58 protein-coding genes and 1 pseudogene (1 of these 59 only partly in view) are annotated in these 55,647 nt (G+C 67.5%); 39 read left to right on the forward strand and 20 right to left on the reverse strand.

Translation table 11 applies throughout. The annotated features are described in order from the left end of the window. The 3 genes from A5724_RS13220 to A5724_RS13230 form a co-directional block, all read left to right on the forward strand. A partial coding sequence (locus A5724_RS13220) for a cbb3-type cytochrome c oxidase subunit I (protein WP_197518642.1) occupies positions 1–504 on the forward strand: 504 nt, incomplete at its 5' end. A 45-nt stretch (positions 505–549) separates the two neighbouring features. Continuing rightward, on the forward strand, positions 550–1,818 hold the full coding sequence (serB, locus tag A5724_RS13225; RefSeq protein WP_067802445.1) for a phosphoserine phosphatase SerB: 1,269 nt from the start codon (positions 550–552) through the stop codon (positions 1,816–1,818). Between the two features lie 66 nt (positions 1,819–1,884). Further along, positions 1,885–2,814 carry a histone deacetylase family protein gene (locus A5724_RS13230; protein ID WP_067802028.1) on the forward strand — a complete coding sequence of 310 codons (930 nt, stop codon included), beginning with the start codon at positions 1,885–1,887 and terminating at the stop codon, positions 2,812–2,814. On the opposite strand, the gene A5724_RS13235 is transcribed toward A5724_RS13230, so the two are convergent. Further along, complete coding sequence (locus A5724_RS13235; RefSeq protein ID WP_067802036.1) at positions 2,811–4,256, reverse strand: PLP-dependent aminotransferase family protein; 1,446 nt, start codon at positions 4,254–4,256, stop codon at positions 2,811–2,813. The two genes, A5724_RS13230 and A5724_RS13235, sit on opposite strands and share 4 nt — an antisense overlap. A gap of 63 nt (positions 4,257–4,319) precedes the next feature. Here A5724_RS13235 and A5724_RS34180 point away from each other — a divergent pair, with 63 nt between their 5' ends. The 9 genes from A5724_RS34180 (at position 4,320) to A5724_RS13275 (ending at position 11,192) form a co-directional block, all read left to right on the forward strand. Beyond that, on the forward strand, positions 4,320–4,472 hold the full coding sequence (locus tag A5724_RS34180) for a hypothetical protein (protein ID WP_197518643.1): 153 nt from the start codon (positions 4,320–4,322) through the stop codon (positions 4,470–4,472). Beyond that, positions 4,465–5,208, forward strand: coding sequence for a YitT family protein (locus A5724_RS13240; protein WP_232004815.1), 744 nt, complete (start codon positions 4,465–4,467; stop codon positions 5,206–5,208). The genes A5724_RS34180 and A5724_RS13240 overlap by 8 nt, the downstream gene beginning before the upstream one ends. 14 nt (positions 5,209–5,222) lie before the next feature. Further along, the gene (locus A5724_RS13245; RefSeq protein ID WP_067802038.1) at positions 5,223–5,852 is read left to right on the forward strand and encodes a nucleoside/nucleotide kinase family protein; all 630 of its coding nucleotides are present in this window, start codon (positions 5,223–5,225) and stop codon (positions 5,850–5,852) included. 102 nt (positions 5,853–5,954) lie between these two features. Then, complete coding sequence (locus A5724_RS13250) at positions 5,955–6,794, forward strand: ABC transporter ATP-binding protein (protein ID WP_369830634.1); 840 nt, start codon at positions 5,955–5,957, stop codon at positions 6,792–6,794. Next, positions 6,791–7,615 (forward strand): NUDIX hydrolase, encoded by an 825-nt coding sequence (locus A5724_RS13255; protein ID WP_067802044.1) that lies wholly within the window; start codon positions 6,791–6,793, stop codon positions 7,613–7,615. Before A5724_RS13250 ends, A5724_RS13255 begins: the two co-directional genes overlap by 4 nt. After that, a complete protein-coding gene (locus A5724_RS13260; RefSeq protein ID WP_067802047.1) occupies positions 7,615–8,262 on the forward strand; it encodes an enoyl-CoA hydratase in 648 nt (215 codons plus the stop codon). The genes A5724_RS13255 and A5724_RS13260 overlap by 1 nt, the downstream gene beginning before the upstream one ends. Before the next feature lie 11 nt (positions 8,263–8,273). After that, entirely contained in the window at positions 8,274–9,278 is a 1,005-nt protein-coding gene (locus A5724_RS13265; protein WP_067802050.1) for a class I SAM-dependent methyltransferase, read from the forward strand. Then, a complete protein-coding gene (locus tag A5724_RS13270) occupies positions 9,212–10,432 on the forward strand; it encodes a class I SAM-dependent methyltransferase (protein WP_197518644.1) in 1,221 nt (406 codons plus the stop codon). The genes A5724_RS13265 and A5724_RS13270 overlap by 67 nt, the downstream gene beginning before the upstream one ends. Before the next feature lie 67 nt (positions 10,433–10,499). Then, positions 10,500–11,192: an esterase gene (locus tag A5724_RS13275; protein ID WP_067802052.1), complete on the forward strand. Its 693-nt coding sequence runs from the start codon at positions 10,500–10,502 to the stop codon at positions 11,190–11,192. Positions 11,193–11,199: 7 nt separating this feature from the next. Here A5724_RS13275 and A5724_RS13280 read toward each other — a convergent pair whose 3' ends face one another. Continuing rightward, positions 11,200–12,483 carry a PQQ-binding-like beta-propeller repeat protein gene (locus A5724_RS13280; RefSeq protein WP_067802058.1) on the reverse strand — a complete coding sequence of 428 codons (1,284 nt, stop codon included), beginning with the start codon at positions 12,481–12,483 and terminating at the stop codon, positions 11,200–11,202. Positions 12,484–12,563: 80 nt separating this feature from the next. On the opposite strand from A5724_RS13280, the gene A5724_RS13285 reads away from it, so the two are divergent. Continuing rightward, on the forward strand, positions 12,564–13,301 hold the full coding sequence (locus A5724_RS13285) for an acyltransferase (protein WP_067802061.1): 738 nt from the start codon (positions 12,564–12,566) through the stop codon (positions 13,299–13,301). A 76-nt stretch (positions 13,302–13,377) separates the two neighbouring features. Here the strand turns inward: A5724_RS13285 and A5724_RS13290 are convergent, their stop codons facing one another. The 5 genes from A5724_RS13290 to A5724_RS13310 form a co-directional block, all read right to left on the reverse strand. Further along, entirely contained in the window at positions 13,378–14,142 is a 765-nt protein-coding gene (locus A5724_RS13290; RefSeq protein WP_067802063.1) for a helix-turn-helix transcriptional regulator, read from the reverse strand. Beyond that, on the reverse strand, positions 14,135–15,502 hold the full coding sequence (locus A5724_RS13295) for an MFS transporter (protein ID WP_067802065.1): 1,368 nt from the start codon (positions 15,500–15,502) through the stop codon (positions 14,135–14,137). The genes A5724_RS13290 and A5724_RS13295 overlap by 8 nt, the downstream gene beginning before the upstream one ends. 43 nt (positions 15,503–15,545) lie before the next feature. After that, positions 15,546–16,787, reverse strand: a complete 1,242-nt coding sequence (locus tag A5724_RS13300) for a glycosyltransferase family 4 protein (protein ID WP_197518645.1) — start codon at positions 16,785–16,787, stop codon at positions 15,546–15,548. A gap of 16 nt (positions 16,788–16,803) precedes the next feature. Next, positions 16,804–18,300: a glycoside hydrolase family 57 protein gene (locus A5724_RS13305; protein ID WP_067802071.1), complete on the reverse strand. Its 1,497-nt coding sequence runs from the start codon at positions 18,298–18,300 to the stop codon at positions 16,804–16,806. 113 nt (positions 18,301–18,413) lie between these two features. Beyond that, positions 18,414–19,229: a bifunctional 2-polyprenyl-6-hydroxyphenol methylase/3-demethylubiquinol 3-O-methyltransferase UbiG gene (locus A5724_RS13310; protein WP_067802074.1), complete on the reverse strand. Its 816-nt coding sequence runs from the start codon at positions 19,227–19,229 to the stop codon at positions 18,414–18,416. A 197-nt stretch (positions 19,230–19,426) separates the two neighbouring features. On the opposite strand from A5724_RS13310, the gene A5724_RS13315 reads away from it, so the two are divergent. From A5724_RS13315 to mnmA, 9 genes are all read left to right on the forward strand, one after another. Beyond that, on the forward strand, positions 19,427–20,227 hold the full coding sequence (locus A5724_RS13315) for an electron transfer flavoprotein subunit beta/FixA family protein (RefSeq protein ID WP_067802076.1): 801 nt from the start codon (positions 19,427–19,429) through the stop codon (positions 20,225–20,227). 34 nt (positions 20,228–20,261) lie between these two features. Continuing rightward, entirely contained in the window at positions 20,262–21,218 is a 957-nt protein-coding gene (locus A5724_RS13320) for an electron transfer flavoprotein subunit alpha/FixB family protein (protein WP_067802078.1), read from the forward strand. A 115-nt stretch (positions 21,219–21,333) separates the two neighbouring features. Continuing rightward, the gene (locus A5724_RS13325; protein ID WP_067802082.1) at positions 21,334–21,654 is read left to right on the forward strand and encodes a hypothetical protein; all 321 of its coding nucleotides are present in this window, start codon (positions 21,334–21,336) and stop codon (positions 21,652–21,654) included. 28 nt (positions 21,655–21,682) lie between these two features. After that, positions 21,683–22,087: a cupin domain-containing protein gene (locus A5724_RS13330; RefSeq protein WP_067802085.1), complete on the forward strand. Its 405-nt coding sequence runs from the start codon at positions 21,683–21,685 to the stop codon at positions 22,085–22,087. Then, positions 22,084–22,737: a nitroreductase gene (locus A5724_RS13335; RefSeq protein WP_067802088.1), complete on the forward strand. Its 654-nt coding sequence runs from the start codon at positions 22,084–22,086 to the stop codon at positions 22,735–22,737. The genes A5724_RS13330 and A5724_RS13335 overlap by 4 nt, the downstream gene beginning before the upstream one ends. An 86-nt stretch (positions 22,738–22,823) precedes the next feature. After that, a complete protein-coding gene (locus A5724_RS13340; protein WP_067802091.1) occupies positions 22,824–23,669 on the forward strand; it encodes a GNAT family N-acetyltransferase in 846 nt (281 codons plus the stop codon). Further along, a complete protein-coding gene (locus A5724_RS13345) occupies positions 23,666–24,493 on the forward strand; it encodes a 1-acyl-sn-glycerol-3-phosphate acyltransferase (RefSeq protein ID WP_067802093.1) in 828 nt (275 codons plus the stop codon). The genes A5724_RS13340 and A5724_RS13345 overlap by 4 nt, the downstream gene beginning before the upstream one ends. A gap of 46 nt (positions 24,494–24,539) precedes the next feature. Next, positions 24,540–25,739: a cysteine desulfurase family protein gene (locus tag A5724_RS13350; protein WP_067802096.1), complete on the forward strand. Its 1,200-nt coding sequence runs from the start codon at positions 24,540–24,542 to the stop codon at positions 25,737–25,739. After that, positions 25,736–26,803 (forward strand): tRNA 2-thiouridine(34) synthase MnmA, encoded by a 1,068-nt coding sequence (gene mnmA / locus A5724_RS13355; RefSeq protein WP_067802099.1) that lies wholly within the window; start codon positions 25,736–25,738, stop codon positions 26,801–26,803. Before A5724_RS13350 ends, mnmA begins: the two co-directional genes overlap by 4 nt. Positions 26,804–26,873: 70 nt before the next feature. Here the strand turns inward: mnmA and A5724_RS13360 are convergent, their stop codons facing one another. Further along, positions 26,874–27,506 (reverse strand): sensor domain-containing protein, encoded by a 633-nt coding sequence (locus tag A5724_RS13360; RefSeq protein WP_067802101.1) that lies wholly within the window; start codon positions 27,504–27,506, stop codon positions 26,874–26,876. A gap of 52 nt (positions 27,507–27,558) precedes the next feature. Between A5724_RS13360 and A5724_RS13365 the strand changes: the two genes are divergently transcribed. The 4 genes from A5724_RS13365 to A5724_RS13380 all read left to right on the forward strand — a co-directional run bounded on the left by A5724_RS13365 (position 27,559) and on the right by A5724_RS13380 (position 30,243). Next, entirely contained in the window at positions 27,559–28,569 is a 1,011-nt protein-coding gene (locus A5724_RS13365; protein WP_067802104.1) for a methionine synthase, read from the forward strand. Between the two features lie 65 nt (positions 28,570–28,634). After that, a complete protein-coding gene (locus A5724_RS13370; protein WP_067802107.1) occupies positions 28,635–29,114 on the forward strand; it encodes an SRPBCC family protein in 480 nt (159 codons plus the stop codon). Then, the gene (locus tag A5724_RS13375; protein ID WP_067802110.1) at positions 29,111–29,443 is read left to right on the forward strand and encodes a helix-turn-helix transcriptional regulator; all 333 of its coding nucleotides are present in this window, start codon (positions 29,111–29,113) and stop codon (positions 29,441–29,443) included. Before A5724_RS13370 ends, A5724_RS13375 begins: the two co-directional genes overlap by 4 nt. Before the next feature lie 158 nt (positions 29,444–29,601). Beyond that, positions 29,602–30,243 carry a hypothetical protein gene (locus A5724_RS13380; RefSeq protein ID WP_156752264.1) on the forward strand — a complete coding sequence of 214 codons (642 nt, stop codon included), beginning with the start codon at positions 29,602–29,604 and terminating at the stop codon, positions 30,241–30,243. Here A5724_RS13380 and A5724_RS13385 read toward each other — a convergent pair. Next, a complete protein-coding gene (locus A5724_RS13385; RefSeq protein ID WP_067802119.1) occupies positions 30,226–31,836 on the reverse strand; it encodes a 4-coumarate--CoA ligase family protein in 1,611 nt (536 codons plus the stop codon). The two genes, A5724_RS13380 and A5724_RS13385, sit on opposite strands and share 18 nt — an antisense overlap. Before the next feature lie 10 nt (positions 31,837–31,846). Then, positions 31,847–32,251, reverse strand: a complete 405-nt coding sequence (locus A5724_RS13390) for an MmcQ/YjbR family DNA-binding protein (RefSeq protein ID WP_067802121.1) — start codon at positions 32,249–32,251, stop codon at positions 31,847–31,849. Positions 32,252–32,335: 84 nt separating this feature from the next. Here A5724_RS13390 and ligA point away from each other — a divergent pair, with 84 nt between their 5' ends. Beyond that, positions 32,336–34,408 carry an NAD-dependent DNA ligase LigA gene (gene ligA / locus A5724_RS13395; protein ID WP_156752270.1) on the forward strand — a complete coding sequence of 691 codons (2,073 nt, stop codon included), beginning with the start codon at positions 32,336–32,338 and terminating at the stop codon, positions 34,406–34,408. Here ligA and A5724_RS13400 read toward each other — a convergent pair. Then, complete coding sequence (locus tag A5724_RS13400; RefSeq protein WP_067802131.1) at positions 34,405–34,968, reverse strand: hemerythrin domain-containing protein; 564 nt, start codon at positions 34,966–34,968, stop codon at positions 34,405–34,407. The genes ligA and A5724_RS13400 overlap by 4 nt on opposite strands. Positions 34,969–35,116: 148 nt before the next feature. On the opposite strand from A5724_RS13400, the gene A5724_RS13405 reads away from it, so the two are divergent. After that, positions 35,117–35,371, forward strand: a complete 255-nt coding sequence (locus A5724_RS13405) for a hypothetical protein (protein WP_067802134.1) — start codon at positions 35,117–35,119, stop codon at positions 35,369–35,371. Here A5724_RS13405 and A5724_RS13410 read toward each other — a convergent pair whose 3' ends face one another. Beyond that, positions 35,372–36,025 (reverse strand): amino acid-binding protein, encoded by a 654-nt coding sequence (locus A5724_RS13410; RefSeq protein ID WP_067802451.1) that lies wholly within the window; start codon positions 36,023–36,025, stop codon positions 35,372–35,374. It lies immediately after the preceding gene. A gap of 94 nt (positions 36,026–36,119) precedes the next feature. Here A5724_RS13410 and gatC point away from each other — a divergent pair, with 94 nt between their 5' ends. The 4 genes from gatC to gatB all read left to right on the forward strand — a co-directional run bounded on the left by gatC (position 36,120) and on the right by gatB (position 40,531). Next, entirely contained in the window at positions 36,120–36,419 is a 300-nt protein-coding gene (gene gatC / locus A5724_RS13415) for an Asp-tRNA(Asn)/Glu-tRNA(Gln) amidotransferase subunit GatC (RefSeq protein WP_067802138.1), read from the forward strand. After that, positions 36,416–37,903: an Asp-tRNA(Asn)/Glu-tRNA(Gln) amidotransferase subunit GatA gene (gene gatA / locus A5724_RS13420; protein ID WP_067802140.1), complete on the forward strand. Its 1,488-nt coding sequence runs from the start codon at positions 36,416–36,418 to the stop codon at positions 37,901–37,903. The genes gatC and gatA overlap by 4 nt, the downstream gene beginning before the upstream one ends. A gap of 17 nt (positions 37,904–37,920) precedes the next feature. Further along, the gene (locus tag A5724_RS13425) at positions 37,921–38,952 is read left to right on the forward strand and encodes an ATP-dependent 6-phosphofructokinase (protein ID WP_067802143.1); all 1,032 of its coding nucleotides are present in this window, start codon (positions 37,921–37,923) and stop codon (positions 38,950–38,952) included. Positions 38,953–39,028: 76 nt separating this feature from the next. After that, on the forward strand, positions 39,029–40,531 hold the full coding sequence (gene gatB / locus A5724_RS13430; protein WP_067802146.1) for an Asp-tRNA(Asn)/Glu-tRNA(Gln) amidotransferase subunit GatB: 1,503 nt from the start codon (positions 39,029–39,031) through the stop codon (positions 40,529–40,531). Here gatB and A5724_RS13435 read toward each other — a convergent pair. Next, positions 40,528–41,760 (reverse strand): nucleotide disphospho-sugar-binding domain-containing protein, encoded by a 1,233-nt coding sequence (locus A5724_RS13435; protein WP_067802150.1) that lies wholly within the window; start codon positions 41,758–41,760, stop codon positions 40,528–40,530. The genes gatB and A5724_RS13435 overlap by 4 nt on opposite strands. A 108-nt stretch (positions 41,761–41,868) precedes the next feature. Here A5724_RS13435 and A5724_RS13440 point away from each other — a divergent pair, with 108 nt between their 5' ends. Beyond that, a complete protein-coding gene (locus A5724_RS13440) occupies positions 41,869–45,048 on the forward strand; it encodes an adenylate/guanylate cyclase domain-containing protein (RefSeq protein WP_067802153.1) in 3,180 nt (1,059 codons plus the stop codon). Between the two features lie 102 nt (positions 45,049–45,150). On the opposite strand, the gene A5724_RS13445 is transcribed toward A5724_RS13440, so the two are convergent. Next, a complete protein-coding gene (locus A5724_RS13445; RefSeq protein WP_067802156.1) occupies positions 45,151–46,272 on the reverse strand; it encodes a sorbosone dehydrogenase family protein in 1,122 nt (373 codons plus the stop codon). A 126-nt stretch (positions 46,273–46,398) separates the two neighbouring features. Here A5724_RS13445 and A5724_RS13450 point away from each other — a divergent pair, with 126 nt between their 5' ends. Continuing rightward, positions 46,399–47,202 carry a DoxX family protein gene (locus tag A5724_RS13450; protein ID WP_067802159.1) on the forward strand — a complete coding sequence of 268 codons (804 nt, stop codon included), beginning with the start codon at positions 46,399–46,401 and terminating at the stop codon, positions 47,200–47,202. On the opposite strand, the gene A5724_RS13455 is transcribed toward A5724_RS13450, so the two are convergent. Next, positions 47,199–47,540, reverse strand: coding sequence for a PH domain-containing protein (locus A5724_RS13455; protein WP_067802454.1), 342 nt, complete (start codon positions 47,538–47,540; stop codon positions 47,199–47,201). The two genes, A5724_RS13450 and A5724_RS13455, sit on opposite strands and share 4 nt — an antisense overlap. A gap of 294 nt (positions 47,541–47,834) precedes the next feature. Between A5724_RS13455 and A5724_RS13460 the strand changes: the two genes are divergently transcribed. The 3 genes and pseudogenes from A5724_RS13460 to ilvC form a co-directional block, all read left to right on the forward strand. Next, positions 47,835–49,700: an acetolactate synthase large subunit gene (locus A5724_RS13460; protein WP_067802163.1), complete on the forward strand. Its 1,866-nt coding sequence runs from the start codon at positions 47,835–47,837 to the stop codon at positions 49,698–49,700. Next, positions 49,700–50,206: an acetolactate synthase small subunit gene (ilvN, locus tag A5724_RS13465; protein WP_067802166.1), complete on the forward strand. Its 507-nt coding sequence runs from the start codon at positions 49,700–49,702 to the stop codon at positions 50,204–50,206. Before A5724_RS13460 ends, ilvN begins: the two co-directional genes overlap by 1 nt. A gap of 27 nt (positions 50,207–50,233) precedes the next feature. After that, a pseudogene (ilvC, locus tag A5724_RS13470) lies at positions 50,234–51,262 on the forward strand (ketol-acid reductoisomerase); the annotation flags it as partial. Positions 51,263–51,320: 58 nt separating this feature from the next. On the opposite strand, the gene A5724_RS13475 reads toward ilvC, so the two are convergent. Next, positions 51,321–51,749 (reverse strand): hypothetical protein, encoded by a 429-nt coding sequence (locus tag A5724_RS13475; RefSeq protein WP_067802172.1) that lies wholly within the window; start codon positions 51,747–51,749, stop codon positions 51,321–51,323. A gap of 101 nt (positions 51,750–51,850) precedes the next feature. On the opposite strand from A5724_RS13475, the gene A5724_RS13480 reads away from it, so the two are divergent. Together A5724_RS13480 and idi are read left to right on the forward strand one after the other, a co-directional pair. After that, positions 51,851–52,723, forward strand: a complete 873-nt coding sequence (locus A5724_RS13480) for a MerR family transcriptional regulator (RefSeq protein WP_067802176.1) — start codon at positions 51,851–51,853, stop codon at positions 52,721–52,723. Positions 52,724–52,764: 41 nt separating this feature from the next. Next, positions 52,765–53,355 (forward strand): isopentenyl-diphosphate Delta-isomerase, encoded by a 591-nt coding sequence (gene idi, locus A5724_RS13485; RefSeq protein ID WP_232004816.1) that lies wholly within the window; start codon positions 52,765–52,767, stop codon positions 53,353–53,355. Here idi and A5724_RS13490 read toward each other — a convergent pair. The 4 genes in view from A5724_RS13490 to A5724_RS13505 are tightly spaced (at most 32 nt apart) and all read right to left on the reverse strand, a layout consistent with a single transcriptional unit that may run on beyond the window. Next, a complete protein-coding gene (locus A5724_RS13490; RefSeq protein WP_067802178.1) occupies positions 53,297–53,626 on the reverse strand; it encodes a DUF3140 domain-containing protein in 330 nt (109 codons plus the stop codon). The two genes, idi and A5724_RS13490, sit on opposite strands and share 59 nt — an antisense overlap. 4 nt (positions 53,627–53,630) lie before the next feature. Beyond that, positions 53,631–53,843, reverse strand: coding sequence for a DUF2945 domain-containing protein (locus tag A5724_RS13495; RefSeq protein WP_067802180.1), 213 nt, complete (start codon positions 53,841–53,843; stop codon positions 53,631–53,633). Between the two features lie 32 nt (positions 53,844–53,875). Beyond that, positions 53,876–54,883 carry a DUF5914 domain-containing protein gene (locus A5724_RS13500; protein WP_067802183.1) on the reverse strand — a complete coding sequence of 336 codons (1,008 nt, stop codon included), beginning with the start codon at positions 54,881–54,883 and terminating at the stop codon, positions 53,876–53,878. Then, positions 54,880–55,647 carry the 3' portion of an FAD-dependent oxidoreductase gene (locus tag A5724_RS13505; RefSeq protein WP_067802186.1) on the reverse strand. Its footprint extends 756 nt past the window's final position, so the window shows 768 of its 1,524 coding nt (coding positions 757–1,524); its start codon lies off the right edge, out of view; the stop codon is at positions 54,880–54,882. Before A5724_RS13505 ends, A5724_RS13500 begins: the two co-directional genes overlap by 4 nt.

The following is a 55,647-nucleotide window of genomic DNA, read 5'->3' on the forward strand; positions in this document are numbered from 1 at the left end:
TACTTCTGGTTCCCGAAGATGACCGGTCGCCTGCTCGACGAGCGGCTGGGCAAGCTGCACTTCTGGCTGACGTTCATTGGCTTTCACACCACGTTCCTGGTGCAGCACTGGCTCGGTGATGAGGGCATGCCGCGCCGCTACGCCGACTATCTGCCCACTGACGGCTTCACCACGCTGAACATCGTGTCGACGATCGGCGCCTTCATTCTCGGCGTTTCGACCATTCCGTTCGTGTGGAACGTGTTCAAGAGCTGGCGCTACGGCGAGCCGGTTCTGGTCGACGACCCGTGGGGTTACGGCAACTCACTGGAGTGGGCCACCAGCTGCCCGCCGCCGCGGCACAACTTCACCGAGCTGCCCCGCATCCGCTCCGAGCGTCCGGCGTTCGAACTGCACTACCCGCACATGGTGGACCGGATGCGCGCCGAAGCCCACGTCGGCCGGGCACACGGGCCGGACGACGGCGACGTGACGCGGCTCGACGACGAGCACGTCCGCACCTGACCTTCTCGGGTCGTCGGGGGTAAAGGTCGAAAGGTGGCACCACCCATCGGTCCCCCTGCCCTTCGGGCGGGTGGTAACCCCACTCCGCGCGAGCGCTCATCGCTGCTCATCACCGTCACCGGGCACGATCAACCGGGTGTCACGTCGGCGTTGTTCGAGGTGCTGTCCCGCCACAAGGTCGAGCTGCTCAACGTCGAACAGGTCGTCATCCGGGGCCGGCTGACGCTCGGCGTGCTCGTGGTGGGTGCCTCCGACGTGGCCGGGGGAGCGGACCTCCGCCGCGACGTGGAGGACGCCATCCACGGTGTCGGTCTGGACGTCACGATCGAGCGCAGCGATTCCATGCCGGTGATGCGCGAGCCGTCCACGCACACCATCGTCGTGCTGGGCAGGCCGATCACCGCCGAGTCGTTCGGCGTGGTGGCGCGCGAACTGGCCGCGCTCGGCGTCAACATCGACTTCATCCGTGGTGTATCCGACTATCCCGTAACGGGTTTGGAACTACGGGTGTCGGTGCCGCCGAACGACGTCTACGAACAGCTGCAGGCCGCGATGGCGCGGGTGGCCGTCGAAGAGGGCGTCGACATCGCGCTGGAGGACTACAGCCTGTCGCGACGGGCCAAGCGGCTGATCGTGTTCGACGTCGATTCGACTCTGATCCAGGGTGAGGTCATCGAGATGCTGGCCGCCCGCGCCGGTGCGGAGGCCGCCGTCGCCGCGGTCACCGAGGCCGCCATGCGCGGGGAACTCGACTTCGCGGAGTCGTTGCACCGCAGGGTCGCGACGCTGGAAGGGCTGCCGGCCGAAGTGCTCGACGACGTCGCCGACCAGATCGAGCTGACGCCGGGCGCACGGACCACGCTGCGCACGCTGCGCAGGCTCGGATACCACTGCGGCATCGTCTCCGGCGGCTTCCGCCAGGTCATCGATCCGCTGGCACATGAGCTGAAGATGGATTACGTCGCTGCCAACGAGCTGGAGATCGTCGGCGGGAAACTGACCGGGCGGGTGATCGGTCCCGTCATTGACCGTGCCGGAAAAGCGAAGGCGCTGAGGGACTTTGCCGCTCAAGCCGGAGTTCCGATGGAACAGACGGTCGCGGTGGGGGACGGCGCCAACGACATCGACATGTTGTCTGCGGCGGGGCTGGGGGTGGCGTTCAACGCCAAACCCGCGTTGCGGGAGGTGGCCGACGCGTCGCTGAGCCACCCGTATCTCGACACCGTGTTGTTCATCCTCGGCGTCACCCGCGGCGAGATCGAGGCCGCCGACTCGCGCGACGGTGTGGTGCGGCGCGTCGAAATTCCCGAGTAGTCCTACCGGCGCGGTCTCGGGGTGCGCTAGGCTCTGCATACAGTATTCGACGAGGAACTGAGCGCCATGACAACGCTGCTTCTGCACCATTCGTGCTTCGCCAATCACCAGACCGCACACGGGCACCCGGAGCGGCCCGACCGGTACCGGGTGGTCGAGTCGGTGCTCGGTCGGCCCGAATTCGATCCGCTGGTTCGCGAAGAGGCCGAACTGGCCGACCTGGACACCACACGCTACGTGCACAGCAACCGGTACGTCGACGGCCTGGAGGCGGCGCGCCCCGACGCAGGCTACGTGTACCTCGACGGCGGCGACACCATGATGGAGCCGTCGACGTGGGAGGTCGTGCTGCGCGGCGTCGGCGCGACGGTGCAAGCCGTCGACAAGGTGCTGCGCGGGGAAGCGCAGAATGCGTTCGTCGCGTGCCGGCCGCCGGGTCATCACGCGGAAACCGAACGGGCGATGGGGTTTTGCCTGTTCAACAACATCAGCATCGGTGCGCGGCACGCCCAGCGACAGCATGGCCTGCAGCGGGTGGCGATCGTCGATTTCGACGTTCACCACGGCAACGGCACCCAGGAGATCTTCTACGACGACCCGAGCGTCCTGTACGCCTCCACGCATCAGATGCCGCTGTTCCCCGGCACCGGCGCGACCTCGGAGACCGGTGCGGGCAACATTTTCAACTCGCCGTTGGCCGCGGGCGACGGTGGCGTCGAACTGCGCGAAGCCTTCGAAGACCGAATCCTGCCCGCGCTCGACGCGTTTCACCCGGAACTGATCATCGTGTCCGCAGGCTTTGACGCCCACGAGCGCGACCCGCTTGGCTCACTGCAGATGACGGCCGACGATTTCGCCTGGGTGACGCGCGCGATCATGGAGTCGGCGGAGAAGAACTGCGACGGGCGCGTCGTCGCGGTCCTCGAAGGCGGGTACGACCTTGTCGGCCTTGCGGATTCGGTGAGCGCGCACGTCGGCGAACTCATGAAGGGCTAGACCACCACCGCGCGAGAACCAGGGGCCGACGTGCCTGTCACGCTGTGCCACGCGCGGGCAAGCAACTCCACGGCCTCGGCGAGCTGATCCTCCGGCAGCGTGTAGGGCACCCGGATGAACCGCTCCAACGTGCCGTCGACACCGAAGCGCGGGCCAGGTGGTATCACCAGTCCGAGACGCGACGCGGCCGCCGACAAGGCCGAGCTCGTGGGTGCGGGCAGCCGCACCCACAACGACATGCCGCCGTGACTCTCGTTGGCTGTCCAATCCGGAAGATGTTCGCGCAGAAGCCTTCTCAACAACTCTCGGCGATGGCGCAGAATCTCACGTCGCTCGGCGAGCAACTCGTCTTCCTTGGCGAACATCCGCGCCGCGGCCAACTGCTCGACGATCGGCGTGCCCATGTCGACGGACGGTCGGACGGTGGCGATGGTCGCCAACGTGCTGCGTTCGGCCCGGAGCCAGCCGACGCGTAAGCCGCCCCAGAACGACTTCGACACCGACCCGACGGTGATCAGCAGGTCACGTCGCGAGGGCATGTAGGCCGCCATCGGCGGCGGCGCAGGCCGGTCCAACCACATGTCGGCGATGGTCTCGTCGATGATTGTGCGCGTGCGGGTTTCGGCGATGATGCTGCCCAGCCGCCTTCGATCGATCTCCGACATCGTCATGCCGGTCGGATTGTGGTTGTCGACGACGAGATAGGCCAGATTGGGCGCGAGTTGACGGACCGCGGCTTGAATCGCGTCCAGGTCCCATCCGTCGTCGCTGATCGCGACCGGCACCGGTCGCGCACCGGACGTCGTGATCGCCGACAGCGCGCCGTGATAGGTCGGCTGCTCGACCAGCACGCGGTCGCCGGATTGGGTGTAGGTCGCCAGGACCAGTCCGATGGCGTGCAGCGCTCCGGTGGTCACCATGATCTCGTCTGGCTCGGTGGGTAACCCTCTGGCGCAATATCTTTCGGCGATTGCCTCGCGCAGCGGTGCAACCCCGGTGAGTTCGACGCCGATGTCGTGCAGATACGGCATCACCTCGCGGGCGGCGTCGGCGAAGGCGTCCATCATTGCGCTTGCCGGAGCGGCCAGACACGCCTCGGCGAGGCTGGCCGCGGGCAGGGCCACGCGGGAGATCGGCGTGCCCGCAGAGACGGGCAATGCGGTGGTGCTGCGCGCACCGCGCCGGGCGTTGAGGTAGCCGTCGTCGCGCAACTGTGTGTAGGCGGCGGTAACGGTGGTGCGCGAGACCCGCAGCGAGTCGGCGAGCGCGCGTTCGCTTGGCAGTTGCGCACCGACGGGAAGCCGGCCGTCGATGATCAGCATTCGGATGCCGTCGGCGAGGCCCTGGTATGCCGGCCCGCTCTGACTGGACGTGCGCCAGTTGCCCAGTTCCCGGGCTAAAAGGTCCACATCGAGCGCTCTTGCGTGCATTTCTATCGACATTGCAGACCAGTCTGCCCTAACTGGCTATTGAAAAGCAAGCCAGTTCGTCGTGATCATCGGGTCATGAGCACTGATTGGATATCTCGACTGGGCTGGTTGCTGGCCCGGCTTTTTGATCCGGCGGAGTCCCTGCCTGCGGAATTCGTCGACCGCGACGCCGAACGCGTCCGGCAGGAATTGGATCTGATCCGGATTCGTTTTCCCCACCATGCGTAAGGCCACTCTGCGCGGCGCGGCGCTGCTGGTCGGGCTGTGCGGTTACGGCTTCTCGATGGCGGTGATGGTCCGGTCGGGGCTGGGCCTGGATCCGTGGGACGTGTTCCACCAGGGCCTGGCGCGGCACACCGGCATGACCATCGGTGTGGCATGTGCGGTGGTCGGAGTGGTCGTGCTGTTGGCATGGATTCCGCTGCGGACCCGGCCGGGCATCGGCACGATCGCCAACGTCATCGTCATCTCGGTGACTGTTGACGCCGGACTGTGGCTGCTGCCGACGCCTACGTCGCTTCCGGTGCGCATCGCGATGATGGTGGGCGCGGTCGTGCTCAATGCGTTCAGCACGGTGTTGTACATCGGCGCGGCGCTCGGCCCCGGTCCACGCGACGGCCTGATGACGGGTTTGGTTGTGCGCACTGGTCTTTCGGTGCGGCTGGTCCGCACCTCGATCGAGGCGACGGTGCTGGCGGTCGGCTGGCTGCTCGGCGGGACCGTCGGCGTCGGCACGGTGTTGTACGCGTTCGGGATCGGCCCGCTGGTGCAACTGTTCCTGCGCATCACGCCGGGGAGGGTGTTGGCGGTGAGCGGGTGGGGTTCCATCGCCGAGGCGTCGGGCGAACTGCGGGTCGACGATCTGCAGCTTGCGGGTTGCCAACGGGAGCGGTCGGGCATCCACGCCCGCGCTGCGCAGGTTGACGACGGTCCGCGCGCCGCGCGGCGACTACACGACTCGTGACGCAGACTCAGCGAGTGGAGACGGCCGATCTGCTGGCTCGCGACGCGATCGCGCTGGCGTCTGCACCGGCGCGCGCGATCCTCGGCATCGCGGGCAGCCCCGGCGCGGGAAAGTCAACGTTGGTGGACGAGCTGCTCGTCCGCGTCCGCGCCGAGATGGGCGACGGCTGGGTCGCCCACGTGCCGATGGACGGCTTCCACCTCGCCGACGGCCAACTGGACCGGATCGGTGCGCGCGACCGCAAGGGCGCGCCGGACACCTTCGACGCGGCCGGCTATGCGCACGCGCTGGAGCGGGTGAAGACCGAGACCGACGATCCGGTGTACGTGCCTGGCTTCGACCGCACCTTAGAACAGCCGTTGGCGGCCGCGCTGGTCGTGCTGCCGACCGTGCGGCTGGTCATCACCGAGGGCAACTATCTGCTGCTGGACGAGCCGCGTTGGGAGCGGGCCCGCCGCGCGATGGATGCCGTGTGGTTCGTCGCGTGCGAAGAGACCAGCAGGGTGCAGCGTCTAATCGCCCGCCACATCGAATTCGGCAAGAGCCCGGAGGCTGCGCGTGATTGGGTGGCGCGCACCGACCAGCGCAACGCCGAACTGGTCGAGGCCACCGCGGGCAGGGCGGACCGCGTCATCGGCATGTAGCGGTTTGTGCGCTTTCAGAGCGCTGAGCGCGCAATCTCGCAGACAAATCCTGGGAGCGACCCGCGGTTAGCGACACCCGTTGAATACGGCACGATGGTGCACGTGGCCGACGAAGCAGATGCAGCCGACCCCGACCTGCTGATCGACTTCGCCAAAGTCTCGCTACGTCGTGGCGGCCAGACACTGGTCGGACCCATCACCTGGGCAGTCGAACTCGACGAGCGCTGGGTGGTCATCGGGCCGAACGGCGCAGGCAAGACGTCGTTGCTCCGCATCGCGGCCGCCCAGGATCACCCGTCCTCGGGCACCGCCTTCGTGCTCGGCGAGCGACTCGGCCGCACCGACATGTCCGAATTGCGCTCGCGGGTCGGGCTGTCGAGCTCGGCGTTGTCGCAGCGCATCCCCGACGGTGAGGTGGTGCGCGACCTCGTCGTCTCCGCCGGTTACGCGGTGCTGGGCCGCTGGCGCGAGCAGTACGACGACGTCGACTACAACCAGGCCATCGACATGCTGGAAAGCCTCGGGGCCGAGCATCTCGCCGAACGCAGCTACGGCACCCTGTCCGAGGGGGAGCGCAAGCGGGTGCTGATCGCCCGGTCGATGATGACCGATCCCGAACTGCTGCTGCTGGACGAGCCCGCGGCGGGCCTCGACCTCGGCGGGCGCGAGGAACTGCTTGCCCGACTCGAAGATCTCGCCGAGGATCCCGACTCGCCCGCGCTGGTGCTGGTCACCCACCACGTCGAGGAGATCCCGCGCGGGTTCTCACACTGCCTGATCTTGTCGGAGGGCAAGATCGTCGATTCCGGTCTGCTGCCGGACACGTTGACGTCGGAGAACCTGTCGAAGGCGTTCGGGCAGTCGATCGCCCTCGACGTCGTCGACGGGCGCTACTTCGCGCGTCGCACCCGCGGCAGGGCGGCGCACAGGAGAAGAGAATGACAGACCCGCTGGTGCCGCGGCCCGCGGCCACCGTGATGCTGGTGCGCGACCAGGGCCCGGGCATCGCCCGGGGAGTTGAAGTCTTTCTGATGCGGCGCCACTCCGCGATGGACTTCGTTGCGGGCGTGATGGTGTTCCCCGGCGGTGGCGTCGACGAGCGCGACCGCAACGCCGACATCGCGTGGTTCGGACCGGAACCCGGTTGGTGGGCCGAGCGGTTCGGCGTCGAACCCGATCTGGCCGAGGCGCTGGTTTGCGCCGCCGCCCGCGAGACGTTCGAAGAATCGGGTGTGCTGTTCGCCGGGCCCGCCGACGATCCGGACCAGATCGTGAGCGACGCGTCTGTGTACCGCGCGCAGCGCGTCGCGCTGGAGGACAGGTCGCTGTCGTTCGGCGACTTCCTGCGCAAGGAGAATTTGGTGCTGCGCGCGGATCTGCTACGGCCGTGGGCGAATTGGGTGACGCCGAAAGAGGAGCGCACCCGCCGCTACGACACGTACTTTTTCGTCGGCGCGCTGCCGGAGGGGCAGCGGGCAGACGGCGACAACACCGAAACCGACCGCGCGTTCTGGACCACGCCGCAGGCCGCGCTCGACGAATTCGCCGACGGCAAGACGTTTCTGCTGCCGCCGACCTGGACGCAACTGGATTCGCTCAACGGTCGCACGGTCGCCGAGGTGCTTGCGGTCGAACGTCAGATTGTCGCGGTAGAACCGCATCTGGCCGCCAACAAGGACACCGGCAACTGGGAGATCGAGTTCTTCAACAGCGACCGCTACAACGCCGCCCGCAACCGTCGGGCGCCAGACGGTTACGCCTGATGAACGAGTTCGTCTCCATCCACAGCAGCGATGCGCAACCCGGCATCGCGACACTTCTGCTGTCGCGACCGCCCGGCAATGCGCTGACCCGTCAGCTGTATCGCGAAATCGTTTCCGCAACAGCCGATCTCGGGCAGCGCCAGGACATCAACGCGGTCATCGTGTTCGGCGGCCACGAAATCTTTTCGTCCGGTGACGATCTGCCCGAGCTGAGCACGCTGAGCGCCGACGAAGCCGAGGTCGCCGCGCAGGTGTGCCGGGAGGCCGTCGATGCGCTGGCCGCCGTGCCGAAGCCGACGGTCGCCGCGATCACTGGCTACGCGCTCGGCGGTGGCCTGAGCCTCGCGCTGGCCGCGGACTGGCGGGTGGCGGGCGATAACGCGAAGTTCGGTGCGACGGAGATCCTCACCGGCCGGGTACCGCAGGGCGGCACCGCCCGCCTGGCGCGCACCGCCGGCGACAGCAAGGCCAAGGACCTGGTGTTCACCGGGCGGTTCGTCGACGCCAAGGAGGCCCTGGCGATGGGTCTGATCGACGAGATGGTGGCCCCCGACGGCGTCTTCGACGCTGCGCTGGCCTGGGCGAAGCGGTTCTCCGACCATCCGCCGCAGGCACTGGCCGCGGCCAAGGCGACTTTCGACGTTTAGGCTGCCCTGTTATGAGCTTTGAGGAAACCGACACCGTCTCTGATGTCGCCGCCGGAGCGGCTCCGGAGCCGAACCCGCACGCCACGGCGGAAGAGGTAGAGGCCGCCCGGCACGACTCCAAGCTGGCCCAGGTGCTTTATCACGACTGGGAGGCGGAGAGTTACGACGAGAAGTGGTCGATCAGCTACGACAAGCGCTGCGTGGATTACGCCCGCGATCTGTTCGACGCGACGGTGCCGGACTCAGAACTGCGCAAGCTGCCGTATGACCGGGCGCTGGAGTTGGGCTGCGGCAGTGGGTTCTTCCTGCTCAACCTGATCCAGGCAGGTGTGGCGCGGCGTGGTTCGGTGACCGATCTGTCGCCGGGCATGGTGAAGGTGGCCACCCGCAACGGGGAGAACCTCGGCCTAAAGATCGACGGCCGCGTCGCCGACGCCGAAGGCATCCCGTACGACGACAACACCTTCGATCTGGTGGTCGGCCATGCGGTGCTGCACCACATCCCCGACGTCGAACTGTCGCTGCGTGAGGTGGTTCGGGTGCTGAAGCCGGGCGGCCGGTTCGTGTTCGCCGGTGAGCCGACGAATGCGGGGGAGAACTACGCGCGTCCGTTGTCGACACTGACGTGGCGGGCGGTGACCAACGTGACGCGGCTGCCGGGACTCGGTGGCTGGCGTAGGCCGCAGGCCGAACTCGACGAGTCCTCACGCGCGGCTGCGCTCGAGGCGATCGTCGACTTGCACACGTTCTCGCCAGACGATCTGGAACGCATGGCCCGTAACGCAGGCGCCGTCGACGTGTCAACCGCGACGACCGAGTTCACCGCCGCGATGCTGGGCTGGCCGCTGCGCACCTTCGAGGCCGCGGTGCCGCCAGGCCGATTGGGTTGGGGTTACGCGAAATTCGCGTTCCACAGCTGGATCACCTTGAGCTGGATCGACCACAATCTGTGGCGGCGGGTGGTGCCGAAGAGCTGGTACTACAACGTGATGGTGACCGGGGTCAAGCCGTCGTAGCGTTTCGCCTCGCCGATGTCGGCTACCTGAATTCCGACGCCGGTGCGCGGGACCTGGCGGAGGTCAGTTCTCTGCCGTTTTCCGACGCGTCGTTGGTCGCCGACATCGCTTCGGCGCGAAAGCGTTTCGGCGACCGCGCCGCGGTGCTGGTGGAGACGACGCTGTTGCGACGCAGGGCGGCCGCCAAGTTCGACGACCCGTCGCGCTGGCTGTTCACCGACGAGGCGCTGCAGCAGGCCACCGCGGAAAAGGTGGCGGTGCACCGGGCGCAACGGCTGGCCGGGATGACCGTCCACGACGCGACGTGCTCGATCGGCACCGAGCTTGCCGCACTCCGTGGTTCGGCAGCCTATGTCGTCGGCAGCGATATCGATGCTGTCCGACTGGCGATGGCCGCGCACAACGTCCCCGGCGTCGACCTCTGCCGCGCCGACGCGTTGCGGCCCGTCACCCGCGACGCCGTCGTCATCGTCGACCCGGCCAGGCGCAGCGGCGGACGACGCCGCTTGCGCCCCGCCGACTACACGCCGCCCCTCGACGCGCTGCTCGACGTATACCGAGACCGTGACCTGGTCGTAAAGTGCGCGCCCGGAATCGATTTCGACGCGCTGACTGGACTGGGACTTCGCGGCGAGGTCGAGGTCACTTCGTTGGCGGGCAGTGTGCGAGAGGCGTGCCTGTGGTCGGCAGGCCTGGCCGGGGCGACCCGCCGCGCGACGATACTCGACACCGGCGAAACCATCACCGACGCCGACCCCGACGACTGCCCGGTGGCGGCGGTCGGCCGGTGGATCGTCGACCCCGACGGCGCGGTGGTGCGCGCAGGTCTGGTGCGGCACTACGCCGCCCGGTACGGGCTGTGGCAGCTCGACCCCGACATCGCCTACCTGTCCGGTGATCGACTGCCCGACAACGTGCGAGGGTTCGAGGTACTCGAGGAACTGACGTACAGCGAACGGCGATTGCGCCAGGCGCTTTCGGCGCGCGACGTCGGCGCCGTCGAGATCCTGGTGCGGGGCGTCGACGTCGACCCGGACACGTTGCGGGCGCGTCTGCGGCTGCGCGGCAGCCATCCCGTGTCGGTGGTCATCGCCCGGCTCGGATCCGGGGCGGCAAGCCGGGCAACGGCATTCATTTGTCGCACGTCCCGGTAGGCGGCCACGTACCCTGGTAGCAATGCGCCGGTGCCGAAGCCGGTGCCGGCTCGCGAGGACGTCGACGATGCGCATTCTCAGGGTGGCCGCGATTCTCGCGGCCGCTGTCCTGCCTGCCGTGCTCGGCGCCCCGCCGGTCGCGGCGCAGACCGCCTGCGCCGACATGAACGGCACGGTGGGGCCTGACGGCGTCTGTACGGTGCACACGTCGAACGCCACCTACACGCTCGACATGACGTTTCCCAACGACTATCCCGATCAGCAAGCGCTGACGGCATATCTCACCCAGGCGCGCGACGGCTTCGTCAACGTCTCGGAGATGCCGGGGTCCTACAACCTGCCCTACGAACTCGACGCCAAGGGAACCGGATACCGCTCGGGTTCCCCGACGGCTGGAACGCAGAGCGTGGTGTTCACCATGTGGCAGAACGTCGGCGGTGTGCATCCGCAGACTTGGTACAAGTCCTTCAACTGGGACCTCGGCAAGAAGGCGCCGCTCACCTTCGACACGCTGTTCAAGCCGGACGCCAAGCCGCTGAACGTGATCTATCCGGCCGTCGAGCAGTATCTGCAGAAGCAGCAGGGCCTGATCGACGGCATTCCCGCCAGCGTCGGACTCGATCCGGCCAAGTACCAGAACTTCGCGCTGACCGACGACGCGCTGCTGTTCTTCTTCGGCCAGGGCGAATTGTTCGCGGAGTCGGCCGGTCCCGTCGAGGCGTCGGTGCCGCGCGCGACGGTCGAGTCGCTGCTGGCGTAGCGCCGAATTAGGCGGGCACGAACCCGTACACCTGGCCGTCGCTGGTGGCGGTGACGACGCGGCGGTCGTGGTTGACGGACACGCCGACCGGCCAACCCGTTGCCTGGGGCAGGGGATAGGTGTTCACGGTGCGGCCGTCGGCGGGGTCGAAGACCACGAGCGCCTGGCCGCCGTCGCCGTCCTTGGCCACGGTGTAGGCGACCGCGCCGCCTGCCCGACTCGACGTGGTCAGCGGTGCGACGTCGTCGCGCGTCCACACCACCTCGCCCTTGTCGCCCCTGTCGCGGACCGCGATCAGCTTGGCACCGGGCCCGCCGCCCGCGATGATCAGCCCGTCGGGCGACACCGACGGCGGCGTCTGCGCCAGATAGCCAAGCGGCACAGACCATTTCGCCTTGCCGTCCGCGGCGTTGAGCGCCCACAGGTGTTGGTCGCGGCCGCTGACGTACACGGTCTTGCCGTCGGCGGACAGCACCGGGCTGGCGATCGGGCCCTGCCCCACCGCGTCGCTGGACCATTCGCGGCTCAGCGACGCCGGATCACCGGATCGGTAGCGAAGGCCGACCAGCACGGGCGCCGCGGCGTTCGGTTCCCACAGGTTGACGACGATGATGCCGGTGTCCAGCGAAAAAGCGGGCGCCGCGGCGACCGGGCAGCCGCGGCGCGCCGGTTGGCAATCGGCCAGTCCGCGTGAGGAATCGGTCGGATCCAGACCGGTCAGCAGGTCCAGCGTGCCGACGACCACGCCCTTGTGCGCGTCGAACACCAGCACCTGGCCCAGATGCGTCACCACCAGCAGCTGGCCTGGCGCGAGAATCCTTGCGGTGGTGGGCATTCCGATGACCGGCTGCCGCCACCGGATCCACTGCGTCGGCGGGAAGGACAGCATGGCGCCCGGCTGGCCGACGTAAACGTTGTCGAACCCGTCCAATAGAGGACTGGACATCCCACCGCCCGGCCACAGCCGGGTGCACCAGCGCTGCCTGCCCTTGTTGTCGGTCTCCCACACCATCAACGAACACCCGGCAGGCGATTGCGCGTTGACGGCCAGGTAGCTGCCCGAGCCCAGCGCCACTTGCGCGCCCAGGGTGCCCTTGACCGAGCGGCGCCATTCCAGGCGCAGCCCCTCGGCGCCGGCGACCGGCGTGTAGCTGCTGTTGGCGGCGTTACCGAACTGCGCGGGCCAGCCGTCGGCGGCATGCGCTTCGACCCAGGAATCGGTGGTCCCGCAACCGGCCAGTACGCCCGTGATCAGCGCCGTTGACGCCAGCACGATCAATCGCCGGAACACTCGATCCTTCCCGTACCTATCGTTGAGTCCCCGTGAGGGTAACCGCTCGACCCGGGAGTGCTCGCGTAGGCTTTCCGGCCATGACGACGATGTGGGGCGCGCCGCTGCACAAGCGCTGGCGCGGGTCCCGGTTGCGTGACCCGCGTCAGGCCAAGTTCCTGACCATCGCTTCCCTGAAATGGGTGATCGCCAACAAGGCGTACACGCCGTGGTATCTGGTGCGCTACTGGCGGCTGCTGAAGTTCAAGCTGGCCAACCCGCACATCATCACCAGGGGCATGGTCTTCCTCGGCAAGGGCGTGGAGATCCAAGCGACGCCCGAGTTGTCGACGATGGAGATCGGCCGGTGGGTGCACATCGGCGACAAGAACACGATCCGCTGCCACGAGGGTTCGCTGCGATTCGGCGACAAGGTGGTGCTCGGCCGCGACAACGTCATCAACACCTACCTCGACATCGAGTTGGGTGATTCGGTGCTGATGGCCGACTGGGTCTACGTCTGCGACTTCGACCACAGGATGGACGACATCAACGTGCCGATCAAGGACCAGGGCATCGTCAAAGGCCCGGTGCGCATCGGGCCGGACACGTGGATCGCCACCAAGGTCACCATCCTGCGCAACACCACGATCGGCCGCGGCTGCGTGCTCGGTTCGCACGCGGTGGTCAAGGGCGACATCCCGGACTTCTCGATCGCGGTGGGCGCCCCCGCGAAGGTGGTCAAGAACCGCAAGCTGTCGTGGGAGACGTCGGCCGCCGAGCGCGCCGAGTTGGCTGCGGCGCTGGCCGACATCGAACGCAAGAAGGCCTCTCGCTGACCCTTGTCGCCGAGTGACCGTGTTTGCACGGCGACACGCCGCGAATCTATGTGCAAACGCGGTCGCTCGGCGGACGCTAGGCGTCCCAGTCGATGCCGAACGCGTCGGCCAGCGCGGTGCGGCCGTCGTCGGTGACCGTGAGCGCGCGTCCGCGCGGCACCCGCTTGACCCAGCCCGCATCGAGGAACCGGTCGAACACCGCGCGGCCGAGGCCGCCGGACAGGTGATGGCGCTGCTCGGTCCAGTCGACGCAGTAACGCACGAGAGGCCGCTTGCCCGTTGGGATTTCGACTCCGATGCCGGTGAGGAACTCCCGGCCGGGATCGGTCAGCTCATACGTCAGATCGCGGCCGGGCTTGCTCAGCGCGTCGTGGCCGTCACGGTCGGGGTGGTAGCGCCCGTCGCCGCCGATCAGCGCCCCGCGATCCAGCAGACTGCCCATCACCGCGACGCCGAGGCGACCCGCGACGTGGTCGTAGCAGGTGCGAGCCGCGCGCAGGCGGGCGGCCCGGGTGCCGTCGCGCAGCGAGCGGACCGGCCGCGACGGCGCCAGCCGTGCCAGTCGCTCGAGCAGCGCGCCGACGTCGGGACCCGACAGCCGGTAGTAGCGGTGCCTGCCGTGCGTCTCCACGGTCAGCAGGCCTGCGACGGTCAGCTTGTGGAGATGGCTGCTGGCCGTCGGCCTACTGATGCCCGCCTCGTCGGCGAGCACGCTCGCAGGTAGCGCCCGACCGTCGTCGAGGGCGAGCAGCACCTTGCACCGGGCCGGGTCGGCCAGCAGCGAGGCCACGGCGGCGATGTCGGCGTCGCCGGTGGCGGGAAGTTCGGCAGCCTCACGCATGGCTGAACTCCTTCTGTGTCGGTGTTTCGGCCCGCGCCCAGCGCAGCGCCACCGCGGCTCCGATCAGCTGCACCGCGCCGCCGATCGCGACCGCTGCCTGCGCGCCGACGGCCGCCATGGCGCTACCCAACACCGCGACACCGACAGTGATACCCACCAGGCGCGCGAGGTTCACCACGCCGGAGGCCAGCCCGGTCCGCTGCAGCGGCACCGCCGCCATCGCCAGCCCGACCGCAGGGCCGGTGGTCAGCGCCAGGCCCACGCCGGCCAGCACGAACGACAGTTCGATCAGCCACACGTCGGCGTGCGGCCCCACCGCGGCGTACACCGCCAACCCCGACGCCATGCAGGCCAGCCCGCCTGCGATCGGCAATCGCGGCCCGATGCGGTGCGCAAGCGCGTTGACGGCCGGTATGAACACCAGGTAGGCGACCGGAAGCGGCACGAACCACAACGAGGTCGCCAACGCGCTGGCACCCCGTTGTTGTTGGAACGCAAAGCTATTGACCAACAGCAGGCCGTAGACGCCGAAGGTCATGGTGAACGTGGCGATCAGCGCGGCGACGAGCCTGCTGCTGCGGAACAGGTCCAGCGGCAGCAACGGGTCGTCGCCCCGGCGCTGGCTTGCGATGAACGCGGCGATGCCTGCGACGGCGACGACGGCCAGTGCGACGGTCCACGTGGGCGTCATCGTCCGGCCTTCGACCAGCACGATCGTCAGCGCGCCGAGACCGAGCATCGCCAGCGTCTGTCCGGGGACGTCGAATCGCGCTGCGTCCGGATCGCGCGATTCGGGTAGGTGGCGGTACGTCATGAGCAGTGCGGCGACGCCGACGGGCGCGTTCAGCCAGAAGATGTAACGCCAACCGAGGCTGTCGGTCAGCAGGCCGCCGAGGACGGGACCGACGGCGCTGCTCAACGCGGCGGCCATCGCCCATGCCGCGGTCGCGCGTGCGCGTTCGACGGGGTCGGGGAACGCGGCGGCGGCGATCGCCAGGCCCTGCGGCAGCATCACCGCCGCGCCGACGCCCTGGACGGCGCGGGCCGCCAACAGCAGCGGCAGAGACGGTGCGAGCGCGCACACCAACGACGCGGCGATGAACGTCGTCAATCCGATCCGCAGCAGCGCGCGTCGGCCGAACTTGTCGCCAAGCGATCCGGCGGTCAACAGAACCGCAGCGAAGGTGACGTTGTACGCGTCGACGGTCCACTGCGCTCCGGAGATGCCGCCGCCGAGATCGTCGCGGACGGCGGGCAGAGCGAGGTTGACCGCGTTGGCGTCGATCAGGCCGACGAAAAGTCCGAGGTAGGCGGCGATCAGGGTCAACGCGCTGTCGAGGTTGAACCTTGTCGTGTGCATATCCGCACGCTAGGTGCGGAATGATTCGATACCCGTCGAACTGTCAGCGGTTGGGCAGCGGACGCTCGACGATGATGCGTCGCCGGTGCGGTTCGCGTTCACGGCGTTTGGCGGCGAGGTAGACCTGGGCGGTTTCGTCGGCGACGGTGTGCCAGTCGAAGTCGTTGCTGAGCCGTTCGCGGGCGGCAATCGCCATGCGCTGCGCGGCTTCTGGATCGTCGAGCACCGCCCGCACGGCCTTGGCCAGGCCAGCGACGTCCCGTGGCGCGAACGACACGCCAGTCTGCCCGTTGACCACCGCCTCGCCGAGTCCGCCGACGTTGGAGGTGATCAGCGGGATGCCGGTGGCGGCGGCCTCCAGCGCGGCGATGCCGAAGGGTTCGTAGTGACTGGGCAGCACACACGCGTCGGCGGTGTGCAGCAGCTGCACCAGCCCGTCGTGGTCGAGCCTGCCGACGAACGTTGTCGCCTTGGCCACCTTGTGTTTTCGCGTCTGCTCTACCAGCCAGGCCAGCTGCGTGCCGTCGCCGGCGATGGTCAACGTGGTGCCGGGGTGGCTGCGCCTGATCCGGGGCAGCGCGGCGATCGCGTCGTGAATGCCCTTCTCGTACTCGAGTCGACCCAGATACATCAGATGCGCTGGCCCGCTTCGGGGTTGGCGACGCGCGAACGGCCACAGCGCGGCATCGATTCCGTTGCGGATCACCCGGGTTTCGACCAATCCCGGACCGAAGAGTTCGGTGATCTCGTCGCTCATCGACGCCGAACACGTGATCAGCGAATCGGATTCGTGCACAAGCCACGATTCGACGGCATGCACCTGGCGGCTGATCGGACCCGACACCCAGCCCGAATGCCTGCCCGCCTCGGTCGCGTGAATCGTGGAAACCAGTGGTACGTCGAAGTATTCGGCGAGCGTGATGGCCGGGTGAGCGACCAGCCAGTCGTGGGCGTGTACGACGTCGGGGCGCCACGGCCGCTTGCGGCTGTCATGGATGACCAGGCCGGCGCGGACCAGCGAATGCCCCATGGCCAGCGTCCACGCCATCATGTCGGTGCCGAAGTCGAACTCGTGCGGATCCTGCGCGGCCGCGATAACCCGTACGCCCTCGGCGATTTCGTCGGTCGACGGGTGGGTGCTCGGGTCGGTGCCGGTGGGTCGACGGCTGAGCACCACCACCTCGTGGCCCGCCGCGGCGAGCGCTGTCGCCAAATTGTGGACATGTCGACCGAGCCCACCGACCACCACGGGCGGGTACTCCCACGACACCATCAGAACTCTCATGCGCGGCTCGCGGGGGTCATCGGGGTAACCGCCTGGCGTCGAGGGCGCCGAACAACCCGTCGGCGCGGTTCCAGCCGTCGGCAAGACGCCGGGCATGCTCGCTGCGGCCTGACGCCAACGCGTCGGCAATCTCGCGGGTCGCGTGCGCGTGCAGGTGCGCCCGGTAGCGGGCGTAGTCGGCGGCCGAGTCCTTGCTCACCATGAACGGCCAGTCGCTGGACACCGTCAGCAACGTTTCACGGAGAATCTGATCGGCGACGAAATTGCGGGCGGGCGGGGTGTCGGTCTCGCCGAGCGCCTTGTCGACGGTGGTCAACGCGGTGTCGACGACCTCACCGTTCAACTGCACCAGATCAGCGACCTGCTCGCCCGACCACACCTGCCAGTCCTTACCGGAACCCCAAGAGCTGGGGGGCAATTCGACCGGTGCACCGACGAAGCCGTCGGCGACGGCGTCGGACAGCGTGCCCACGCGGACCCCGGCCGCGGGCAATGCGCGCAGCACCCGCTCCAACCAGAGCGGGCCCTCGTACCACCAGTGCCCGAAGAGTTCGGTGTCGAACGCCGCCACCACATGCGCGGGTCTGCCGATCCGCTCCGATTCGCTGATCAGCCGGTCGCGCACCAACGTGACGAAGTCGGCGACGTGTGCGTCGACGGCGTGGTCGGCCCGGCCGGGGTCATACGGCGCCTTGGCACCCGACGGGACGTTGCGGCCGGTGACGCGGGCGGGCTTGAGCCCGGTGACGTGGTCGTAGGTGTGGAAGTCGCGATACGCGGCGTGGCCGGGATAGCCGGACTTCGGCGACCAGACCCGGTAGCTGACCTGCAGGTCGCGGCCGAACGCCACGACATCCGATTCGCCGACCGGGCGGCCCAGCGCGGTGTCGCCGTGCAGCGACGGCCCGTCGACCATGAAGTGGTCGACACCCGCTGCGGCGTAATCGGTTTCCATACCGGGCGCGTACGCGCACTCCGGTGCCCAGATGCCCTTGGGCGTGTGCGCGAAGCGCTGACCGGCGTCGGCCAGGCCCTCGCGCAACGCGAACTCGCGCAACCGCGGATTCAGCAACGGCTGGAACGGGTGCGACAGCGGGCCGCCGAGCAACTCGATGGTGCCGGCGTCGATCAGCGAACGCAGCAGCGGGCTGCCGCCGTGCAGCCACAGCGTGGCGAATTCGTCGAGTTCGCGTTCCGCCTCGGCGTGCTCGCGAATGCCGAACGTGCGCAACGGTTCACGCAGCGTCATGGCCTCCAACGCACGCAACCGCCAGTTCGCGAGCCAGTGATGCATGCCGGACAGGCAGTACGGGTCGTCGAGTTGCGCGGTGACCACCGGCGTCATCCCCAGCGTCACCAGGTGTCGGCGGTCTTCGTCGGCGAGCGTGCGCAGCACTCGCATCAACGGCAGGTAGGCCGCCGACCACGACTGGTAGAGCCACTCCTCGCCGACCGGCCAGCGGCCGTGGTGCGCCAGCCACGGTAGATGGGTGTGCAGGACGAGGGTGAACAAGCCCGGAGCCGGAGGGCCGGCGACATCGGACCCCGGAGCCGGAGGGCCGGCGACATCGGACCCCGGAGCCGGAGGGCCGGCGACATCGGACCGGGGAGCCCGCTCGGAAGTCGTCACGGGCGCACCGCGATTGCGACCAGGTCCAGGCTGTCGTCGATGTTCCGATCGGCCGTCAGGTCGAAGTCGTCGATGGTCACCGAGGCGACGTCGGCGAGCAAATCCTCCGGCCATGGCGCGTCGGCCAGCGCCCTGGCGATCTGCGCGTCGATTATCGACCCGCCGTGCCGGGCGTCCAGTTCGGTCAGGCCGGGACCGTGGAAGACGCCGAGCATCGACTCCATCGAAAAGCCGCCCGCCGTCAACAGTTCGGTCAACTCTGCGGCGTTGAGTTCGCGAGTGTGGAACGGGTTGATCGGAGTGTCGCGGCCGGGGGAGAAGGTGATCCGGTTGGGCGTCGACATCAGCAGCAGGCCGCCGGGCCGCAGCACCCGGTGACACTCGGCAACGAATTGCGCCTGATCCCACAGATGTTCGATCACCTGAAAGTTGACCACGACGTCGACCGCGCCGTTCTCCAACGGCAGCTTGGCGAGGTTGCCGTGCCGCATCTCGACGCGCGGATAGCGGGCGCGCACGTGCGCGACGGCCGACTCGTCGTAGTCCAGTCCGATGACCCGGCGCGCCTTCTGCGCGATCAAATCCGCGCCGTAGCCCTCGCCGCAGCCGGCCTCGAGCACGTCGCGGCCGGCGCATCGGTCGACCAGCCGGGCATAGGCCACCTCGTGGCGGCGGAACCAGTAGTTCTCCTCCGCCAGCCCTGGGACCGTCCGTTCCCCGGTAAGGGGTAACCCGTTGTCCCCAAGCGGCCGCGTTGATTCCCCGGTCGCTTCGCTCTTGCCCGCCGAACCGGTAACGAATGAGGCGCTCATTGGAAGGCAGGCTAACGCGGATCGGCCCGATGGCGAACGGTTCGCCGACTACGGGCTGCTAGAACGCAAACTTCGACCAGCTATGGTGTTCCTGCGAACCACTACAAGTTACCGGCGGGTAACATGGTGGCTGTTGCTTCAAACGTGGTAAAGCAGGCCGGTCGCCCGGCCTCTGCCGAGGAGGACGAACCAGAGTCATGACGAACATCGTGGTCCTGATCAAGCAGGTCCCTGACACATGGTCGGAGCGCAAGCTGTCCGACGGCGACTTCACTCTCGACCGGGATGCGGCCGACGCTGTGCTCGACGAGATCAACGAGCGCGCCGTCGAAGAGGCGCTGCTGATCAAGGAGAAAGAAGCCGCCAACGGCACCGAGTCCACTGTGACAGTGCTCACAGCAGGCCCGGAGCGCGCCACCGAGGCCATCCGCAAAGCCCTGTCGATGGGTGCGGACAAGGCGGTGCACCTGCTCGACGACGGCCTGCATGGTTCGGACATGGTTCAGACCGGCTGGGCGCTGGCGCGTGCGCTGGGCACCATCGAGGGCACCGAGTTGGTGATCGCGGGCAACGAGGCGACCGACGGTGTCGGCGGTGCGGTTCCGGCGATCATCGCCGAGTACTTGGGCCTCCCGCAGCTGACCCACCTGCGCAAGGTGTCCGTCGAGGGCGGCAAGGTCACCGGCGAGCGTGAGACCGACGACGGCGTGTTCACCGTCGAGGCGCCGCTGCCTGCGGTCGTGTCGGTCAACGAGAAGATCAACGAGCCGCGCTTCCCGTCCTTCAAGGGCATCATGGCCGCCAAGAAGAAGGAAGTGACGACGCTGACGCTGGCCGAGATCGGCGTCGAGTCCGACGAGGTCGGTGTCGCCAACGCCGGTTCGAAGGTCACCGCATCGACCCCGAAGCCGCCGAAGACGGCGGGCGAGAAGGTCACCGACGAGGGCGACGGCGGCACGAAGGTCGCCGAGTACCTGGTTGCCCAAAAGATCATCTAGCGATAGCCCTCACCAGACCCAGAAAGACAGACACATGGCTGAAGTACTTGTGCTCGTCGAGCACGCCGAAGGCGCCGTGAAGAAGATCACCGCCGAACTGATCACCGCCGCCCGCAGGCTGGGCGAGCCCTCCGCGGTTGTGGTGGGCAAGCCGGGCACCGCGGCGGCGCTGACCGATGCGTTGAAGGAGGCGGGCGCGGCGAAGATTTACGTCGCGGAGTCCGACGACGCCGAGAACTACCTGATCACACCGTACGTGGACGTGCTCGCCGGGTTGGTGGAGTCGGCCAGCCCGGCCGGTGTGCTGCTGGCGGCCAGCGCCGATGGCAAGGAGATCGGCGGCCGGCTGGCCGCTCGTATTGGCTCCGGCATCCTGACCGACGTGGTCGACGTCCAGGAGGGCGGTAAGGCCATCCACTCGATCTTCGGTGGCGCGTACACCGTCGAGGCGGAGTCCACCGGTGAGACCCCGGTGATCACCGTCCGTCCTGGCGCGATCGAGGCCGAGCCCGCCGCGGGCGCCGGTGAGGTCGTCAACGTCGAGGTGCCGGCCCAGGCCGAGAATGCGACGAAGATCACCAAGCGTGAACCCGCCGTCGCAGGCGACCGCCCGGAGCTCACCGAGGCCACCGTCGTGGTGTCCGGTGGTCGTGGCGTCGGCAGCGCCGAGAACTTCAGCGTGGTCGAGGAATTGGCCGACTCGCTGGGTGCGGCCGTCGGTGCATCGCGTGCCGCGGTCGACTCCGGCTACTACCCAGGCCAGTTCCAGGTGGGTCAGACCGGTAAGACCGTGTCGCCGCAGCTGTACATCGCGCTGGGTATCTCCGGTGCGATCCAGCACCGGGCAGGCATGCAGACGTCGAAGACGATCATCGCTGTGAACAAGGACGAAGAGGCGCCGATCTTCGAGATCGCCGACCTCGGCATCGTCGGCGACCTGTTCAAGGTCGCGCCGCAGCTGACCGAGGCGATCAAGGCCCGCAAGGGCTAGCTTTCCGCGCACAGCCCCCGGACACGTTGAGTGTTCGGGGGCTTTTGCGTATGCGGGGCCAAGACTACGGACTTTCAAGGGTTCGACGCGGCCCCGAGAGCGTCAGTGTGGACGCATGAGGATCGCAGTCATCGGGGCCACTGGCCTGATCGGTTCGAAGGTGGTCGCCCTTCTCGAGGGCGACGGACAAGAGGTCGTCCCGGCATCTCGCGCGTCGGGCGCGTTGATCGGGCCGATCGCCGTCGACGACGTCGCCGCCGAGGTGGCCGGGCCGGCGGACAGCGTCGTCAACATCGGCGGACCGCACGAGATCTCATTCGCCGACCTGGCCCGGCGGCTGCTCGCCGAGCAGGGCGTCGACGAGCCCGTCGTGGTCGACGCGGACGCCACCTACTTCGGCGCCCAGTTGCGCCGCGACAGCCTCGTCACCGTCTGATCACATCGAATTCGACTGGAGGACAACAATGTTCGACACCGATGAGTTGGCCAAGGCCATCACCACCATCCAAACCGTCAAACCTCCCTTCATTCCCGAGGACGCCGAGGTGATGACGGTGATCATCGAGTGGCCTGCCGGAAGCGCGGGCGCGCCGCCGCATCGCCACCCCGGCGGCCCGTCGTTCGGCTACGTGCTCGAGGGCGAGATGCTCTTCGAGCTCGAGGGCGAGGCGCCGCGGGTGATCAAGGCCGGCGAGGCGTTCTGGGAGCCGGGCGGTGACGTCATCCACTATTCGGACGCCAACAACCGCACCGATGGTCCGCTGCGGTTCCTCGTCACGATGGTCTGCATGCCGGGTGTGCCGATGCTCGTAGTCGTCGACGACGACGAACTCGAACAGCGCAAGGACCGGCGGGTGTCACGGTCATGACTGAATTCGACGATGTCGTGCGGCAACGCCGGTCAATCCGGATGTTTCTGCGCGACAAGCCAGTACCGCGAGAACTGCTCGACGAGGCGTTCGCTTTGGCGATGCGCGCGCCGTCGAACTCCAACGTGCAGCCGTGGCGGGTGTTCGTCGCCTCGGGGCCGCGTCGAGACCGGCTGGTCGAGGCGCTTCTCGAGCACGCCGCCGTCGAGTTGCCGGTGACGAAGGGCATCCCCGAGAGTTACCTGCCACTGCGTCAGGAACTCGGGGCGTTGGTCTACGGTTCGATGGGGATCGCGCGTCACGACAAGGACGGCCGGCGACTGGCCCAGTTGCGCAACTGGGAGTTCTTCCGGGCGCCGGTGGGCGCCGTGGTGTGCATGCACCGCGATCTGGGGCAGGTCGACGCTGTCGGGGTAGGCATGTTTCTACAGACGCTGGTGCTTGCCCTTACCGAGCGGGGCCTTGGCACTTGCGTGCAGGTGTCGATCGCGGCGTACCCGGAGATCCTGCGGGAGCACCTGGGCATCCCCGAGGAGCTGAATGTGCTGTGCGGCCTGTCGATCGGGTATCCGGATCCGGCGTTCCCGGCCAACAGCCTCGACACCCCGCGCAATCCCGTCGAGTCGAACGTGGTGTTCCTGGATCGCTGACCCACGGCCAAGTCGTCACCAAGCGCTCACGGACACGTCACCGCCGCGATGCCGTCCGGAGAGGCGGCTGAGCGAGCGTGCAGCGTATGAGCACAGCTTCCGTACTCATCGCCGCAGATCCGCCTACCTGGGCCCACACCGAAGGTAGGGGAGCAACCGACACCCCCCGCTACACCCTGCTGTTGTCCACCGAGCCCGCCCTGATCGAGGCCGCGCAGCGGCTACGCCACGATGTGTTCACCTCGGAGCCCGGTTTCGCGTTGGCCGGTGCCGAGGACGGCCGGGATGCGGACCGCTTCGACGAGCACTGCGATCACCTACTGGTCCGCGAGGACAACTCCGGCGAACTGGTCGGCTGCTACCGGATGCTGCCGCCCGCGGGTGCGATCGCCGCAGGCGGCCTCTACACCGCGACGGAATTCGACGTGCAAGGACTCGACCCGTTGCGGCCGTCCCTGGTCGAGATGGGCCGGGCCGTGGTGCGCGAGGATCACCGCAACGGCGCCGTGGTGCTGCTGATGTGGGCCGGCATCCTGGCCTATCTGGACCGCTGCGGCTACGACTACGTCACCGGCTGCGTGTCCGTGCCCGTCGCGGGTCCCGCCGACGAGGTACCGGGCAGTCGCATCCGCGGGGTGCGCGACTTCGTGCGGCGCCGCCACGCCGCACCCTCGGAGTACACCGTGCATCCGTACCGCCCGGTGACCGTGGGCGGACGCTGCCTCGACGACATCGACCCGCCGCGCCGGGTCGACGTGCCGCCGCTGATGCGCGGCTACCTGCGGCTCGGCGCGCAGGTCTGTGGGGAACCGGCGCACGACCCCGACTTCGGGGTCGGCGACTTCCCGGCGTTGCTCGACAAGCGCAAAGCCGACACCCGCTACTTGCGGCGGCTGCGGTCGATGGGCGGCGCGACCGGGATGTCGGCATGATCACCGAACACCCCTGGGTGCCGCGGGCGACCTGCGACGCCAATTGTGTGCACCGCGACGCCGCGGTCGGTCATTCGGTGGTGGTGGCGTGGCGTATCGCGGTGCGCGCGACGCTGGCGGTGCTGCTGCTGTCCGCATCGCCACTACTCGCCGTCCCGATGCCCGGCCGCTCACACCTGCAGCGGGGCTACTGCCGGCTGATGCTGCGCTGCCTCGGAATGCGAATCACGGTGTCCGGCGGGCCCATTCGCAACCTGCGCGGCGTGCTTGTGGTCAGCGGACACGTGTCGTGGGTGGACATCTTCGCCATCGGTGCCGTCATGCCGGGATCCTTCGTCGCCCGCGCCGACCTCATCGACTGGCCCGCTCTCGGCTTGCTGGCCCGCATCATGAAGGTCATCCCGATCGATCGGGCCAGCCTGCGACGGCTGCCGAACGTGGTAAGCACCGTCGCGACCAGGCTCCGCGCCGGCCACACCGTCGTCGCTTTCCCAGAGGGCACCACCTGGTGCGGCCTGGCCTACGGCCCGTTTCGGCCCGCGATGTTCCAGGCCGCCGTCGACGCGGCCAGGCCGGTGCAGCCCCTGCGGCTGAGCTACACCCATCGCGACGGCACCCCGTCGACGCTGGCCGCGTACGTCGGCGACGACACGCTGACGGCCTCGATCCGGCGACTGGTCAGGGCCCGCCGCACGGTCGTTCACGTGCAGGTCGAGTCGTTGCAGCTGCCGGGAGCCTGCCGGCGGGAGCTGGCGGCACGGTGCGAAGCGGCGGTGCGCGGCGACGCCTCGCGCCGCGGCCACGGCCACGCCCTGGTGGCCTGACCTCCGATTCGGGCAGGCCGGCCGATGGCCGTAGCATGGTCTGGTTATGACCTCGCCTAGGACGGTCTACCTGGATCACGCCGCCACCACCCCGATGCACCCCTCTGCCATCGAGGCGATGACGGCGGTGTTGGCGACGGTCGGCAACGCGTCGTCATTGCACGGCACGGGCCGGGTGGCGCGCAGACGCATGGAGGAGGCCCGCGAGTCGCTGGCTCAGCTGCTGGGCGCGCGGCCGTCGGAGGTGATCTTCACCGCGGGCGGCACCGAGAGCGACAACCTGGCCGTCAAGGGCGTCTACTGGGCTCGCCGGGACGCCGATCAGCGGCGCAGGCGCATCGTCACCACGCCTGTCGAGCACCACGCGGTGCTCGACGCGGTGCAGTGGCTCGCCGAGCATGAAGGTGCCGAGGTGACGTGGCTACCCGTCGGCGACGACGGCGCCGTCGCGCCCGCCGCGCTGCGGGACGTGCTGCAGGCCAATGACGATGTCGCACTGGTGTCGATCATGTGGGCCAACAACGAGGTCGGCACCATCATGCCGATCGCCGAACTGGCAAGCGTCGCAGCGGAATTCGACGTCCCGATGCACAGCGACGCCGTGCAGGCGGTCGGCCAGATTCCGGTGGGTTTCGCGGCCAGCGGGCTGTCGGCGATGAGCATCGCGGCCCACAAGTTCGGCGGTCCGATGGGTGTCGGCGCGCTGCTGCTGCGGCGCGACACCGGCTGTGTGCCGCTGCTGCACGGCGGCGGTCAGGAACGCGACGTGCGCTCCGGCACACCGGATGTGGCGGGCGCCGTCGCGATGGCTTCCGCCGCGAAGGTGGCGATCGAGGGATTGACGGCGAACAGCGCGCGGGTGCAGTCCTTGCGCGACAAGCTGATCGACGGTGTGCTCGCCGAGATCGACGACGTGTACCTCAACGGCGCCACCGGTGACGGGCGGTTGCCGGGGAACACGCACTTCACGTTCCGCGGCTGTGAGGGTGATTCGCTGCTGATGCTGCTCGACGCCAAAGGCGTCGAATGTTCGACGGGTTCGGCGTGCACGGCCGGCGTCGCGCAGCCGTCGCACGTCCTGCTGGCCATGGGCGCCGACCCGGCCAGCGCGCGGGGCTCTTTGCGTTTCTCGTTGGGACACACCAGCACCGAAGCCGACGTCGACGCCGTGCTCGCGGTGCTGCCCGCGGCCGTCGACCGTGCGCGCCAGGCGGCGCTGGCCAGCGCGGGGGCGGCGGAACAATGAGGGTGCTCGTCGCGATGAGCGGCGGGGTCGACTCGTCGGTGGCTGCGGCGCGCATGGTCGACGCCGGGCACGACGTGGTGGGTGTGCACCTGGCGTTGTCGGCGGCGCCCGGCACGTTGCGCACCGGATCGCGTGGCTGCTGCTCGAAGGAGGATGCGGGCGACGCCCGCCGCGTCGCCGACGTGCTCGAAATCCCGTTCTACGTATGGGATTTCGCAGACAGGTTCAAAGAAGATGTGGTCGACGATTTCGTCTCTTCGTATGCGCGGGGCGAGACGCCGAACCCCTGTGTGCGGTGCAACGAGCGAATCAAGTTCTCCGCGTTGTCGGCTCGCGCGCTGGCACTCGGCTTCGACGCGGTGGCCACCGGTCACTACGCCAGGCTCGCCGACGGTCGGCTGCGCCGCGCCGTCGACGCGGACAAGGACCAGTCGTATGTGCTGGGCGTGTTGACGGCGGAGCAGTTGCGGCATGCGGCGTTTCCGATCGGCGACACCCCCAAGCCGCAGATCCGCGAGGAGGCCGCGCGTCGCGGCCTCGCCGTCGCGGAGAAGCCCGACAGCCACGACATCTGCTTCATCCAGTCGGGGGACACCCGCGCGTTTCTCGGCGCGCGGATCGGTGTGCGCCGGGGCGCCGTCGTCGACGCGGGCGGCACGGTGTTGGCCGAACACGACGGCGTCCACGGGTTCACCATCGGCCAGCGCAAGGGCCTCGGCATCGCGGGCCCAGGGCCGGATGGACAGCCGCGCTACGTGACGGGTATCGACGCCGAGACCGGCACCGTTCAGGTAGGCGACAAATCCGCGCTGGACGTCTGGACGCTGACCGGCGACAAGCCGGTGTTCACCTCGGGTGTCGCCCCGGACGGACCGGTGGAATGTGACGTACAGGTGCGCGCGCACGGCGGCCTCGCCGACGGTGTCGCCGAGCTTCGCGACGGCCGACTGGTGGTCGACCTGCGCACCCCGCTGAGCGGCGTCGCGCCGGGCCAGACGATGGTGCTCTATCGCCCCGACCCCGACGGCGACGAGGTCATCGCGAGCGCGACCATCACCCGCTGAGGGCGCCGAACGTGCGCTTGTGCTCGAAAGATCGCTGATTTTTCGAGCGGTAACGAACGTTCGCGCGGGATTAGCCCGGCACGTTCGCCAGCAGGTTCGTCATCACGATGTCGGGGACGGAGTCGGGGAACGCGCACGACGTGACTTCCATCAGGACGACAGTCTTCACGCGATAGTCGCGCCCGCAGCCGTTGCCCGTCCGCATCTGCAGCGAATCCGGCGTCGAGCTCCAGTCGCCGACGAACATCGGGCCCAACGGCGTCGCACCGCAGCCGTCGACGAGGGCGACAAGCCCGTCGAACGCGCGCCGCGCAGTCGCCGGGTCGCGATACGCCGCGGCGCCTTCGGAGATCAACCCACCCTCGGGCGGATACTGAAACGTCGTCTTGTGGAACTCCTCGACCTCACGGCCGAACGTCTGCGTCTCCTCGAACACCCATTTGCATTGCGCGGGAGTGGTTTCCGCGAGCTGATCGATGTCGACGGGCACCTTGCCGTCCATGCTCGGGACGATGGTCAGCTCGTCGCCCGCGCCGGTGATCGCCCGCATCCGTGACTGGTCGAGCAGCACCGTCTCGACGTCGACCGGTGACAGCGACTCGTCGTCGATGCCGGCAACCGCCTTCACCGCGGTACCGCCGACGGTCTGGGAGCAACCCGACACGAGCAGAGCCGCCGCACACCAGACCGCCAACGCTCTCATGCCGTGGTCCCCTTCCGGATCGAGACTAACCGGATCGCATATCGTCAAACGAGTGAGTGTTTTCGCCGCAGCGACCGGGATCGGGTCGTGGCCGGGGTCGTCACCGCGTGAAGCCGCCGAGATCGTGGTCGGCGAACTGCACACGTTGCCCCACCTGGTCGAGTTGCCTGCCCGCGGCGTCGGAGCCGACATGATCGGCCGTGCCGGCGCACTGCTGGTCGACATCGGCATCGACACCGTGCCCCGCGGCTATCGCATCGCGGGCGGCCGCAGTTCCGTTGTGCGCCGGGCAGCCAGCCTGCTGGACGAGGACATCGACGCGTTCGAGGAGGCGTGGGAGAAGGCGGGCCTGCGCGGCGGGACCCGCACGGTGAAGGTGCAGGCGCCCGGACCGATCACGCTGGCCGCACAACTCGAACTGGCGGGCGGCCACCGCGCGATCACCGACTCGGGCGCGCTTCGCGACCTGGCCGGCTCGCTGGCGGAAGGCGTGGCGACGCACCGCGCGGAGCTTCAGAAGCGCCTTCAAACGCCGGTGGTGGTGCAGTTCGACGAACCGTCACTGCCCGCCGCCCTGGCGGGCAGACTCACGGGGGTCACCAGTTTGACGCCGGTGCACCCGGTCGACGAGCCGGTGGCCATCGGCCTGCTCGACGACTGCGTCTCCGTGGTGGGCGGCGAGGTGGTGCTGCACAGCTGCGCGCCCGCATTGCCGTGGAAAGCGTTGCAACGCAGTAATATTCACGCGATCTCGGTCGACGCATCGACGCTGACCGCTGCCGATCTCGACGGAGTGGGCGACTTCGTGGACTCCGGGCGCACCGTCATGCTGGGCGTCGTCGCGGCGACAGCACCCGCGTCGCGACCGTCGGCGGAGGAGATCGCCAAAGCCGCGGCAGCGGTGACAGACCGCCTCGGGTTCGCGCGCTCGGTGCTTCGTGAACGCATCGGCGTCACGCCGGCGTGCGGACTCGCGGGCGCCACGCCGCAGTGGGCTCGGATCGCCGTCGAACTGGCGCAGAAGGCCGCCGACGGCTTCGCCGAGGATCCCGACGCGATCTGACGCAACCAAAAGGTTGCGCATACGGCTGCGCGCGGCTATCGTAAAACGCAACCAGGAGGTTGCACATGAGTACGGATCGGATCGAAAAGGAAGTGCTCCTGCGGGCCCCTCTCGAGCGGGTGTGGCGGGCCATCAGCGACGCCGACCAGTTCGGACAGTGGTTCGGCGTCCGCTTCGAGGGCCCGTTCGTCGAGGGCAAGTCGGTGACCGGGGTGATCACCCCGACGACCGTCGACGAGGACGTCGCACGGATGCAGGAACCGCATGCGGGCACGGCGGACACGTGGCAGATCGTCGCGATCGAACCGCACCGGCGGTTGGCGTTTCGCTGGCATCCCTACCCGAGTGGCGACCAGGGGCCGACCACGTTGGTGGAGTTCACCCTCACCGATACCGACGACGGCGTGCTGTTACGCATCGTCGAATCCGGCTTCGACCAGATTCCCGCCGAGCGTCGGGCGGCCGCGTTCGAGGGCAACAGCGAAGGCTGGGCGAAGCAGACCGAACTGGTGAGCAAGTATCTGGCGCTCAGCGAGAAGCTGTGAGTACGTCAGCCGCAGCGGTCGACAAGGCGCCGGTGTTCGACGCTCTTGGCGATCCAAACCGGCTGCGCATCGTCATCAGGCTGTGCGAGGGCGGTCCCTGCTCGACGTCACAAGTCACCGAAGTGATTCCGGTGAGCAGACAAGCGGCCACCAAGCATCTGCTGTTGCTTGCGGCGGTGGGGCTGGTCAGCAGCGAACGCAATGGCAGAGAACGCATCTGGCGGATCGAGACCGAACCGCTCACCGAGGCCAGCGAATACCTAAACGCGCTGTCGAAGCGCTGGGACGACGCCATCGAGAGGTTGCGCGCTTTCGTCGAAAGCGAATAGCGACGCTAACGTAAATTTGCGTTGTTTCGTCGAACGAATGGTCTGACCGGACCGCGGCATGCAAGAATGCAACTCGCACGTCTGTCCAAGTCTTTGCCACTCGCGGGAGAGGAACTGTGGCCCAAGCCAACCTCCGCATTGCGGCAGGTGCCGGCGTTGTGGCCGCGTGTCTCATGGTCACCGCCCCGTGCGCGGCCATCGCCGTCGGTGATCCGGGTTCCCGACAGGGCAGCCACCGCACCAACGACGGCAGCAGCAAGCGCGGCGCGGAGAGCGCCAATCCGCGCGGCAGCGGTTCTGACTACAGCGACGACAACATCAACAACGGGGCCAACTCCGGCAGTGGCACTCGGCCGTCGAGCAGGGTCGGATCGGGCCGCGAAACCGGCACGTCGCAGGAGCGGCCGAGCAATGACTTCAGTCCCAGCGCGGGCGGGCAGACCCCCAGCACGGGCGGGCAGATCAAGGCTCCGAAGGTGACGTTCGGCGACGGGCGCAGCCCCGGAATCCAGACCCGTGATCCCGGGCCGCGATGGGGTTGGAGCGCGCCCAAGCCCGCGCCGCCGCCACCGCCCCCACCGCAGATCGTCACCGTTCCGCTGACCCCGCCGACGGCCCCTCCCGCGCCGCCGCACCACCCAGGCGTGGTCGAACAGTTGGTGGTGTCACCGACCGCGGGAATAGCCGATCCGCTCTGGGGCGTGGCAGGTCTGCTGCTGATCCCGGTCGCAGGGGCCGTCCTCGGTTACCGGCAGGCGCGCGGCGCGCACGCGGCAGCGGAACTAAGTCGCCACACGTAGGTCCTTGCGCAGGATCTTGCCCGACGCGGACTTCGGGATCGCATCGATGAACTCGACCTGACGCACCTTCTTGTAGGGGGCGACCTGGCCTGCGACGAACTGCATCACGTCGTCGCCCGTCAGCTCGGCGCCGGATTGCTTGACCACGAACGCTTTCGGCACCTCCTCGCCTTCGTCGTCGTTGACCCCGACGACCGCCGCGTCGGCGATCGCGGGGTGCGACAGCAACACGGCCTCGAGTTCGGCGGGCGGCACCTGATAGCCCTTGTACTTGATCAGCTCCTTGAGCCGGTCGACGATGTACACGCAGCCGCAGGCATCGACCTGAGCCAAATCGCCTGTGTGCAGCCAGCCTTCGTCGTCGATGGTCTCCCGGGTGGCTTCCTCGTTGCCGAGATATCCCGCCATCACGTTGGGGCCCTTGAACCACAGCTCCCCGGTCCGGCTGAGACCCTCTGCGGGAGGGTCGATTTCGTCGCCGGTTTCCGGGTCGATCAGTTTGGATGCGGCGTTGGACACCGTCCAGCCGACCGAACTCAGCGGCGCGACGATACCCATGTTCGCCGTTCCGCCGTCGAACGGCGTGATGTGGCTGACCGGGCTCAACTCGCTCATGCCGTAGCCCTGCACCACCCGGCAGCCCAGCCGCTCGGCGACGGCGTGGCCCAAATCGGCGTCCAGCGGTGCGGCCCCGGACATCACCACCTCGAGCGACGACAGGTCGTACTCGTCGATCAGCGGATGCTTGGCCAGCGCGACGGCGACCGGCGGTGCGATGAACGCGATCGTGCACTTGTGCTTCGCGATGTTGCCGAGGAATTCGCCGAGGTCGAAGCTCGGCATCACCACCAACCGGGCGCGCGCGTGCAGCGCCGCGTTGAGCAGCACCGTCATCCCGTAAATGTGGAAGAAAGGCAGCACAGCCAACACCACGTCGTCGGCGACCATCCCGTGCAGCGGCCGGATCTGCGCGACGTTGGCCACCAGGTTGCGGTGCGTGAGCATCACACCCTTGGGGTTGCCGGTGGTTCCCGAGCTGTAGGGCAGCACCGCCAGATGCGACGACGGCGCGAAGCTCACCTCGGGTGCAGGCGCCCCGCCCGCCATCAGCTCGGCGGCGTTGGGATGGCCGGTGGCGTCCTGGCCCTCGCCGTCGAGCACCACCAGTTCCGAATCTGCGATGCCCGCCGCTGCTGCGCCTTCTTGAGCCTGCGTCAACAGCGGGGTGACCGTGACCAGCATCCTGGCCTTCGAATCGGTCAACTGCTTGGCGATGTCTTTCGCGGTGAACAGCGCATTGATGGTGGTGGCCGTAGCGCCCGCCCGCAGGATGCCGTGAAACGCCACCGCGAAACCCGAACTGTTCGGCGACAGCAGGCCGACCACATCGCCCACCCCGATGCCGCGGCTTGCCAGCGCACCGGCGAACGCGTCGATGCGCCCGATCATTTCGCGGTAGGTGGTCTCCCGGCCCGACTTGGCGTCGACCAGCGCGACGCGGTCGAGATCGGCGTCGTCGATGTCACCGAACAGGAAGTCGTAGACGCTGGTGGACGGGATGTCGACCTCGGGGAAGGGGCTGGCGAAACTCATTGGCCTCCGATCAGACTTCGTCGAGTTGTTTGATGAGCTTCTTCGGCGCGATCAACCGGAACGACGCGTCGACGAGTTCGCCGACTTCGTCCCAGTCGATCTTCTTGCGCGCCGTGAAATTCAGGCCGAGCCAGCCGAACGGGCCCAGGTAGGCCGGGAAGAAGAACCGAGTGTCCGCTTCGAGCGCCCTGCGGTCGCTCTCGTCGACCTTGACCAGGATGGAATGCGGGTACTGCCGGTATTCGCCCTTGATCTCCGTCTTGGCGCTGCCGCCGTACATGACGAACATCTTCGGCGCGCAGAACACCGGCCTGCCCCACGAGATCTTCTCGTAGGCGCCCGGGAAAGCCAGGCAGATCTTGCGCACTTCCGCCAGCCCCAGGTCGTCCTCGCGGAACATGATCGGGTGCGGCATGCCGCCAGCGTAACGGCCTTGTCTGGGCCCTCGGATAGCCTCACCAGAGTGAGCCCAAAGGCAACCCCGGATCCCGAGACGGTACTGGCCGAGCAAGCCGACGAAGCTCCGGACGCCGACCTGCGCCGCCGCTGGCAAGAACTCGCCGACGAGGTGCGTGAGCACCAGTTCCGCTACTACGTCCGCGACGCACCGATCATCTCCGACGCCGAGTTCGACAAGCTGCTGCGCGAACTACAGGCGCTCGAGGACGAGCACCCCGAACTGCGCACCCCTGACTCGCCGACGCAACTGGTCGGCGGTGTGGGGTTTGCCACCGACTTCACCCCGGCCGAGCACCTCGAGCGGATGCTGTCGCTGGACAACGTCTTCGCACCCGACGAGTTGGCGGCATGGGCCGCGCGCACCAAGAGTGAGATCGGTGACAAGGCGCATTATCTGTGCGAGTTGAAGATCGACGGAGTGGCGCTGGCGTTGGTCTACCGCGACGGCCGGTTGGAGCGCGCCGCCACCCGCGGCGACGGCCGCACCGGCGAGGACGTCACGCTCAACGCGCGAACCATCGACGACGTGCCGGAAAAACTCAAGCCTTCCAAGGAATTCCCGCTCCCCGCTGTGCTCGAGGTCCGCGGCGAGGTGTTTTTCCGGGTCGCCGACTTCGAAGACCTCAACGCAGGCCTGGTCGCCGAGGGCAAACCACCCTTCGCCAATCCGCGCAACAGCGCGGCGGGTTCGCTGCGGCAGAAGAATCCCGCCGTCACCGCCCGTCGCAAGTTGCGGATGATCTGCCACGGCCTCGGGCACGCCGAGGGGTTCAAACCCAAGACGCTGCACGACGCCTACCGGGCCCTGGCGGCGTGGGGGCTGCCGGTGTCCGAGCACACAAAGCGGGTGCAAGGCATCGGCGCGGTCACCGAACACATCGCGTACTGGGGTGAGCACCGGCACGACGTCGAACACGAAATCGACGGTGTGGTAGTCAAAGTAGACGAGATCGCGCTGCAGCGCAGGCTCGGTTCGACGTCACGGGCGCCGCGGTGGGCCGTGGCCTACAAATACCCGCCCGAGGAAGCCACCACCAAGCTGCTCGACATCAAGGTCAACGTCGGGCGTACCGGGCGTGTCACGCCGTTCGCGTTCATGGAACCGGTCAAGGTCGCCGGATCCACGGTCAGCCAGGCCACCCTGCACAACGCGTCCGAAGTCAAGCGCAAGGGCGTGCTGATCGGCGACACCGTGGTGATCCGCAAGGCGGGTGACGTGATTCCCGAGGTGCTCGGGCCCGTCGTCGACCTCCGTGACGGTTCTGAACGCGAATTCGTCATGCCCACAACGTGTCCGGAGTGCGGCACGACGCTGGCGCCGGCCAAGGAGGGCGACGCCGACATTCGCTGCCCGAACACCAGGTCCTGCCCGGCGCAGTTGCGCGAGCGGGTGTTTCACGTCGCAGGCCGCGGTGCGTTCGACATCGAGGGTCTTGGCTATGAGGCGGCGACGGCGCTGCTGCAGGCGGGCGTCATCACCGACGAGGGCGACCTGTTCACGCTGGGCAGCGAGGATCTGCTGAGCACCGACCTGTTCAAAACCAAGAGCGGCGAACTGTCCGCCAACGGCAAGCGGTTGCTCGTCAATCTGCACGAGGCCAAATCCCAGCCGCTCTGGCGGGTGTTGGTCGCGTTGTCGATCCGGCACGTCGGGCCCACCGCGGCGCGCGCGCTGGCCACCGAGTACGGCAGCCTCGACGCGATCATGGCGGCGTCGGAGGAGGAACTGTCTGTCGTCGAAGGTGTCGGACCGACCATCGCCGCCGCCGTCGTCGAGTGGTTCACCGTCGACTGGCATCGCGCGATCGTCGACAAGTGGCGTGCGGCAGGCGTGCGGATGGAAGACGAGCGCGATGAAAGCATCGAACGCACATTGGAGGGCATGTCCATCGTCGTCACCGGTTCACTGACCGGGTTTTCTCGCGACGACGCCAAGGAGGCCATCGTCGCGCGCGGCGGGAAGGCGGCCAGTTCGGTGTCGAAGAAGACCGCCTATGTGGTGGCCGGTGATTCGCCTGGCTCGAAGTACGACAAGGCCGTGGAACTCGGGGTGCCGATCCTCGACGAGGACGGCTTCCGCAGGCTGTTGGACGCCGGCCCCGACGGGGTTTAGGCGACGACCCTGCCGATGGCGTCGCGGACCCGGTCGAGCAGCGACAGGAAGGGGCCCAACGCGAAGTTGGCCGCACCCAGTTCCACGCCTGGATGCGGATGGGTGGGGGCGATGCGCTCGGCCGCCTGCACCGCGACGGTCAGCTTCTGCAGCTCGGCCTCGTCGAGCTGTTCTTCGAGCAGCGGAAACTCTTCTGTCTCTTCGTTTTCCGCATGTGCGAGCACCGCTGCCTGCAGATGGATCAGCGCCTTGGTGAACTCGGCGGTGCCGATATCCATCTTCTCCAGTTGCGCGAGAGCCTCTTTCGCGTCGTGCTCTTCGGCGAGCCTCGCGTCGACCACCGCGTCGCCGTTGTCGACCTTTCGGCGCACACGCGGGTGAACCATCATCTCCTCGGCAGTCTCGTGCACCGCGAGCATCGTCCTCAAGCGGGTGAACGCGCGCTCGCGCTCGGCGGTGTCCGCGGCGTCGAGCGTTTCGACGAACAACTCCTTGATCGTCTCGTGTTGCGCCTTCAGATACTCGACCACGTCCTGGGCCGACGAAATCGACTGTGTCACGCGAAGAACCTCCGCTTCTAAGGTGTTTGGCTGTCCGGCGCAAGGGCTGCGCGCCGACGCAATCGATACCCGGGACGTCGTCGCGCCAAACCGCGGCGTTTGCCGTCCGGCGCATCGGGAACACAGCGGGCGAGGAAAGGGGAGCGTGATGGGAACCTGCGATACCTGCGGCAACCACTACGACAAGTCGTTCACTGTGACTTTCCACGACGGCCGCACCGCGACGTTCGACAGCGTCGAATGCGCCGCGGCGCAGTTGGCACCCGAGTGCCGGCATTGCGGCTGCCGGGTCCTGGGACACGGAATCGAAACGCCCGACGGCGTGTTCTGCTGTGCGCATTGCGCGCGCAAGGACACCAACGCCGACGTCAACGACCGCTATCCGGTGCCCGCAGGCGGCTAGTCAGCGCAGGATGGTCGCGATGATGCCGGCCAGGTAGCCCAGCCGAGCCACCTCCGACGGCCGGAAGTGCGGGCCGCCGGGCCTGCCCAGTACCACCGCGACGCGCGGATCACCCAGCGGCGCGGCCGCCAGGGTGGTGTTCATATCGCGCCACAGTTGCGGCACCCACTCGTCGTCGAGCGCCATCGCGTGATCGAGCGGCAGCCAGGGTGTTTCGGCTGCCTGCGTCTCGGGGGCGCCTGGGCTGCCGACCACCCGCTGTGGGCCCGATTCGGTGAGTTCTATCACCGTGCACCAGCCGACGCGAAGCACCCGCGGAGCCTCGTCGACGAGGACCTGCAGCCGCTTCTGCCTGCCGTCGGCGGCGGCGACGTGATCGATGAGCTCGAGTTCGCGGTGCGCCTCGAGCAGGCCGGTGTGCGGACGGATGGCGTCGACGTAGACACCCTTGAGGCTCTCCGCCGCGGTGATCAGCATGTCCGGCATCGAACCGGCAGGCAGCTCGACCACGAGGTCGTCGATCGCGTATCCCGCGGAGCGTTCCACGACGTCGAGGGACAGGATGTCGGCGCCCACCGAGCCGAGCGCCACGGCCAGCGAGCCGAGGCTGCCCGGTCGATCCTCCAGCTGGACCCGCAGCAGATACGAAGGCACGCGCACACTGTTCCACAGCGCGTTGGGACTGGCATTCCGGGCGATGAGCGCTCGCGCGAAGAGCGGCAGACGGCGGTGACTAGGCTTGGCAGCCGTGTCGCAGATCTCGAGAGATGAGGTAGCCCACCTGGCGCGCCTCGCGCGCCTGGCGCTGACCGATGACGAACTCGACAGCTACGCCGGCCAGCTGGACGCCATCCTCGGCCACGTCAGCCAGATCCAGGCCGTCGACGTCACCGGAGTCGAACCAACCGGCAACCCGCTCAAGGACGTCAACGTGTTCCGTCCCGACGCGGTCGAGCCGTGCCTGACCCAGGAGCAGGCGCTGGCGGAGGCGCCGAAGGCGGCCGAGGGTCGGTTCGCGGTGCCGCGGATCCTGGGGGAGGAGGCATGAGCACCTCCGATCTAATTCGGCTCGACGCCGCCACACTGGGCGCGAAGATCGCCGCCAAGGAGGTGTCGTCAGTCGAGGTGACCCGCGCCTGCCTGGACCAGATCGCTGAAACCGACGAGAAGTACCACGCGTTTCTGCATGTCGCCGCGGATGAGGCGATGGGCAGGGCGGCGCGCATCGACTCGGCCGTCGCCGCGGGCGAGACGCTGCCGTCCGCGCTCGCCGGGGTGCCGCTGGCGCTCAAGGACGTCTTCACCACCACCAACATGCCGACCACCTGCGGGTCGAAGATCCTCGAGGGCTGGACCTCCCCGTACGACGCGACCGTGACCGTGCGGTTGCGCGCGGCGGGGATCCCGATCCTGGGCAAGACGAACATGGACGAGTTCGCGATGGGGTCGTCCACCGAGAACTCTGCGTACGGACCGACCCGCAATCCGTGGAACGTCGACCGGGTGCCGGGCGGATCGGGCGGTGGCAGCGCGGCGGCGCTGGCCGCATTCCAGGCGCCGCTGGCGATCGGATCGGACACCGGCGGGTCAATCCGCCAGCCTGCGGCGTTGACCGCGACGGTCGGCGTGAAGCCGACCTACGGCACGGTGTCGCGGTACGGGCTGATCGCGTGCGCGTCCTCGCTGGACCAGGGCGGACCGTGTGCGCGCACCGTGCTCGACACCGCGCTGCTGCATCAGGTCATCGCGGGCCACGACGCGAAGGACTCCACGTCGGTGGAGGCCGAGGTGCCCGATGTGGTTGCCGCGGCGCGGGCGGGAGCGTCCGGTGACCTGAAGGGCGTGCGGATCGGCATCGTCAAGCAACTCCGCGGCGAGGGCTACCAGGACGGGGTGCTCGCATCGTTCAACGCCGCGGTCGACGTGTTGACGAAACTGGGCGCGGAGGTCAGCGAGGTCGACTGCCCGCACTTCGACTATTCGTTGGCGGCCTACTACCTGATCCTCCCGTCGGAGGTGTCGTCGAACCTGGCGCGGTTCGACGCGATGCGGTACGGGCTGCGCCTCGGTGACGACGGCACACACAGCGCCGAAGAAGTAATGGCGATGACGCGGGCCGCGGGGTTCGGGCCAGAAGTCAAGCGCCGCATCATGATCGGCACGTATGCGTTGTCGGCGGGCTATTACGACGCGTACTACAACCAGGCGCAGAAGGTGCGCACGCTGATCGCGCGGGACCTCGACGAGGCGTACAAGAAGGTCGACGTGCTGATCTCGCCTGCGACGCCGACCACCGCGTTCCCGTTGGGGGAGAAGGTCGACGATCCGCTGGCGATGTATCTGTTCGACCTGTGCACGTTGCCGCTGAACCTGGCCGGACACTGCGGCATGTCGGTGCCGTCGGGGCTGTCGCCGGACGACAACCTGCCGGTGGGTCTGCAGATCATGGCGCCCGCGCTGGCCGACGATCGGCTGTATCGCGTCGGTGCGGCGTATGAAGCTGCCCGAGGTCCGCTGCCAACCGCGATCTGACGGGGGAGGATGGACCCATGCGAATCGGAGTTCTCACCGGTGGGGGCGACTGTCCAGGGCTGAACGCGGTGATCCGGGCGGTGGTTCGCACCTGCGATGTGCGCTACGGCTCGTCGGTCGTCGGTTTCCAGGACGGGTGGCGTGGCCTGCTGGAAAACCGGCGGATCCAGCTTGCCAACGACGACCGAAACGACCGGCTGCTCGCCAAGGGCGGCACCATGCTCGGCACCGCGCGGGTGCATCCCGAGAAACTGCGGGCCGGGCTCGACCAGATCAAGCAGACCCTCGACGACAACGGCATCGACGTGCTGATCCCGATCGGCGGTGAAGGCACGCTCACCGCCGCGCACTGGTTGTCCGAGGAGAACGTGCCCGTCGTCGGGGTGCCGAAGACCATCGACAACGACATCGACTGCACCGACGTCACGTTCGGCCACGACACCGCGCTCGGCGTCGCCAGCGAGGCCATCGACCGGCTGCACAGCACGGCGGAGTCGCATCAGCGGGTGATGCTGGTCGAGGTGATGGGCCGCCACGCCGGATGGATCGCGTTGAACGCGGGGCTGGCGTCCGGCGCGCACATGACGTTGATTCCCGAGCAGCCCTACGACGTCGAAGAGGTCTGCCGACTGATCAAGGCGCGCTTCGTCCGCGGCGATTCGCATTTCATCTGCGTGGTCGCCGAAGGCGCCAAACCCGCTGCGGGCACAATGCAGTTGCGCGAGGGCGGGATCGACGAGTTCGGCCACGAGAGGTTCACCGGCGTCGCGCAGCAACTGGCCGTCGAAGTCGAGAAGCGGATCAACAAAGAGGTGCGCGTCACCGTGCTCGGACATGTGCAGCGTGGCGGCACGCCGACGCCCTACGACCGGGTGCTCGCCACCCGGTTCGGAGTGAACGCCGCCGACGCCGCCCACGCGGGCGAATACGGGATGATGGTGTCGCTGCGCGGCCAGGAGATCGGCCGGGTGCCGCTCGCCGACGCCACGCGCCAGTTGAAGCTGGTGCCGCAGTCGCGCTACGACGACGCCGCCGAATTCTTCGGCTGAGTTTTGACGCGCGTGGGCCCTCTGCTCGTCGGAAGGCACCGAAACTGAGCTGGGCCGCTCCCACTACGATCGAGTCATGACGATCGCCGCTGCTGAAATGCTCGACTACGACGACGTCGTCGCACGCTACGAACCGGTGCTCGGCCTCGAAGTGCACGTCGAACTGTCCACCGCGACCAAGATGTTCTGCGGTTGCGCCAACAAGTTCGGTGCCGAGCCCAACACCCAGGTGTGCCCGGTCTGCCTCGGTCTGCCCGGCTCGTTGCCGGTGCTCAACCAGAAGGCGGTGGAGTCGGCCATCCGCATCGGGCTGGCGCTTAACTGCGAGATCGTGCCGTGGTGCCGGTTCGCCAGGAAGAACTACTTCTACCCGGACATGCCGAAGAACTACCAGATCTCGCAGTACGACGAGCCGATCGCGATCAACGGCTATCTCGACGTTCCGCTCGACGACGGCACCACCTGGCGCGTCGAGATCGAGCGGGCGCACATGGAGGAGGACACCGGCAAGCTCACCCACCTCGGCAGTGAGACCGGCCGCATCGCGGGCGCGACGACGTCGCTGATCGACTACAACCGGTCCGGCGTGCCGCTGATCGAGATCGTCACCAAGCCGATCGAAGGCACCGGTGACCGCGCGCCTGAGATCGCCCGCGCCTACGTGACGGCGCTGCGGGACTTGCTGCGCGGTTTGGGCGTCTCCGATGTCCGCATGGATCAGGGCTCGATGCGTTGTGACTCCAACGTGTCGCTCAAGCCGATCGGGCAGAAGGAGTTCGGCACCCGCACCGAGACGAAGAACGTGAACTCGCTGAAGAGTGTCGAGGTGGCGGTTCGTTACGAGATGCGCCGCCAGGCAGCGGTTCTCGAGTCGGGAGGCCGGGTGGTGCAGGAGACCCGGCACTTCCACGAGGACGGCTACACCTCGCCGGGTCGCAGCAAGGAGACCGCGCAGGACTACCGCTACTTCCCTGAACCTGATCTCGAACCGGTGGCGCCCGACGCGGAGTGGGTAAAGCAGCTGCGCCAGACCATTCCCGAGCTGCCGTGGTTGCAGCGCAAGCGAATTCAAGACGATTGGGGCATCTCCGACGAGGTGATGCGCGACCTGGTCAACATCGGCGCCATCGACTTGATCACCGCCACCGTCGAACAGGGCGCTTCGAGTGAGCAGGCCCGCGCCTGGTGGGGAAACTTCTTGGTGCAGAAGGCAAATGAAGTAGGCGTCGAACTCGACGCGCTGCCGATCACCCCGGCGCAGGTGGCCGCGGTGGTCAAGCTGGTCGACGACGGCAAGCTGTCCAACAAGCTCGCACGTCAAGTGGTCGAAGGCGTGCTGGCTGGCGAAGGCGAACCGGAACAGGTGATGAAGGACCGCGGCCTGGAAGTCGTGCGCGACGACTCCGCGCTGCAAGCCGCCGTCGACGAGGCGCTGGCCGCGAACCCCGACGTCGTCGAGAAGATCCGCGGTGGCAAGGTGCAGGCCGCGGGCGCCATCGTCGGCGCGGTGATGAAAGCGACCAAGGGGCAGGCGGACGCCGCTCGCGTGCGCGAACTGGTGTTGGCCGCCTGCAGCTAGCCGCGGCCGCCGAGTAGCCGCTGTTCGACGAGGTCCGCACCGCGGGTGACGCCTCCGGTCGCCTTGAATCCCGCGGCCACCCGCCGCGCGCCGGACGCCATCGACATCGTCGTCAGCACCTTGGCTTTCAACCTGCGCTCAGTCAGTCGTTTCGCGGGCAGGCGGGTGCCCGCGCCTGCCACCTCGACCCGCCTGGCGACCTCGAACTGGTCGCGGCCGTGGGGCACCACGCAGACCGGAACACCGCGAGCCAACGCCTTCTGGGTGGCGCCCATGCCCCCGTGGGTGACGGCGCAGACGGCGCGATCAAGGACCATGCCGTGCGGCACGAACTCTCGTACGACGGCGTTGGGGGGCACGACGATTCCGTCGGGCACACCGGACGGATAAGTCGCGACCACGCACAGCTGCTGGTCCGCCAGCGCCGCCATGGTGACGACCGGCAACTGGAGGTCGGCCTGGGGATCGGACGATGTGGTGACCAACACGATCGGCTTGTCGATGTCGGTGAGCCACTGCGGCACAGCAGCCGGTGGGTCGAAGTCGCAGGGCCCGATCAGTTCGACGGCCTCACCCCAGTCCCGGTGCGGGTACTCGAACGGTTCACCGGTGGCCACCAAGATCAGCGACGGCCGCGTTATCCATTCATCGACGGTGCGGACCGCCTTGGCGCCTGCGCGTTCACGAACGCCGTTCACCGGCGGGAGCAAGGCGTTGTCCAGCGCCCCGGTCACGACGGGCCGCAGCGCGGCGTCGCGCAATCGACCGAGCAGGCCCGGCCAAGGCGACAGCCCAGGACCGAATGGCGGCATGCCGCGCGAGCGCAGAAACGGCGTGAAGGGCCAGAACGACAACCACGGCACCGACGACGTATCCGCCACAGCCGCTGCGCCCCAACAGTTTGCGTCGACAACTATCACGTCGGGTTGCACGGCGGCGATGGCGTCGCCGAGGTCGTCGACCTCATAGGTGGCCCGCTGCCCGAAAACGCCGAAGGCCGCCTTCAATGCTGCGCGGCCATTCGGCTCCATCCAGTCGGTCATCACCGTCGCTTCGATGCGCCGATCGATACACGACGACTCGATACCGAGGCCACTTGCCACGGCGACGCCATCGGCCATGGTCTTCAGTGCGATTCGATGTCCACGGCGCTGCAGTTCGGTGAGCAGCGCGAGGACCGGAAACAGGTTCCCGAACGCCGGCGAGGTGTACGCCAGGATCGTTGCCACGGGCTAGAGACCCTGCGCGTCGAACATGACCATGAAGCTTATCGACCACGAGCGCCGCACTCGGGTCTTACGCTTGACCAGCAGACATTTCACGACGCGGGATTCCACATGACAGGCTCAGCGTGCCGCAGGTGCGGTAGTGAGCCACGCGCGGGCGCCCGGTTCTGCGATGCCTGCGGATCTCCGATCGCGACGGTAGCCAACCATGCCGAGCACAAGCAGGTGACAGTGCTTTTCGTCGACGTGCAGCGGTCCATGGATCTGGCAGCTGCCCTGGGCCCTGAACGGCTCCGTGAGGTGATGGGCGACATCTTCAACAGATGCGGCGCAGTCATCCAGCGGTACGGGGGCACTGTCGAGCAATTCACCGGCGACGGTGTCATGGCTCTGTTCGGCGCCCCGATTGCATTGGAAGATCACGCGATTCGCGCTTGCGTGGCCGCACTGGAGATACAGAAGGAAGCCGGTCGCCTCGCTGAAGAGGTCATGCATCGCGACCGTATGCCGGTGGCGCTGCGGGTCGGGTTGAACTCCGGCGACGTCGTGTTCGGCCAAATCGGTTCATCCTCCGACAGTTACACCGCCTTCGGTAGTCCTGTCGGGATGGCGCAGCGAATGGAATCGGTGGCCCCCGCCGGCGGCGTGATGATCAGCGAATCCACCGCTCGGCTGGTCGAACACATCGCAGTGCTCGATGAGCCCTCGCTGGTCGACATCAAGAACGTAGCCCAGCCCGTTCCCGCCAGGCGACTGCGGGGAATGCTCGCCAGCAGGGCGGTGGCGGGCAGACGTGAGGCCACCCTCGTCGGACGGGACGACGAGATCCGATCGGTCACCACGATCGTCGGCGAAACCATCCGAGGCAAGGGATCCGTCGTCAACCTCGTCGGTCCGGCCGGTATCGGCAAGAGCCGCTTCTGTCGCGAGCTCGTGAAGATCGCGCAGACCGCGGGGATGCAGACGGTTTCGAGCTTCTGCGAATCGCACGCCAGCGAAGCGCCGTTCGGCGTGGTGACGAAGCTGCTTCGCGACGTCATGCAGATCAGCGACGACGAGCGGGAAACCGGTCGAGTGATGCTGCGCAGCCGCTTTCGAAACGCCGCTCCTGATGACCTGCTCCTACTGGAGGACCTCGTCGGTGTGCGCGAAACCGCCGTCGCAGTGCCGAACATCTCGGCCGAGGCGCGCAGACGACGGCTGGCAGCGCTGATCGGCGCATCGGTGATGTCGCCCGACACACCAACCGGTTATGTGATCGAAGATGTGCACTGGATCGATCCCGCCAGTGAGGCGCTGCTGGTCGACCTGTTGGCGAGCAACCCCGCGCGCCGGGCGATGGTGGTGATCACGTACCGGCCCGAGTATGGCGGTGTGCTGTCGCAGCTGCCAGGAGCGGCGTCGATCGAACTTGCCGCGCTTGACGACTCGGCTGCGTGGGAGATGACGACCGAGCTCATCGGCTCGCATCCTTCGGTCACCGGGTTGGCGGCCAACATCATCGAGCACTCGGCCGGAAATCCGTTCTATGTGCAAGAAATCGTCAGGGAATTCGCCGAACGGAAAGTGATCGTCGGGAACCGCGGCGCATACCGCCGCCAACTCGACATCGCCGACATCAGCGTGCCTCCGACGCTGCAAGCCACGATCGGTGCCCGCATCGACCGGCTCACCCCTGCGGCGAAGCGAACGCTCAACGCGGCGGCCATCATCGGATCGCGCTTCGCCGTTGACCTTCTCGACGCCGTGCTCGGCGACACCGAAGAATCCGGCCCGACCGTACTGGCCGAGTTGGTCCACTCCGAACTGATCGACCAGCTGGTGTTCACACCGCCTGCGGAGTATGGTTTCCGCCATCCGCTGGTCAGGACCGTCGCATATGAATCACAGCTGAAAACCGCACGTGCACAACTGCACCGCCGCCTTGCCGCGACGCTCGAGCACCGCCACGCGACGGCCGCAGACGACATCGCCGCGGTGATCGCCCGGCATCTGGAAGCTGGAGGCGACATCCGCGAAGCCTTCAATTGGCATATGCGCGCCGGTAATTGGTTCACCAACCGCGACATCGGCGCGGCCCGCAACAGTTGGCAACGCGCGAAGGCGCTGGCCGACGAACTGGCCACCGACGACCCAGATCGCCGCTGGATGCGAACCGTTCCCAGAGCCCTGCTCTGCGGAAGCACCTGGCGCGCAGGCGGAGGTCTCGCCGATACCGGCTTCGAAGAGTTGCGGGCGTTGTGCACCCGACCCGAGGACCAGGTTCCGCTCGCCATGGGGATGGCAGGATACCTGTCCCAGCTCGCGGTCGTCGGCCGCATCCGTGAGGCATCAAATGCCGCAGCGGAATACGTCGGTCTCATCGATTCGATCGACCAGCCCGGTCTCACCGTCGGCATGCTGTATCCGGCGATCCATGCCAAGTACGAAGCGGCGGAGATGGCCGACGTCGAGCGGTTGGCGCAGCGTGTCGTCGATCTGGCGCAGGGTGACCCCACGAAAGGCAACTTTCTGACCGGGTCGCCGTTGGCATATGCCACCGGCATGGTCGCCTCGGCCAGATGCGCTTTCGGGCTGCCGGGGTGGCGGGAAGGGTTCGACCGGGCGATCGAGATCTCGCGAGTCGACCCCACCACATACGTCTCGATGGTGATGTTCAAGTTCGTCCTCGGCATCCCCTGCGGTGCGTTGCTCGCCGACACGGGAGCGCAACGGGATTCCGCGGAAGCGCTGCAAATCGCGGAACGGTGCAGTGAGGACTTCGCGCTGCACAGTGCCGAGCTGACGCGGGCAATTGTCCTGCTGGCGGCATCCGATGGTGATCACGCGCTCGGCCTCGACCTGCTCGAGAAGGCCAGGTCCGCCGCGGTGAATGAAGATTTCATGATGGCGAAAGTTCCGACCATCGATGTGCAATTGGCAGCGCAGAAGGCGCGCGTCAACGACCTGGACGGTGCGATCGAGCTGTCCCGGCACGTCATCGCCAGTCAGCTGGAAACCGGGGGAGCGCTCGATCTCCCTACGGGGACAGGCGTTCTGGTCGAGTCACTGCTTGCCAGGAGCGGGATCGGGGACCTGGACGAGGCGTGCATAGCGGTAGAGCGGCTGGCCGCTGCGAAAGGGCCCGGCTTCACGCTGTACGCACTGCCCGTACTGCGTATGCAGGCGATGCTCGCATCGGCGCAGGGCGACGAGCAGTGGTACCGCAACCATGCCGAGCGCTACCTCGCCGCGGCACGGGCCGCACAGTTCCGCGGCCACGAAGCGTGCGCCCGTCGGATGCTCGGCTAGCCCCGGCCGAACGTTCCTTACCGCTCGAGATTTCGCCGATTTTTCGAGCGGTAAGGAACGTTCGCCGCAAGATTGTGGGGTGCGCCTGAAACGCGTTGCGCGCTAAGTGTTGTCGGCGTTGCTGCGCGGGAATCCGCCGCCCTGCGGGAACAGCGGGAAGACGACGTCGTCGAGCTTCTCCGCGTCGCCGGAGGTTTTGTTCACCGTCGCACCCCAGACGTTGCCGTCGGGCGCCAACTGCAGCGCCCACGCGTGACCGTGCTGGTCTTGGCGGACCACCTCGGGTTCACCGGTGACAGCGCCGGTGTCCGGCGCCAACCGAACGGCCACGGTCTGTTTGGTGTTGACGAGGTTGACCAGCACCGTGCCGTCCAGTGCGGCGCAGCCCGCCACCCCCGGCCGGTCCGGCCACGTCCACACCGTGGACACCTTGGAGTCCTTGGTGATCCGCTGCAGACGGTCGGCGGTCGGGGTGCGGTCGGTGATGTACAGCGCGTCGTCCGACGGGTCGATGCACATGCCGCCGCCGGCGCCCATCCCCGACAGCGCGGTCGTCGGCGGCGCCGGGTTGACCGTGGTCGGCTGTTCCAGGCGCAGCACCTTGCCGGCCAGCGAACCGGGATCGGCGGCCTGGGCAGGATTGCCCGCGTCGCCGGTCAGGACGACAAGCGTCGTCGGGCTGGTGAAGATCAGCGCCCCGGTGTTGCCGGTGGATCCCTTCGGGATGCCGGTCAGGATCGGCTTGGGGATGTCGCCGTCGGCAATGCGGATGACGCGGTTGTCGGTCGGCGTGCTGACGTAGGCGTACATCAGCCGGTCCTGCGAGTAGGTCGGCGACAGCACGATGTCCATCAACCCGCCGTCGCCTGACGGATCGACCGGAACGGTCAACTTGACCTTGGGTTCGGCCCTGGTGGACACCTCTTTCACGGCGCCGGTGGTCCGCTCCGCGACCAACGCCGACTGGCTGTCGGGCAGCATGATCAACCCGCTCGTGCTCTCCAGGCACCCCTGCATTACGCCGGGCGCCGGGCAGGCCTTCGGGAACGGCTTGGGGGGCAGCGGTGGCGGGGGAGGCGGCGTCGACGACGGACCGGGCTTCAGTTCGGGTTCGGTGGTGAACGGCTGCGACTGGGCCTGGTCGAAACGCGCGCAGCCGGACCCGACGAGCAACGCCGCACACAGCAGGACAATCACACCCCGCACGGGCCGGCGCTGTCTCATGCGAGCCAGGTTACGGATTGTTCGGCGATAAGCGCCACGCGCGGCCGGTGAACCGCCGCGAATCGGGCAGCCAAAGCGCCGCGCCAATCCTCCGTTCTGCGGTGACGAGCACTTACCCTGGCAATCGTGACCAGTCAACCTGATCCGCACACGTGGCAGCGCCCGGCGTCTGCAAGCCTGGTCGACCCCGAGGACGATCTTCCAACCTCGAACTACGCCGGCGACTTCGAGACCACCGCGATTCCGCGATACGACTCGGCCAAGTCGTCGTCCGGCGAGCCGTTTGGCCTGATCAGCGACCCGGAACCGCTGCCGTACGTGCAGCCGGGCGGCCGACATTCGCTCGGGGCCTACGGCGCGGAACCCGTCGAGATCGAACCCGATCTCAGCGACCGCGCGCGTGACCGGCGTGGCACCCAGGACCTCGGTCTGCTACTCCTACGTCTCGCGGTCGGCGCGCTGTTCATCGGGCACGGACTGCAGAAGGCGTTCGGCCTGTGGGGCGGACCAGGCTTCGGCGGACTCGAACAACAACTCTCCGACAGCGGCTTCAAGTACGCCGACATCCTGACGTACGTGGCGACCGGCGGTCAGATCGCCGCGGGGGTGCTGCTGGTACTCGGGTTGTTCACGCCGGTGGCGGCCGCTGGCGCGCTGGCGTACCTGGTGACGGGTGTGCTCGCCGACGCGATGACCGCGCACGAGCAGGCCCGGTTGGCGTCGTTCCTCACCGACGGCCATGAATACAAGGTCATCCTGCTCGCGGTGGTCGCGGCCATCATCTTGATCGGGCCCGGCCGCTACGGATTCGACGCCGGCCGCGGGTGGTCCCGCCGCCCGTTCGTGGGGTCGTTCGTCGCGCTGCTGCTGGGTATCGGCGGTGGTGTGGCGGTGTGGGTGCTGCTCAACGGCGGCAATCCGCTGGCTTAGTCGTACGGATTGGGCACTCTGCCCCCGCTGGCCTCCGTCAGCAGGGGCAGCGTCGAGAAGGTCACCGCAGGCAAGCGCAGTTCGCTGCCGTCTTTCAACTGGGCGTAGGCCCACGAACTCTTGCCGAACCGCAGACCGGCGATGTCGTCCCATCCGACCGTCTCGCTGCCCAGTAGCGTGCGAACGGTGACGGCGTCCCGGTCGGCGGTGGTGCGGTAGCGGATGATGAGCGCCGACAGGCCGATCGGGATGATCAGCAGCAGCACCAACCACGACGGCCCGGCCAGGATCACGGCCAGCAGCGCGAGGGCAAGGAATCCGACGGCGAAGTGCGCCATCGGCGAGATCTTGATGACGGCCTTGGCGGTTGCGGGCGAACTCACGAGGCCATCCTCCCATTCCGAGGCAATTTGACCAGTGACCAGTGCAGAGGCTACCGTCGACGGTTATGCAGACCCCGGGATTGCTCGTAGTAATTGGGAAGCGCGTTGATGCCGCGCTTGCCTTCTGCCGGGCATAGCAACCAGCATCAACGCGCGACCCTCGTACAGCGACCCAGCTGACGGGGGTTTTTTCTTGCCCCAACACCGATTTGAGATCCTAGAGACGACGACGGAGATAACGAGGACACCGTGAGCGCACCCACCACGCGACCGCCGGAGCAGACAAATGGCGGCCACCCCGCGTCTGCTGCCGCCAAGCCAGCCCACAAGGCCGGCCCCGCGCAACCGAAACGCGTTGCACCGCACCAACTCACCGGTGCGCAAGCCGTAATCCGGTCACTCGAAGAACTCGACGTGGACGTCATCTTCGGCATCCCTGGCGGCGCCGTGTTGCCGGTCTACGACCCGCTTTTCGACTCGCAGAAGCTGCGGCACGTGCTGGTCCGCCACGAGCAGGGCGCCGGGCATGCGGCCAGTGGCTACGCCCACGCCACTGGCAAGGTCGGGGTGTGCATGGCGACGTCGGGACCCGGCGCTACCAACCTGGTCACACCGCTGGCCGATGCGCACATGGACTCGATCCCGATGGTGGCCATCACCGGTCAGGTCGGGCGCGGTCTGATCGGCACCGACGCCTTCCAGGAAGCCGACATCTCCGGTATCACGATGCCGATCACCAAGCACAACTTCCTGGTGCGCAACGGCGACGACATCCCGAGGGCGATCGCCGAGGCGTTCCACATCGCCTCGTCGGGTCGGCCAGGGCCGGTGCTCGTCGACATCCCAAAGGACGTGCTGCAGGGGCAGTGCACCTTCAGTTGGCCGCCGCAGATGGACCTGCCGGGTTACAAGCCGAACACCAAACCGCACAACCGTCAGATCCGTGAGGCGGCCAAGCTGATCGCGGCGGCCCGCAAGCCGGTGCTCTACGTCGGCGGCGGCGTGATCCGCGGCGAGGCCACCGAGGAACTGCTGAACCTGGCCGAGTTGACCGGCATCCCCGTCGTGACCACGCTGATGGCCCGCGGCGCGTTCCCGGACAGCCATCCGCAACACATGGGCATGCCGGGCATGCACGGCACGGTCGGCGCCGTGGCAGCATTGCAGCGCAGCGACCTGCTGATCGCGCTCGGCACCCGCTTCGACGACCGCGTGACCGGCAAGCTGGAATCCTTCGCCCCTGAGGCCAAGGTGATCCACGCCGACATCGACCCCGCCGAGATCGGCAAGAACCGGCACGCCGACGTCCCGATCGTGGGCGACGTCAAGGCCGTCATCACCGATCTGATCGAGGCACTGCGCAAGGACGGCACCATCGGGTCGATCAACATCGACAACTGGTGGGAGTACCTGCGCGGCGTGCAGGCCACCTACCCGCTGAGCTACGGCCCGCAGAGCGACGGCAGCCTGTCACCGGAGTACGTCATCGAAACACTGGGCAAGATGGCCGGTCCCGAGGCGGTGTACGTCGCAGGCGTTGGGCAGCACCAGATGTGGGCCGCGCAGTTCATCAAATACGAGAACCCTAAGACGTGGCTCAACTCCGGCGGCCTCGGCACCATGGGCTTCGCGGTTCCCGCCGCGATGGGCGCCAAGTTCGGCCGCCCGGAGGCCGAGGTGTGGGCCATCGACGGCGACGGTTGCTTCCAGATGACCAACCAGGAATTGGCCACCTGCGCCGTCGAGGGCGCACCGATCAAGGTGGCGATCATCAACAACGGCAACCTGGGCATGGTGCGGCAGTGGCAGACGCTGTTCTACGAAGAGCGGTACAGCCAAACGGATCTCGCCACGCACTCGCACCGCATCCCGGATTTCGTGATGCTGGCCGAGGCGCTCGGCTGTGTCGGATTGCGTTGTGAGCGTGCCGAAGACGTCGAAGACGTGATCAAGAAGGCGCGGGAGATCAACGACCGCCCCGTCGTGATCGACTTCATCGTCGGTGCCGACGCCCAGGTGTGGCCCATGGTGGCCGCGGGCACCAGCAACGACGAGATCCAGGCCGCACGCGGCATCCGCCCGCTGTTCGACGATCCCGAAGAAGGACACGCCTGATGACGACCAAGACGCACACACTGTCGGTGCTGGTCGAGGACAAACCCGGCGTGCTCGCCCGCGTCGCGTCGCTGTTCTCACGGCGCGGCTACAACATCCAGTCGCTGGCCGTCGGAGCCACCGAACAGAAGGACATGTCGCGGATGACCATCGTGGTCAACGTCGAGGACTCGCCGCTGGAGCAGATCACCAAACAGTTGAACAAGCTGATCAACGTGATCAAGATCGTCGAGCAGGAGCCCGACAACTCGGTCGACAGGGAACTGGCCCTGATCAAGGTGCGCGCCGACGCCACCACGCGCAGCCAGGTCATCGAGGCAGTGAATCTTTTCCGTGCCAAGGTCGTTGATGTGTCTACGGAGTCGTTGACCATCGAGGCCACCGGCACCCCCGAGAAGCTGGAGGCGTTGCTGCGGGTACTGGAGCCGTATGGCATCCGCGAGCTCGTACAGTCCGGCGTGGTTTCGTTGTCGCGCGGCCCGCGCGGTATCGGGACCGTCAAGTAAGCCCCAAAGTCAGCTAGAAGATTCAAAAGAGAAGGAAGTTCAGTGGCAGTTGAGATGTTCTACGACGACGATGCGGACCTGTCGATCATCCAGGGACGCAAGGTCGGCGTCATCGGCTACGGCAGCCAGGGCCATGCGCATTCGCTTTCCTTGCGTGACTCCGGCGTACAGGTGAAGGTCGGCCTCAAGGAGGGCTCGAAGTCGCGGGACAAGGTCACCGAGCAGGGGCTCGAGGTCGATACACCCGCCGAGGTTGCCAAGTGGGCCGACGTCATCATGCTGCTCGCGCCTGACACCGCGCAGGCGGAGATCTTCAAAAACGACATCGAGCCGAATCTGGAAGACGGCAACGCGCTGTTCTTCGGCCACGGGCTGAACATCCACTTCAACCTGATCAAGCCGCCCGCCAACGTCACCATCGGCATGGTCGCGCCGAAGGGCCCCGGGCATTTGGTGCGCCGCCAGTTCGTCGACGGCAAGGGCGTGCCCTGCCTGATCGCTGTCGACCAGGACCCCAAGGGTGAGGGCGAGGCGCTCGCGCTGTCCTACGCCAAGGGCATCGGTGGTACGCGCGCCGGCGTGATCAAGACCGACTTCAAGGAAGAGACCGAGACAGATCTCTTTGGCGAGCAGGCCGTACTGTGCGGCGGCACCGAGGAACTGGTCAAGGCGGGCTTCGACATCATGGTCGAGGCCGGCTACGCACCCGAGATGGCGTACTTCGAGGTGCTGCACGAGCTCAAGCTGATCGTCGACCTGATGTACGAAGGTGGCATCGCGCGGATGAACTACTCGGTGTCCGACACCGCGGAGTTCGGCGGCTACATTTCGGGCCCGCGCGTCATCGACGAGGACACCAAGGAGCGGATGCGCGCAATCCTCAAGGACATTCAGGACGGCAGCTTCGTCAAGCGGCTGGTCGCCAACGTCGAGGGTGGCAACAAGGAACTCGAGGCGCTGCGCAAGCAGAACGCCGAACACCCGATCGAGGTGACCGGCAAGAAGCTGCGCGACCTGATGAGCTGGGTCGACCGCCCGATCACGGAAACCGCTTAATCAGCGATTTGTGGGCGTCCAGGAGCGCTGACCGCTCCAAAACGCGCACAGGCCGCAATCAGGGGCGGCGCTCGTGGCCAGCTTTACCGTGGCTGCGGCGCCGCTCCTTCATTTCCGCCTCGAAGATGTGCCTGCGGCCCTGCTGTAACTCGTCGCGCACCCGGCGCTCGTGATCGCGGAACACCGACCAGTAATTGTCGTCGAAATCCTCGACGATCTGAAACGTCCAGCGCCCGTAGACCACGTTTCGGCCGACCACGTCCTCCTCAAGCCGATCCGCGACGTCCTGGTGTCCGGCGTCGCGCAGCAGATCGCATGCGTCCCCGAGCAGTAGGTCCGCGCGGCCCATCAACTGGTGGAAGGAATACAGCTCACCGCGTGCCCGCTCGACCCATTCGAGGGCCTCGGATACCTTTCCCACCGCCTCGACCGTGGCATCGTCCAACCCGTCGGGACGGCTGTGCTTGTCATCTACGGATGCACTCATGCGGTCAGGGGTACCCCCTCCGAAGAAAATATTGCATCGATCGTGCATTGGATGGTCACAGGGCGGTCCCTGGGATTTATCCTGTCGGAGTTGAGGAGTCAGTGAGCCAGAAATCCAGACGCAAGGGCGGCCGCCCGCACGACGATGCGGAGCTGCCCCGGTACACCGTCGGTGCGGTGGCCGACCGTGTCGGTGTTCCCGTACCGACGCTGCGCAGTTGGAATCTGCGTTACGGTGTCGGCCCTCCTGGTCACAGTCCCGGCAGGCACCGGCTCTACAGCGAAGCCGACATCGCGGTCGTCGAGCGCATGCGCGAAATGATCGATGCGGGCGCGAATCCCGGCAGCGCGGCACGCGCGGCGCTGGACGCGGTGGTGCCCGCCGGGCCGGACGCGGCGTCGTTGATCACCTCCGCCTTCAACCTCGATGTCGTGGCCGCGGGCCGACAGTTGGACCGCTACCTGCGTCACTTCGGGGTGGTCGAAGCGTGGGAGCAGTTGGTCCGGCCCGCATTCGCCGCCATCGAAGCGCGGCAATCCGAAGGCGACGGGTGCATCGATGTCGAACACGCGTTGTCGTGGACGGTTTCGCGGTCACTGCAGCGGCTGCCCATCGTCGCCGACAACGCCCCGACGATCATCTTGGCGTGCGTCGAGCACGAAACCCACACACTGGCGCTCGAAGCGTTGCGCGCCGCGCTCGGCGATCACGGTCGCGGTGCGCTGATGCTCGGCGCTGACGTGCCGAGCGCGGCACTTATCGACGCCGTCGAGCGCCATAGCGAGGCGGTGACGGTGATGCTGTGGTCGCACACGCCGCAAACCGCGGACATGGCAACAGTGAAGGCCGTCCTCGGAGCAGGCGCCCGAGTGCTGGTGGGCGGACCCGGTTGGACGTCCGCGAGACTGCCCAAACAGGCGGTGCGGGTCAACAGCCTGGCTGCCGCGGTTGACCACCTGACGGAACAACCCTGATCGCATCGAGTACGCGTCGATTGAATGGGTATAACTGCATCGTGTCTGTGACGACTGTGCGCACCCAGGACGAGCAGGTGGTGTTGGTGGACGAGGACGGGCGGGCGATCGGCGCCGCCGCCAAAACCGCCGTCCACCACCGGAACACCCCACTGCATCTGGCGTTTTCGTGTTACGTGTTCGACCGTGACGGGCGTGTGCTGTTGACGCGCCGCGCGCTCGGCAAGCGGACATGGCCCGGAGTATGGACGAATTCGTTCTGCGGGCATCCGTCGCCGGGCGAGAGCGTCGCGGACGCGGTGCATCGACGCGCTCTGCAGGAACTCGGACTTTCACTGCAGTCTGTGGAGTGCGTTTTGCCGGACTTCCGGTACCGGGCGATCGCCGCCGACGGCACCGTGGAGAACGAGATATGCCCGGTGTTCCGTGCACAGGCGGACGGCCCTGTCCGGCCGGTGCCCGACGAGGTGATGGAGCACCGCTGGGTGGTGTGGGATGACCTGCGTTCGGCTGCTGGATTGCCGTGGGCCATCAGTCCGTGGGCGGTACAGCAGATTCCGCTGCTGGAGCCGTTCACTTACACGGATCGTGGCCCCAGTTCATCAGCGAATAACGCCAAGCCGACTCTTTGACGTCACCGGACGGCCGTTGCGCCAGGTGACGATGCGCGTATCCGACGACTTTACGCATGTGCGAATAGTCGTCGTCGGATAGATCGGACTTCTTCGACCTCAAAAGTTCGATGATGCGTCGACCGCTGGCGTGACCGGTCGATTCGTCACCACCGGATTTCTGCCCAACCTTCTTGGATTCCTCAGTATCCAGCCACTTTTCGAGTTCCGCCGCGGTCATATTCACGACGTCGTTGAAGTCGTTGTACGTGGTCGCCTTGTCGTCGGACATTTCCCTACTTCGCTCGCCGTAGCGCGTCGGGTTTGTGCACGGCGTCGCGACCGCTCTTGTCGCTGCGGACGCGGAACTGCGGTTCGTCCTTGGATGCACGCACCGAGCGACCGGCGCTTTCGGTGTCAGAGGTGATCTTCTCTTCGACGGTTCCGGTGACAGTGCTGCCGTGGCTGCGCCACTGCACCTTGTCGCCCTTCTTGAGGTTCTCGGTCATGGTGGCGGGATACCCAGTGATGCGGAAACGATTCACGAACGAGTACGCAGATGGAAAAGCCGCTCGGCGTATTCGAGATCGTCGCGCCATAATCTGCCGGCCGCGCGCCGCATCAGAGGCGTGATCAACGCCGCGCCGCGCAGGGCGTGCGCGAATCTTGGTCTGTCCGAATGTGCGATCACCGCCTCGAGTACCGCCGCTCTCGGCAGCCCGTCGGCGCCAGGGCCCAGGGGAGTGGCATGGGTTTCCACCACACTGCCCGACCCTTCGCCGTCGATGATCCGCATGACGATCGTGCGTGGTTCGGGGCTGGTGAATTCGGCGATGACCGGGATGCCCAGTTTGCCGATCCGGAACGTGACGGCCACCAGGAAGCGGTCGGATTCCTCGGGCAGATCGTCACTCGCCGGTGGGCTACTGAGCACCTCCAGTCGCGTGAAGGAGTATGGGTGGAACCACGATCCGTGCCAGGGGTCCAATCGGTTGGCGATGATGTCGCGCGGTTCGCATGTGCCGACCAGACGTGTCACGGCGTTGATGCGATTGCCATCGGGCCGCGCGGGCACCACCGGGATTTCGGTGGGCTGCTCGCCGCCGACGTCGTCGAGCCGTACCCATGCCAGTACCCCGTCGTCGTGCGACGGTTGAGGCCGCCAGCCGAATTGGCGGCTACCGTCGAGCCGCAGTCCGTGCCACGGGCAGATCAGCGCGCCGCAGTCGATCTTGCCCGTGCTGAGATCGGCGCCGAGATGCGGACATTCGCCGGGGCCGACGTGTAACGCGCCGTCTTCGCCGCGCCACGCCGCCAGGTCCTTGCCCGCGACGCGAAGGCTGACGGGGCGGCTCCGGATGCTGTCGCTGTCGGCCACCGCGTACCAATTGCCGCTCGGCCGTCGCTGCGACCGCTCTAAAGCCGCCGTGATGACGGCGGGTTGGGCGTCGCGATACGTTGGCCGCTGCTGCGACCACTGCGTCCGTGGCAACAGCTCGAACGGGGATGTCTTCGCCCACCGTTGCGCGAACTTGTCGACGATTTTCATTGCAGCACTCGCCTTTCCCGGCCGGCCAGGCGGCGCAGCGTGGCGGACCGACCCCGCACCGGCACCGTCTGGATGTCGTGACCCGTCACCCCGAACCGCTGCAGCAGTTCGTTGGCCGCGGTCCACCCCGTGGTCGCTGCCCGTTCCATCAGCGCCACGGGCAGATCGATCCGGATGCCGTCTCCGGCCAGCACCAGGCCGTCCTGCGGGGTGACGACGCGTGGACGGTTCGCGAAGTCGCCCGGTGCGAAGCGGGGACAGTCGTTGCGGCACAGCACCTTTTCATCCACGATCTTCGCCGCGCGCGTCTCCGGGTAGATCTCGTGCAGCCGGTCCAGCAGCCGTTCGCCGTGACCCTCGCTCGACGTCGCCGCATAGGAATGCAGTTCGATGACAGAGCCACCCGTGCGGCTGACCCATTCCGCGGCCTGCCGCTCGTAGCGTTCCAGCACGCTGACGTTGTCCAACGGCGGTCGCCCACCCGTGCCGAGGAACGCAGGCCGGTCATGACGCACCGCGCTGTCGAGCCACAGTCGGTGCACGACGAACGGTGCGGCGGTTCGCAGGTCAGCGACCTGTCGCCGCCATGCCTCGTCTCCGAGGGCCGGTGACTGCTCGACGATGCGTTGCAGGGCCGTCGTATCGGTCGCCAGCACGACGCCGTCCGCGTCGTAGGTCTGCCCGGAATCGGACCGCACCGACAACCGGTTGCCTGCACCGACCGCCGTCACCGATTCGCCGGTATGGAATTGCACGCCAAGACT

This window comes from Mycobacterium sp. ACS1612, assembly GCF_001667505.1.
Lineage (GTDB): Bacteria > Actinomycetota > Actinomycetes > Mycobacteriales > Mycobacteriaceae > Mycobacterium.

What these genes read in the sequence shown, in the direction of transcription:
- A5724_RS13295 (WP_067802065.1), bottom strand. Translation starts at nt 15,502, where the DNA reads ATGCACACGACAAGGTTCAACCTCGACAGCGCGTTGACCCTGATCGCC.
- A5724_RS13260 (WP_067802047.1), top strand. Translation starts at nt 7,615, where the DNA reads ATGAACGAGTTCGTCTCCATCCACAGCAGCGATGCGCAACCCGGCATC.
- gatB (WP_067802146.1), top strand. Translation starts at nt 39,029, where the DNA reads ATGACGATCGCCGCTGCTGAAATGCTCGACTACGACGACGTCGTCGCA.
- A5724_RS13350 (WP_067802096.1), top strand. Translation starts at nt 24,540, where the DNA reads ATGACCTCGCCTAGGACGGTCTACCTGGATCACGCCGCCACCACCCCG.
- A5724_RS13240 (WP_232004815.1), top strand. Translation starts at nt 4,465, where the DNA reads ATGCGTAAGGCCACTCTGCGCGGCGCGGCGCTGCTGGTCGGGCTGTGC.
- A5724_RS13370 (WP_067802107.1), top strand. Translation starts at nt 28,635, where the DNA reads ATGAGTACGGATCGGATCGAAAAGGAAGTGCTCCTGCGGGCCCCTCTC.
- A5724_RS13265 (WP_067802050.1), top strand. Translation starts at nt 8,274, where the DNA reads ATGAGCTTTGAGGAAACCGACACCGTCTCTGATGTCGCCGCCGGAGCG.
- A5724_RS13340 (WP_067802091.1), top strand. Translation starts at nt 22,824, where the DNA reads ATGAGCACAGCTTCCGTACTCATCGCCGCAGATCCGCCTACCTGGGCC.
- A5724_RS13290 (WP_067802063.1), bottom strand. Translation starts at nt 14,142, where the DNA reads ATGCGTGAGGCTGCCGAACTTCCCGCCACCGGCGACGCCGACATCGCC.
- A5724_RS13445 (WP_067802156.1), bottom strand. Translation starts at nt 46,272, where the DNA reads ATGAGACAGCGCCGGCCCGTGCGGGGTGTGATTGTCCTGCTGTGTGCG.
- A5724_RS13455 (WP_067802454.1), bottom strand. Translation starts at nt 47,540, where the DNA reads ATGGCGCACTTCGCCGTCGGATTCCTTGCCCTCGCGCTGCTGGCCGTG.
- A5724_RS13310 (WP_067802074.1), bottom strand. Translation starts at nt 19,229, where the DNA reads ATGAGCGCCTCATTCGTTACCGGTTCGGCGGGCAAGAGCGAAGCGACC.
- A5724_RS13345 (WP_067802093.1), top strand. Translation starts at nt 23,666, where the DNA reads ATGATCACCGAACACCCCTGGGTGCCGCGGGCGACCTGCGACGCCAAT.
- A5724_RS13285 (WP_067802061.1), top strand. Translation starts at nt 12,564, where the DNA reads ATGACGACGATGTGGGGCGCGCCGCTGCACAAGCGCTGGCGCGGGTCC.
- A5724_RS13325 (WP_067802082.1), top strand. Translation starts at nt 21,334, where the DNA reads ATGAGGATCGCAGTCATCGGGGCCACTGGCCTGATCGGTTCGAAGGTG.
- A5724_RS13360 (WP_067802101.1), bottom strand. Translation starts at nt 27,506, where the DNA reads ATGAGAGCGTTGGCGGTCTGGTGTGCGGCGGCTCTGCTCGTGTCGGGT.
- A5724_RS13385 (WP_067802119.1), bottom strand. Translation starts at nt 31,836, where the DNA reads ATGAGTTTCGCCAGCCCCTTCCCCGAGGTCGACATCCCGTCCACCAGC.
- A5724_RS13330 (WP_067802085.1), top strand. Translation starts at nt 21,683, where the DNA reads ATGTTCGACACCGATGAGTTGGCCAAGGCCATCACCACCATCCAAACC.
- A5724_RS13495 (WP_067802180.1), bottom strand. Translation starts at nt 53,843, where the DNA reads ATGACCGAGAACCTCAAGAAGGGCGACAAGGTGCAGTGGCGCAGCCAC.
- A5724_RS13275 (WP_067802052.1), top strand. Translation starts at nt 10,500, where the DNA reads ATGCGCATTCTCAGGGTGGCCGCGATTCTCGCGGCCGCTGTCCTGCCT.
- A5724_RS13500 (WP_067802183.1), bottom strand. Translation starts at nt 54,883, where the DNA reads ATGAAAATCGTCGACAAGTTCGCGCAACGGTGGGCGAAGACATCCCCG.
- A5724_RS13425 (WP_067802143.1), top strand. Translation starts at nt 37,921, where the DNA reads ATGCGAATCGGAGTTCTCACCGGTGGGGGCGACTGTCCAGGGCTGAAC.
- gatA (WP_067802140.1), top strand. Translation starts at nt 36,416, where the DNA reads ATGAGCACCTCCGATCTAATTCGGCTCGACGCCGCCACACTGGGCGCG.
- A5724_RS13440 (WP_067802153.1), top strand. Translation starts at nt 41,869, where the DNA reads ATGACAGGCTCAGCGTGCCGCAGGTGCGGTAGTGAGCCACGCGCGGGC.
- A5724_RS13255 (WP_067802044.1), top strand. Translation starts at nt 6,791, where the DNA reads ATGACAGACCCGCTGGTGCCGCGGCCCGCGGCCACCGTGATGCTGGTG.
- A5724_RS13405 (WP_067802134.1), top strand. Translation starts at nt 35,117, where the DNA reads ATGGGAACCTGCGATACCTGCGGCAACCACTACGACAAGTCGTTCACT.
- A5724_RS34180 (WP_197518643.1), top strand. Translation starts at nt 4,320, where the DNA reads ATGAGCACTGATTGGATATCTCGACTGGGCTGGTTGCTGGCCCGGCTT.
- A5724_RS13320 (WP_067802078.1), top strand. Translation starts at nt 20,262, where the DNA reads ATGGCTGAAGTACTTGTGCTCGTCGAGCACGCCGAAGGCGCCGTGAAG.
- A5724_RS13390 (WP_067802121.1), bottom strand. Translation starts at nt 32,251, where the DNA reads ATGCCGCACCCGATCATGTTCCGCGAGGACGACCTGGGGCTGGCGGAA.
- A5724_RS13235 (WP_067802036.1), bottom strand. Translation starts at nt 4,256, where the DNA reads ATGTCGATAGAAATGCACGCAAGAGCGCTCGATGTGGACCTTTTAGCC.
- A5724_RS13335 (WP_067802088.1), top strand. Translation starts at nt 22,084, where the DNA reads ATGACTGAATTCGACGATGTCGTGCGGCAACGCCGGTCAATCCGGATG.
- A5724_RS13475 (WP_067802172.1), bottom strand. Translation starts at nt 51,749, where the DNA reads ATGAGTGCATCCGTAGATGACAAGCACAGCCGTCCCGACGGGTTGGAC.
- A5724_RS13230 (WP_067802028.1), top strand. Translation starts at nt 1,885, where the DNA reads ATGACAACGCTGCTTCTGCACCATTCGTGCTTCGCCAATCACCAGACC.
- ilvN (WP_067802166.1), top strand. Translation starts at nt 49,700, where the DNA reads ATGACGACCAAGACGCACACACTGTCGGTGCTGGTCGAGGACAAACCC.
- A5724_RS13490 (WP_067802178.1), bottom strand. Translation starts at nt 53,626, where the DNA reads ATGTCCGACGACAAGGCGACCACGTACAACGACTTCAACGACGTCGTG.
- A5724_RS13315 (WP_067802076.1), top strand. Translation starts at nt 19,427, where the DNA reads ATGACGAACATCGTGGTCCTGATCAAGCAGGTCCCTGACACATGGTCG.
- A5724_RS13300 (WP_197518645.1), bottom strand. Translation starts at nt 16,787, where the DNA reads ATGAGAGTTCTGATGGTGTCGTGGGAGTACCCGCCCGTGGTGGTCGGT.
- mnmA (WP_067802099.1), top strand. Translation starts at nt 25,736, where the DNA reads ATGAGGGTGCTCGTCGCGATGAGCGGCGGGGTCGACTCGTCGGTGGCT.